This window comes from Pectobacterium parmentieri, from assembly GCF_001742145.1.
GTDB classification, from domain to species: Bacteria; Pseudomonadota; Gammaproteobacteria; order Enterobacterales; family Enterobacteriaceae; genus Pectobacterium; species Pectobacterium parmentieri.
This window is the reverse complement of sequence record NZ_CP015749.1, coordinates 1614798-1671979: the sequence shown is the minus strand read 5'-3', so window position 1 is coordinate 1671979 and position 57182 is coordinate 1614798. Positions and strand designations below refer to the sequence as shown.

The following is a 57182-nucleotide window of genomic DNA, read 5'->3' as shown; positions in this document are numbered from 1 at the left end:
GCATCCCGCCACGTTGATCGCAGGCAATAACCATCATGGCGCCCGTTGCGTTACAAATTAATTGATATCCTCGGTGTTCGGCTGTTGTCATGGTGTTCATAATAATTACCCTCATAAAAAGTAATATAAATAAGCGATTAATCCAGGTGTGTTTTGATCCATTGAATTAATTCCTGATGATTAATTTCCTTATCCTGATCAACCGTGTAACACTTTCCAATACACATTGGCTGTGCCTGATGTGCGAGTGAAATTAACTCCGGGAGATACTCATCACCGGGGTGGCCTTTTATTCTTTCATTCATTCTTTTTTGATACCGTTCCACAACCCGTTCAGGTGAAATAGCATTCCATATTTCAAGCGGATGCTTGACATCACACGACGCCAGATATTCCTGTAATATCGACTTTTCACGAAAGCCGAACCAGGCATCAAGTATGAAAATGCTATTATCTGGAGCCTGCCTGACGATGTTAAACATCGCCTGATATGCGGCGAACCCTAGTTTCCTATTTAACGACCTATCGATGATTTCGCAGAATTGCATCATAAATGGCTCTTTTATTTCATCGAGGCTTAACCGTGGGAGATGCAATTCGTCAGCAATAATACGTGCTACTGTGCTTTTCCCTGATGCCGGTATACCATTTACTAAAATAAGCGTTTTCATAATACTCCGACAATATCATCTGCTGTGGTGGCACAACGAATACGAGAGAGCATGTCGTCCTGTTCTAATAGGCTGACGATGGAGGCAATGCCTTCTGTAATATGTGCATCGCTGTTAACGCCACCGAACATGATTAAAATATCTACAGGCTCACTTCCCTGAATAGAAAGTGGTGTTTGCAACGTCAGTAAACTAAAACAATTTTCAATGACACCGCACTCAGGGCGCGCATGAGGAATAGCGACACCTTCATCAAAAACATAATAAGGACCGTATTTTTTCGTGCTGTCTATTACGGCAAGCGGATAGTTCTTCGTAATACATCCTGCACTGACTAATGGTTTTGCGGCGCAATGAATAGCCTCTTCCCATGTTTCACATAGCACGCCGAGTTGAATGCAGTTGTGCTGTAAAAGGAAATTTTTTATACTCATAAAACCTCATATATTTTTCCGAATAGTATTTCTGAGTTCATCTATCTGAATGAAAATAATATCAACGCGATCCCGATAGTCAGGATGAGAAGAAAATAATTGAATGGCCTGGTTGTATTTAATCATTAGCGTTTTTTGCGTGTCACTGTGGGTCGGGTCTTGTGCTAAACGAGATTCAAGTTCCGCTAATTCCTCCTCAATTTCTCTGATGCGATTGTCATCCGTATTATCACGGTGGCTGGAAGAGGGGCCAGGGGATAAAAAACGTTTGAGTAGAGAAAACATAGTGGTTCCTTAAGCAATTTACATAATGGCATTAATAGCTACAGGCCATACGATGTATTTATGCGTTATTGCGACAGTTTACGATTTGCAATAAAGGCAATGGCTGCCACGAATGCGATAAAGGCGGCGACAAATAACCAGTCTTGCTGGAAGGCGTGTCCTAATATTAGCCCGGTACCAATGACATCAGAGTCACTGAAGGTCACGCCGGTAAATCCGAAGACTTCCAGTAATGGCACCAGAATGGCAGGCAATAAGGTAATGAAAAGGCCATGAACCACACCACCGATAATTGCGCCACGCCGTCCCCCCATGGCGTTACCGAAAATACCCGCCGTTCCGCCTGCAAAGAAGTTGGTCAATAAACCTGGCAAAATCATCGCCAATCCAAACATTGGGAAGATCAGCATCCCCAGAATGGAACCAACGGTGGTGGCGAGGAAGCCAACAATCACGGCGTTGGGTGCATAGGGGAAGAGTACCGGGCAATCCAACGCGGGTTTAGCGTTAGGCACCAGACGCATGGCGATACCTCGAAATGCAGGCACCAGCTCATTAAGCAGCAGCCGTACACCGCTGTAGAGAACGAAAACGCCCGCCACAAACTGCATGGACTGCATGAAGGAATACATCAGATAGTTGACGCCGTTGGCATATTGCGCGATGTAGGCGGGCCCCGCAGCCAAGGCGGGGATGAGGTACATCGGCACCATAACGACGGCCATCGACAGATAGGTGTCCTGCAAGAATTTGAAGTTATCAGGCAGCGTTAAATCTTCTGTAGATTTAGAGTTTTTACCGACTAACCGAGCGACGGCGGCCTGCACCAGATACCCGATGGTACAAAAATGCCCCAGTGCAACATCATCGGAATTTGTGATTTTACGGACAATCGGCTGCGCCAGCGCAGGCATCAGCACGGCCATAATACCGCCAAATATACCGCCGGTGAGGATCAACGTCGCGCCGGTCAAGCCCGACTTATAGCCGATCACCGTACCGATTGTTGCCATCCACAGCAGAGCCTGCCCCGTTAGGAAGATATATTTAAAGGGGGTAATCCGCGCAATCAGGATGTTGACGGCAAAGATCACCATCAGCGTCAGTGCGACTTCTGACCCAAGTTCGCGGTTTGCCAATCCGGCGATGGCGGCGACGTCCGTGATGTAGCCTTTCATGCCGAAACCATGAGTAAAGATACTGTTCAAGTACGTCAGGGCATCGACGATAATGTTAATCCCCGCCATCATGATGAGGAAACCAAGCAGTGTCTTGAACGTCCCCTCTGCAATTTTTCCTACCGATTTTTTCTGTAAAATCAACCCGATCATGGCGATCAGCGCGATTAATATGGATGCCTGGCCTAATAAATCTTTCACAATGAAATTGATAACGGTGTTCATTTTTCACCTCATGCTATTTATGAGCCTGGATGTAGGCTAAAATTTTTTCTTCTATTTCATCTTTGTCGGTAAGTTTATTAAGAATGATGACTCTTTTTTTCTCATCTTCACTGGCGTCGCTATTCAGGATATCCGCAAATATTTTCTGGGTTAGAATGACGTCATAATTAAAGGCTGAGGCTTCTGAAATCGTGGTGTGATTGATTTCCGCATCAATGCCCAATTTTTTTAATACGGATTTTGCACTCATTTCGATAGCGAAACTGGAACCTAATCCACAGCCGCAAACACAAAGCACTTTCAACATAATAATGGCCTCATATAAGATGGTGAGTTTTCGCAAGTTTATAAAAATGACTTTCGACATCAACCAAACGTCGTTCGGAATCCTCCAGATCGATAGGGATAGCTTTGTTGTTATTATTGATAATGATAATTTTATTAGTCAGGCCAGCGTTAATACACCGAACGACCTCTTCTGCTAATAGAGTGCCCTGAATAATTTCTTCCCCGGTAGGCGCGCCACTTCGTAATCCGTATCCTAAAATAGTTTTTCGGATGCGGATCCCAACCTTATGTTCGAGCTTCTTGATAATAGTATCGATAGCGCCCTGAAAGCCGGGGGTATATTCATGGGTGTAGCCCTCAGAGCATAAAATAACCACACTATTTTGTTCTGCAATTTTCTCCCGAATACGGTGTGATAACGCATCAATATCCCACGGTGATTCCGGAATGAGTGCGATATCAGCATTACTCTTTAATGCCGCCTGTAGTGTTAGTTCACCGCAATAGCCACCGAGTAATTCAATCATGAATACCCGTCCCTGTAATCCCCGGCCCGTATTACGTAATTTCTCTACCTCACCCATTACCTGTTCGCAGGCGGTAGAAAAACCAATCGTATAGCTATTCCCTGAGATGTCGTTATCAATCGTCATTCCTACGCCGTAACAATGAATACCATAGTGGCTTAATTTTTTTAAAAATTGAAATGAACCATCTCCTCCAGCCATAATGAGCGCATCGAGTTTTTGTTTTTGGATGTTTTTAACGATTTCCTCGTAGTCTGTTTTTCTACATTTCTCAGTTTTTCTCCCTGATGCAATCAGCGGCATTGACGAAATGGAGTAATCCACCAGATCTCGACGCGTGAGGATTTTACAGCAATTATCGATAAGGCCATTAATTCCACCATCGAAAATGACGATGTCAGCGGCAGTCATTTTATTCACCTGATAGATGAAGTTATTTATTCCGCTGGCGTCGCCGCCGCTAATGACTAATCCAATTTTCATCATCGCCCTCGAAAAATATGAATAACCATCGTGTGAACACAATGTTATTAAACTGATAAGGTGTTTTTTTGATGGATGTCGCAAAATTGTATTTAATTACGTGCGGTCATGTCTTGACAGCGATGTTGTTACTTATATTTATGTGATGGTGGTCATGATTTAAAAATAAGCAATCTAACTAACGTATTAATTAAACTGGGATTTAACATTTTTATCTTTTTTACTTTTCTTTCTCGTTTTTGCGAAAAAATGAAAGCGTATTTTGTGAATGGTTTCACAGTTATTTCGTTACGATTTCAGTGAAGAATCAACGGGACGAAAAGATAACAATAAATAAATGTTATCGTCGAGGCAGGTGACAATTGCTTCCCAACTGCTAGAGTAGTCTTCAGTTTCACCTTTTAACTAGTGTTTTATTCCGGTAAATGAGTAATTCGTCAGCAGATTAAATGGCCTTTAACGGTGCAGAAGGGAGAGTAGGCGCATGCGGGTTGTGATTCTGGGAAGTGGTGTGGTTGGTGTAAGTACCGCCTGGTATCTTGCACAGGCAGGGCATGATGTTACCGTTATCGACAGGCAACCTGAACCCGCGTTGGAAACCAGCGCAGCGAATGCAGGGCAGATCTCACCCGGTTATGCCGCACCGTGGGCTGCACCAGGAATACCGCTGAAAGCGATAAAATGGATGTTTCAGCGCCATGCGCCGTTGGCCATTCGGCCAGACTTCACGGCGACACAACTTTGCTGGATGTGGCAAATGTTGCTCAACTGCGATGCGCGCCACTATAAGACCAATAAAGCCCGGATGGTGCGTCTGGCGGAATACAGCCGTGACTGTTTGCAACAACTGCGGCGAGATACCGGTATTCAGTACGAAGGTCGACAGGGTGGAACGCTGCAACTGTTCCGCACCGAACAGCAATATGATAATGCGATACGAGATATCGCCGTACTCGAAGAGGCTGGCGTACCTTACCAATTGTTGACCCGCCAGGAGCTGGCCTCGGTTGAACCTGCGCTGGCGAGCGTGGCGGAGAAGCTCACCGGTGGGCTGCGGTTGCCGCATGATGAAACGGGCGATTGCCAACTGTTCACCCGCCAACTGGCGGCGATGGTCATCAATGCAGGGGTTACCTTCAAGCTAGGGCGTCATGTTCGCCAACTGCGGGTCGAAGGGCAACATGTCACGGGTGTACAGTGCGACGATGAAATGATCGTAGCAGATGCCTATGTGATGGCCTGCGGCTCCTATTCTACGGGGCTACTGCGGCAGTGGTTCACTATTCCGGTTTATCCGCTGAAAGGCTACTCATTGACGATCCCGTTGGCGGATGATGCTTCGGCACCCGTTTCTACCGTGCTGGATGAAACGTACAAAGTAGCCATTACACGTTTTGACCATCGCATCCGCGTTGGTGGCATGGCAGAAGTGGTGGGTTTTAACACCGATCTGAACCTTAAACGACGTGAGACGCTGGAAATGGTGGTGCGCGATCTGTATCCCCATTGTGGCCCGATCGAGCAAGCGACATTCTGGACAGGGCTGCGCCCGATGACGCCAGACGGCACGCCGCTGGTAGGGCGCTCGCCGCTGAAAAATTTATATCTGAATACAGGACATGGTACGTTGGGCTGGACGATGGCCTGCGGGTCAGGAAAGCTGCTGGCGGATATTCTGTCGGATAAATCACCGGAGATTGAGGCCGATGATTTATCCGTGGAAAGATACGTTCGTTAATGTATCTGTATTCAGTGTTTTGCACTAGGCGCGGGGCAGCGACGTAATGCTGCTCTTGTGGTGACGCGTGAGCAGGCGGGCGCGTATCGCCAGCAGAGCGGCACAGAGCATAACCAGCGCCAGTGATATTTTTGACGGCAGAGGCATTGCCATTGCAATCAGCCCCAGTGCCGCACCGCCCGCCATCTGCACAAATCCTACCATCGCCGACGCAATGCCCGCTTCATTGGAATAAGGTTCCAGCGCATAGCTGGTGGACGGCCCGATCAAAAATGCCAGACCCGCACAGGCTAGCGCGACGGGTAACATGTAGGTTGGCCAGGTATCTTGCATGGTTTCGGGTAAGAAAACGACACCGCCGAGCAGCGAAAGAAAACCCGCCCCCATCAGCAGGCTACCGATAGCCAGACAGCGCGGCCGACCGACTTTGCGGATGATGCGATTGGCAAAAAAGCTGACCAGCATGATCCAAAAGCCGTTTGCGCCGAAGGCAATCGAAAACTCAAGCGGCGTGAGTTGCGCCTGGTTCATTAACACCACGGGAGAGAAGGTGACGTAGGTTAACGCCATCCCCATTGCGCCTGCATTGACTGACGCGAAACCCAGAAAGTGGCGATCGGATAACAGGCGGGCATATTGGCGCAGCGGCAAACCGTGCACCGGTAAGGTTGAATCCGGGCGTGTTTCGGGCAGGAAACGGATGACGAGTGCCAGTACCAGAACGCTGTAACCTGCAAGGAACCAGAAAGGAGCGCGCCAGCCGAAAGCCTCGGCTAAAAGCCCACCTAATAACGGTGCTAGCGCCGGGACGATGTTCAGCGTGCCGTTAAGAAAACCATAGGTTCTGGCGGCATCATCGCCGTTTAGTTTGTCTCGCACGCTGCTGAAAATGGCAACGGCGGTACAGCAGACGGCCATACCCTGAAAAAGGCGTGAGAGAATGAATAGCGTGGCATCGGTGGCCAGTGCCGCCATGATCGCCCCGATGATGTAAATAACCACGCCTGCCAGCGCCATGGGGCGGCGACCGTATTTATCAACCAGTGGCCCTGCCAAAAGCTGACCTAATCCCATGACCAGAATAAAGAGGGCAACGGTGGACTGAATCAGCGATTCTGGGCTGTTCAGCGCCACGGCGATGGCGGGAATAAGCGGTAAATAGATGTCGATGCCCAGAGGGCCGAGTAGAACCAGAGTCAGTAAAATCAGAATAAATCGTTGCATAACAAAACAGAAATCTAGGTTTTATGGGGCCGATAGGGTAATGCGCACACTGGCGGAAAGGAAGTGTTATCTTTGTGACGGTGTCACCGATGTGTGGCGAAAGATGAGTCGATATATGCGGAGGCGGCTGGTCATGAGTAGGGTGGAGTCGAATGTGTCAGAAATTCTCCACCCTTTAGTCAGGCGTATTTAATAATCTCAGGCAGTTTCAATACGGGGATAAAAATCATGATTTTCCCGCTGCATACGCTCATAGACTTTACGTAAGACGTGATTAGCGTCAGCCCGGAAATCCCTATCGTGCCCAACCAACTGTGAAGCTGTATTCCAGCGGCGGGAAAAGGCATCGTAATCCGCAGCGATGGTTTGCATTTCATCCTGATAATGTTGACTCATTTTCGCTAACTGTTCATCACCGCTGCGTTGCAGTGAAGGGTAAAGCACGCGATCTTCCGCAGAAAGATGCAGTTTGATAGTCGAACTCATGGCGACAATGGCACGAGCGATGCCAGTGGCGTTCTCCGTCACGCCTTCCCGCGACAGGCGACGCAGGGTGTCAATGCTTGCGAGTATTTCGGTGTGCTGGTGTTTGAATTTATCAATATTCATGAGCGATTCTCTGTGCAGGTATAATGCTATTTATAATACATGTATTTTAAATGCATGTTTATAGAAAAATGCCTACAGAGATAAAATCAGCCAGCTACCTGTTAACAGATAACTGGCCGATTGAGAGGTCGCTAATGCCCTACGGTTTGTTTACGGAAGAGTTCACGGAAGACAGGGTAAATATCATCCTGATCGCGGATATGCTGCATAGCGAAATTATCAAACGTATCACGCAGCGTTTCATATTCGCGCCAGAGCGTCTGGTGTGAACGTCGGGTGATTTCTATATAGCTATAGTAACGCACCATCGGCAGAAGCTTATTCGCTAGGATCTGGTGGCACAGGGGTGAATCATCTGCCCAGTTATCGCCATCCGACGCCTGTGCGGCGTAGATATTCCACTGTGATGGATCGTAACGTTCACGCACCACCTCCTCCATTAGCTTTAAGGCACTGGAGACAATGGTGCCGCCGGTTTCCTGAGAATAGAAGAACTCCTGCTCATCGACCTCTTTAGCCTGCGTGTGGTGGCGAATATAGACAACATCGACGTTTTTATAATTTCTGCTGAGGAACAGATACAGCAGAATATAAAAGCGCTTCGCCATGTCTTTCGTCGATTGATCCATAGAACCGGACACGTCCATCAAACAGAACATTACGGCCTGGCTAGACGGTTCGGCCCGACGCTCGTAGTTCTTGTAGCGCAGGTCAAACGTATCGATAAAAGGCACACGTGCGATTTTCTGGCGCAGTTCGGCAATGTCCTGCCGTAACCGTTCCTCTTCCAGCAACTGTGCCGGTTCGGTATGCGCCAACTGCTCCAACGACTCTTCCAACTCATGCAACGTGCGGCGTTTACCCGCCGTCATTGCCATACGGCGTGCCAGCGAGTTTTGCAGCGAGCGTACCACGCTAATATTCGCAGGAACGCCGTTAGCGGTATACCCGGCGCGATGCGTTTTGTATTCGGTCATCTGCCGATGCTGGGTCTTCTTCAGATTCGGTAGCGCCAGATCTTCAAACAGCAGGTCCAGATATTCGTCTTTGGAGATCTGAAAGACAAACCCATCCTCACCTTCGCCGTCTTTGCTGGCATCCCCCTGACCGGAGCCACCGCTGCCACCGCCTTGTGGCCGCTCGATTTTGTCATTCTGTACGAAGTGATCGTTGCCCGGATGGACGCGATGGCGGCGTCCTCCGCGGCCCTGATGGAACATCGGTTCGTTGATGTCTGCATTGGGGATCGACACCGACTCCCCGCTTTCGATGTCGGTCACCGAACGCTTATTAATGGCCTCGGAAATCGACTGTTTTATTTGCGACTTATAGCGGCGTAGAAAGCGTTGGCGGTTCACCGTGCTTTTGTTTTTGCCGTTCAGTCGCCTGTCAATAAAATAGGCCATGTTTCCCCCAAACGCTGTTGCCAGCATCGTGCGTCATTATGATGATTTCCTCACCCGCAGATACCATTCGCACAGCAAACGCACCTGTTTCCGGGTATAGCCTTTCTCCATCATGCGATCGACGAAGTCATCATGTTTTTTCTGTTCATCCGTTGAGGTTTTGGTATTAAACGAAATCACAGGCAACAGCTCTTCCGTGTTGGAGAACATCTTCTTCTCGATAACCGTGCGCAGTTTCTCGTAACTGGTCCAGTTTGGGTTCCTGCCGCTATTGCTGGCGCGGGCGCGTAGGACGAAGTTGACAATCTCGTTACGGAAGTCTTTAGGATTACTGATGCCCGCAGGCTTCTCGATTTTTTCCAGCTCGGCGTTCAATGATTCACGGTCAAACAACTGGCCAGTATCGGGGTCACGGTACTCCTGATCTTGGATCCAGAAATCCGCGTAGGTAACATAACGGTCAAAAATATTCTGCCCGTATTCGGAATAGGATTCGAGATAGGCAGTCTGGATCTCTTTACCGATAAATTCGGCGTACTTCGGCGTCAGATAGCCTTTCAGGTGCTCCAGATACTTCTCTGCCAGCTCCTGCGGAAACTGCTCGCGTTCGATCTGCTGTTCCAGTACGTAGAATAGGTGTACCGGGTTGGCGGCGACTTCGCTGTGATCGAAGTTGAAGACGCGTGACAGAATCTTAAAGGCGAAACGGGTCGACAGACCATTCATCCCTTCATCCACGCCCGCGTAGTCCCGATATTCTTGATAGGATTTAGCCTTTGGATCGGTATCTTTCAGGCTTTCCCCATCGTAAACCCGCATCTTGGAGTAGATGCTGGAATTTTCAGGATCTTTCAGACGCGACAAAATAGAGAAGCGGGCCAGCGTTTCCAGCGTACCGGGGGCGCAAGGCGCATGTGTCAGTTCGCTGTGATCCAACAGTTTGTCGTAAATTTTGACCTCTTCGGATACGCGCAGGCAGTACGGCACCTTCACGATATACACGCGGTCGAGGAACGCTTCATTGTTCTTGTTGTTACGGAACTGTACCCACTCGGATTCGTTGGAGTGCGCTAAAATAATCCCGTTGAACGGCAGGGCAGCAATGCCTTCCGTCCCGTTATAGTTGCCTTCCTGTGTGGCGGTCAGCAGCGGATGAAGCACCTTGATGGGGGCTTTGAACATCTCGACGAACTCCATAATGCCTTGGTTCGCGCGGCACAATGCACCGGAGTAACCGTAGGCATCAGGATCATTCTGGGCAAAATGTTCCAGTTTGCGGATATCGACTTTACCGACCAGCGCTGAAATATCCTGGTTGTTTTCATCGCCCGGTTCGGTTTTCGCGATCCCGATTTGTGCCAGAATGGATGGCCACACTTTGACGACTCTGAATTTAGAAATGTCGCCACCGAAATCCTGCAGGCGTTTGGCCGCCCACGGTGACATGATTGTGCCGAGATAGCGCCGCGGGATCGTATACTCTTTTTCGAGTATTGCGGCATCTTCCTGCGGGTTGAACAGGCAGAGCGGATGGTCATTTACCGGGCTACGCTCGCCGTTGGCGCTGAGGATGTAAATGGGCACGCGCTGCATCAGCGCTTTCAGGCGTTCAGCCAGAGAGGATTTCCCGCCACCAACCGGTCCCAATAGATACAGAATCTGTTTCTTCTCTTCCAATCCCTGCGCGGCATGCTTCAGGTAAGAGACAATCTGTTCGATAGCCTCTTCCATACCGTAAAATTCTTCAAAAGCAGGGTAGCGAGCAATCACCCGGTTAGAGAATAGGCGCGACATTCGTGATTCTTGGGCGGTATCCACCATTACAGGCTCACCGATAGCCGTTAACAATCGTTCAGCCGCGTTCGCATAAGCGGTGCGATCCTGCTGACAGATGGTAAGGAATTCCTGCAGAGTGAACTCTTCGTCCTTGGCAGCGTCGTAGCGCTGGCGGTAGTGATCAAATATGTTCATAGCGATGCCCGTCCTTCGTCGATTAGCACAGATTAAGAGAGCGTGTGGAATATATGCCTATTAATGTATTGCCCTCCGAAAGAAGAAGTCTTTTGAGTCCAGCAACCCTTATGCCAACTTGTCGCGTCAGGGCGTCGTAATTTTATTCATACCTGCTGGTCAGGAAGACGTCACCTTCTGTATTAAAGCGTAGTTTGCATCCGTAAAATTTCCTCTAGTCCACTGGCGTATTTTTAAGATATTTCAAGGACTCACTTTCAGGAAAATCCGTGTAACATTGTCGTTAATAGGCTCTCAGCCTTAAGAACACTGCCTATTACCGACGTTAGCGCACGTAAAACCTATCGAATATATAGGTTATTCGTTAATGTTATTTTTATATAACCTGAACGCGAACGTGTGTAATTGGCCTATCATGTTCCATGATATTTATCTGTAATAGGAAATAGAAAACTGTGAAAAAACCTCAACTATGTATGCTGGCCGCGCTGATTTCTGGTGCTGTGGTCCTGCCTTCAGCCTACGCCGCAGATGTCTCTCTGGGCCTTGGCGCTGTGGGTTCAACGTCCGTGTACCGTGGTGTTGATAATGACGTTTATCCACTTCCTGTACTGAATTATGAAAGTGAAAGTTTTTATTTCCGCGGACTGGGTGGTGGATATTACCTGTGGAATGACGGCGTAAATCGTTTCTCTTTAACGGCCTATTACCTTCCTTTAGGCTTTAAACCGGGAGATAGTGACGATCAACGTATGAAGCAGTTGGACAAACGCCGCGGTACGTTGATGGCCGGCGCAGCTTACCGTCATACCGCCGATTGGGGTGAGATTCGTACCGTACTGGCAGGCGATACGCTGGGTTACAGCAACGGCTTCGCGTGGGATACCGCCTATCTTTATCGGTTCTCTATGGGCGACCTGAGCATCACTCCCGGTATCGGTGCGACCTGGTTTAGTGAAAATATGAACCAGTATTATTACGGCGTGAGTGCGCAAGAATCTTCGCGTTCAGGCTTTAACCAGTACAGCCCGAGTAATGGCTGGGCTCCGTATCTTGAGCTGAGCGCAGGTTATCAGATTAACCAAAGCTGGAGCGCTTGGGCGGTTGGTCGTTACACGCGCTTGTCTGAAGAAATGAAAGACAGCCCTATCGTCGATAGTAACCACAGCATCTTAATGAGCGCAGGCGTTAGCTATCGTTTCTGATGCTTTTCGTTAGCATGGTGCAACTGCCGTACAATAATGGGGTGATATCACCCCATTTGCACATTTATAGTGCACCGAATGCCATGTTACGTTGGCGTCAACCAAGGGAGGGATGCATGACAAAAGCGATTCGTTTTCCAGATGATACCCGCGTACCGGCAATCGGTCAGGGAACGTGGTACATGGGCGAAGATGCCCGAATGAAAGCGCAGGAAGTTACCGCACTGCAATCGGGCATCGATCTTGGATTAACGTTGATTGATACGGCTGAAATGTACGCAGAAGGTAGGGCGGAAGATGTCGTCGGGGAGGCGATACGTGGCCGTCGCGATAGCGTTTATCTGGTATCGAAAGTCTACCCGCACAATGCGGGAGGCGAAAAAGCGATACAGGCGTGTGAACGCAGCCTGAAGCGACTGCAAACGGAGCGTATTGATTTGTATCTGCTGCATTGGCGCGGTGGCATCCCGTTAGTTGATACGATTGCGGCGATGGAACGGTTGCAGCAGGCAGGAAAAATCGGGCAGTGGGGCGTATCCAATCTTGACCTTGAGGATATGCGGGAGTTGTGGTCGCTAGATGGCGGGCAGCACTGCATGACTAATCAGGTGCTTTACCATGTGGCATCACGCGGTATTGAGTTTGATTTGTTGCCATGGTGTCAGCAACAGCAACTTCCCGTGATGGCGTATTGTCCGCTGGCACAAGCTGGGCGCTTGCGCGATGGGTTATTTTCTCACCCGGTGGTGAACCGTATTGCGCGCGAACATAGCATCACGCCAGCACAGCTTTTATTGGCATGGACCATTCGTCAGCCAGGTGTGATCGCGATTCCGAAAGCAAGTGCTATCAAGCATGTTCAGGAAAATGCCAAAGCGCTGGACGTGTTGTTGTCTGTGGAGAATATCGCGCAGTTAGATCAGGCTTTTCCTGCCCCAACGCGCAAACAGCATCTGGATGTGGTGTGACGGAAGGATTTAGAAGAAAGTGTATGGCGAACAGCGTCGCCATACACGGTACAACGGGGGTTATTTCTTGATGCGGATAACCGTCGCCAGACGAGCCGGAGCGTTGGCTGACGCGACAAAAGGTTGGTTAATTCGCGCGGTTTCCACGCACACGAACGTTTTATATCCCTCATCCGGCATATCGCTAATCGTCCGAGAAAGTTCTGCGCCGGGGTTCCATGACACCACATCGCTATGGTGCGAATGGTGCACTTCGATGGTGCGTTTCAGTACCGCATCATGTACCACGCTGGTGTTCTGCGGTTGGGTATAGATACGATCTGCACGGCCGGTAAAGACCAGGTCGCCTTGCTGCGTCGCCAGCTTGCCTTGATCCACTTTATCAATGAATGACTCACCCAGGCCAGCAATACGAATGTCGCTGATGTCGCCGATCTGGAAGTAGGTGTGCAGCGCGCTGGTAATGCTGTAATCACCGTGTGCTTCCAGCTCAATACCGCACTCTTTACCCAGCTTGAAGCGAGCGATGAGCGTGAATTCATGTGGCCAGCTCTTACGTGTTTCCTCATTATCGCGCAGCGTGAACGTGAGTTGCACACCGTGCTCATCTTCGCTGTGGGCGGTAAATTCCCACGGCAGCAGACGAGCAAAACCGTGGTTAGGCTCGGCGAAAGGGCCAAACCAAGGGAAACAGATCGGGACGCCACCGCGAATGGCAACGTGCTGAGTAAAAGGCGTATTGTCGCTCAGCCAAAGTACGGGTTCTTCATTCGTCGGCTGCCAACTGAGCAGGTGTGCGCCTTGTAATGCGATAGCGGCACGAACTTCAGGATGTTCGACGACGATGACGGGTAATTGGTCCAACTGACGCTCGCTGAGGGTGGTGCTAATTTGCTTCGTGACGGGGAGTGAGAAAATTGTGTTATGCATGATAGAACCTTTTTTTGATTGTTTTTCGTTGTAAAAGAAATCTGCAATAAACAATAAAAAAGGGCGACATCACGTCGCCCTTTTTTCACAGAATCATCGCTGACGCTTATTTAGAAATGTGAGCAATCAGATCCAGAACCTTGTTTGAGTAACCTGTTTCGTTGTCGTACCAAGAAACCAGTTTCACAAAGTTGTCGCTCAGTGCGATACCAGCTTTAGCATCAAACACGGAAGTCAGTTTTTCACCGTTGAAATCGGTAGAAACTACTTCGTCTTCGGTGTAACCCAGAACGCCTTTCAGCTCGCCTTCAGAAGCGGCTTTGATTGCTGCACAAATTTCTTTGTAAGACGCTGGTTTTTCCAGACGTGCAGTCAGGTCAACAACAGACACGTTCGGGGTAGGAACGCGGAACGCCATACCCGTCAGTTTACCGTTCAGCTCAGGGATCACTTTACCTACTGCTTTAGCTGCACCAGTAGAAGATGGGATGATGTTCTGAGATGCGCCACGGCCGCCGCGCCAGTCTTTGTGAGACGGGCCATCAACGGTTTTCTGCGTTGCAGTGGTAGCGTGAACGGTGGTCATCAGTGCTTCAACGATACCGAAGTTGTCGTTGATAACTTTTGCCAGTGGAGCCAAGCAGTTAGTGGTACAAGAAGCGTTAGAAACGATTTCCTGACCTGCGTAAGTTTTGTGGTTTACACCCATAACGAACATTGGGGTGTCATCTTTAGATGGACCAGTCAGAACGACTTTCTTCGCGCCTGCAGCGATGTGTTTACGCGCAGTTTCGTCAGTCAGGAACAGGCCAGTTGCTTCAGCAACAACATCAACGTTGACTTCGTTCCACTTCAGGTTTGCAGGGTCGCGCTCTGCGGTAACACGAATGGTTTTGCCGTTAACAACCAGGTGGCCATCTTTAACTTCAACGGTGCCGTTGAAACGACCATGAGTTGAGTCGTACTTCAGCATGTACGCCATGTATTCAGCGTCTAACAGGTCGTTGATTGCAACGATCTCAATGTCAGAACGCTCTTGCGCAGCGCGGAAAACAATACGGCCGATACGGCCAAAACCGTTGATACCTACTTTGATAGTCATATATTCCACCAGCTATTGGTTTGTGAATAAAAGGTTGGTTGTAAAATTACAAAAACCTTGCTGAGCGTCAAGCGGAATCGTGTCAATAGTTGCTGTAAGTCAAACCTATGACCAATCTTTGTGCAAAAACCGCTTGAGCCTGTAACTAAGTAACATCTAAGACTGATATGGGGGCGGAATGCATCATATAAAGCCCATGTCATTTCAATATGTGATGTATGTCACAATTAAATATTCATGCTAATAACATTGTTAATATTAAGCCAGAATGGCCTGTTAGGTTGTTAATTTTTTGTTATAATCAATGATTAAATGAATAAATAACACCGCAGCGAGACTTCAATGACTAACGACTCTGCTTCGCCTACTTCGTCCGATAATACTGAACTGACAGAGCTGCAACGCTATGTCACTCAGCAACGCGGTACTGAGCCTGCGTTTTCAGGTAAATTGCTGCATAACAAGCGCACGGGCGCCTATCACTGCCTGTGCTGTCAGGCTCCGCTGTTTTATTCTGACAGTAAATATGATTCCGGCTGTGGCTGGCCGAGTTTCGATCAGCCGGTGTCCTCAGAAGCGATTCGCTATCTGGAAGATGACTCACACAACATGCGCCGTATTGAGATCCGCTGTGGGCAGTGCGATGCGCACCTGGGACATGTTTTCCCCGATGGCCCGAAAACCACGGGAGAGCGCTATTGCGTGAATTCTGCTTCGCTGAGCTTTATCGACGACGTTGATGGCGAACGCGTTGACGGGTAGTCTGTTTACCACCGCTATGGTAGTGGCAGCCAGAGATTACAATAGCTTTAAACGATTCAGCCGTTGTGGGCTCTGCCAATAACAGGCATTCAGCAATAATAAATCTGACCTTCCTCGGAGCAGAAACCGGATATGGAACTCAATGATCTGATCGACGCCATGACGCCAGAAATTTACCAACGGTTAGTTACAGCGGTAGAACTGGGCAAATGGCCAGATGGTGTCGCGTTGACGGCTGAACAGAAAGAAAACTGCCTGCAAATGGTGATGATGTGGCAGGCCCGCCATAACGAACAGGCTGAGCACATGACAATTGGCACTAATGGCGAAATAGTGATGAAGAGCAAGCAAGAACTGAAGCGGCAGTTTACCAGTGCCGACGCTATCGTTACGCTGAAGCCTGAGGTGTAAGTGTCAGCGGTAGTCTCAGAGGCTACCGCTAGTTGCTGGTGGCTTTAGTGATGGGAGGATAGTTCCGCAAGGAACTGTGTCATGTCGATAAGTCTTGCCCCACGCTGTACCATTTCCTGTAATGCCAATGCGCTGTCGTCGGGCGAAAGATTGACACCACGACAGCCATCCACCAATACCTCGGTGTGATAACCCAAGGCGATAGCATCCCATACGCTAAACTTGACGCAATAGTCGGTCGCCAGCCCCAGAATGGTTAAATGAGTAATGTGGTGAGCGCGTAGCCAATCATCCAGTTCAGTTTTAACGCGATGACCGTTATCGAAAAAAGTGCTGTAGCTATCTATGTCAGGCTGCGTACCTTTTTGTACTATCCATTGAATGCCTGATAGTTGAAGCGCTGGATGAAAATCGGCACCCGTTGTCTTCTGCACACAGTGGACGGGCCACCAGATTTGCGGCCATCCGTTTAACTCACCGATTTCACCTACCACAGCCTGTTCACTCACCGCAAAGCAGCCGTGGTTAGCGGGGTGCCAATCCTGGCTGGCAATCACTGTAATCCCTGCGGCTACACAGGCCTCAATGGCGCGATTGGCAACCTCGAGGACCTGATCACTTTCGTTAACCGTCAGCGCACCGCCGGGGAAGAAATCATTTTGTAAATCAACTAATAGCAATGCTTTTTTCATTATTAACTCCGTGATTGCTTAATCTTTATCGCTCAATTCTCCATGCAGGTTTTGCTGCATTAAACGGCGAATGTCATCGGCGCTTAAATCTTGCTGGCTCAGTAAGTAATGCAGTTTGGTCAATGCGGCTTCAACGGTCATGTCAAAACCACTAATAACTCCCGCATGCGCCAGCGCGTTGCCTGTTGCATAGCCGCCCATATTTACACGTCCGGAAATACACTGAGTCAGGTTAACGACCACAATGCCGCGCGCTGAAGCTTCACGTAATTCGCGCAGCAGCCCAGGGCTTTGCGGTGCGTTGCCGACGCCGTAGGAGCGTAAGATTAGTGCTTTCACCGGCTGACGAAGGAAATTACTGATGACATCGGCAGAAATACCGGGATAAATCGTAATCACCCCGATAGGTTGCGGTGTGATGTGATGCACTTTCAGCGGTGGGCAGTCTCTACATTCCACGGTGGGAGCCAGCCGACGAATATGGATACCGGCTTCCAGCAGTGGTGGATAGTTGGGGGAAGCAAAAGCATCAAAACCGTCGGCATGGGCTTTGGTGGTGCGATTGCCGCGCAATAGTTTGTTATTGAAGAAAAGGGCGACTTCATTAATCGGATGGTTAGCTGCCACGTATAGCGCGTTCAATAGGTTTGTCTGGCCGTCCGAGCGCAATTCCGCGAGCGGTATTTGTGACCCTGTCACAATAACCGGCTTAGCCAGATTTTCCAGCATAAACGAGAGCGCAGAAGCGGTGAACGCCATGGTGTCTGTACCATGCAGAATCACAAAACCGTCGTAATCATCGTAGTGGGCTTGAATATCGTCCGCGATGGATTGCCAGTCCGCTGGTGTCATGTCAGACGAATCGATCAGCGGGTCATATTCATGAATCGTAAACGACGGCATTTCTTCGCGGTGGAATTCAGGCATGTTTGCCAGTTGCTGCTGTAAATGACCCGATACTGGGACATAGCCATTGGCGGAACGCTGCATGCCGATGGTGCCGCCCGTATAAGCGACATAAATGGATTTCTTTCGCATGGTGGTGTGAGTCAGGATCAAAACAAGAGTATAAAGGGAAAAGGAGCCCGGTAATATCACCATAAGTAATGACTATTACCGGGCTAGTAATGGTAAACCTTACCGGACTTCTCCGCAGGTGAGGCAAAATGCGTACCGGTTCTGCGGATCGTTCAGGTTATTCATGATGGACGGCTGAGAACGCATGGCTTCCGCCAGTTGCGCCACCGGTGCTGGCAACATGGACTGGACAGCAACAGGCAGCAAGGCGTAGACCGATGCGTTCACCTGATTCAGCATGGTGTCGAGCAGGTTCGGTTGTTCGGCATACCAGTTCAATTGATATTGTCCCAGTTTAGCCAACTCAGCGGCCTTCTTCACGGCATCATCAAAATCGCCGATCTGATCGACCAGACCATTCTCTTTTGCATCGCTACCGACCCAGACGTGACCTTGCGCGATCTGATCGATTTGCTCCGGCGTTTTCTTACGTGCCTGCGCCACGATATCGATGAAATTCTTATAACCGCGTTCGATACTCAACTGCATCATCTGTGAGAACTCAGGCGGCAATGATTTTGTGATCGACAGATCGGCCAGCGGAGAGGTGGCAACGCCGTCCGTGTGGACGCCAAGGCTTTCCAGAGAATCTTCGAACGTGGTAATCACGCCAAAAATACCGATAGAGCCGGTCAGTGTACTGGCGCTGGAGATGATCGCGTTCGCGGGTGTTGAAATCCAATAACCGCCGGATGCCGCCATTCCGCCCATAGATACCACGATCGGTTTACCTGCCAGACGGAGCGCCATCAATTCTGATCGAATCAGCTCCGACGCAGTGACGCTCCCACCGGGGCTATTGACGCGTAGCACCAGCGCTTTGACTTTAGGATCGAGGCGTGCGGCACGAATTTGTGCTGCCGTGGTATCACCACCGACCATCCCCGGTGTTTCCGGTCCATCAATGATCGCGCCATTGGCAAAGACAACCGCGATCTGGTTGTTATTTTGCACCGGCGGTTTGACGACGTAGTCATAGATACTGATGAAATTAAAGTGGTTCTTCTGGTTATTCCAGCCGAACACTTTAACCAACGATTGCTCAGTCACAGAACGTGAAGCGACTTCATCAACCAGTTTGTTATCCAGTGCATAGCGTGCAGTATCGCCCTGAACGGCCTGCAAACCCGCCAGAATGTTGGTTGCGCCTGGGAACAGTTGCTGAGGCGTAATCTGACGGTTAGCGGAAACGGTATTTAAATACTGCTGCCACAGGGCGTTAATCCAGCGACCATCGGCATCGCGCGCCGCAGGGGACATATCATCACGCAGATACGGCTCAACGGCTGATTTATAGGTTCCCACACGGAAGATATTGGTGGTCACTTTCAGCTTGTCGAGCATGGATTTGAAGTAGAGATTGTTGGTCGCGAAACCATGCAGATCCACACTGCCTTGTGGCGTCAATGACACCGTATTGGCAAAACTGGCCAAATAATACTGAGACTGATTGTAGCTATCACCGACGGCATAAATAGGTTTGCCGCTATCGCGAAACTCGCGTAGCGCCTTACCGATATACTGCATAGAAGGTTGATCGGCACCGGTAAAATCGCTGAGATCCAGCACGATCCCTGTGATGTTGTCGTCACTTTTTGCCTGACGAATGCTGTCGACGATATCAAACAGTGAGTTTTCCTGACGGCGATTATTCGATGCACCGAAGAACTCGCGCCCTAATTGACGCAGTTTGTTATTAACGGAGGGTTGGTCAACCACCACGCCCGTCAGATCGACCAGCAACGCCCCTTTCGTGGCCTCTTCCGGTGTCGTTTTTACCTGTGAGTAGATCCCAACGCCAACTAAAATCAGTGCGATAAGGAAAATATTGAGAATAAATTCTCTGATAAAATTAAGTAGACGCCATGTCCACTTAAAAAATCCGCTAAAAATTCGCCACAATGTGCGCATGATATCTCCATGAACGGGTAAACAGCGTGTGCCCTACGTCCTTCAACTCGCCTTCTTGCAAGTGGTGAAGCACAAGGAGTGATAGTATCCTAATGAGCGGACAGTAAAAAGTCAGCATTAAATCACGGTAGAGGCGCGCCCTGTTGGGGCTATCTTGTAACAAAACTTCTACTTGTGCTAACGTGGCGCGCAACGTTGCCCTATAACCGTTTCTTGCAGAGAAATCGGTTGTACGCAGAAATTATATTGCCAGACAGGAGATGTGCGATGGATGCTCTTGAGTTGCTATTGAATCGTCGTTCGGCCTCGCGCCTGACCGCGCCAGCACCGACGGGTGACGCATTGAATAACATTATCCACGCAGGTATGCGTGCGCCGGATCATGGTGCGATGCAGCCGTGGCGCTTTTTTATGATCGAAAATGACGGGTTGGATCGTTTTAGTACGGTACTGACTCGTGCAGCTCAGCAAGAAGGTCTGGATGAGGCCGGTATCGATAAAGCACGTCAGGCACCTTATCGCGCACCACTGATTATCACCGTTGTTGCACATTGTGAAGAGAACCCGAAAGTGCCACTTTGGGAGCAAATTGTTTCCGCAGGCTGTGCGGTTCAGGCGATGCAGATGGCGGCATTGGCACAGGGCTTTAATGGCATCTGGCGCAGCGGTGCGTGGACGCATAACGCTCTGGTACGTGAAGCATTCCATTGTCGCGAACAGGATGAAATTGTAGGCTTCCTTTATCTGGGGACACCTCAGCTCAAAGCGTCGACTACGGTTACGCCGCTTGATTCTGACGCGTTTGTTCACTACTTCTGATCGCCATCTCTTGAATAACATCGATTTCCTACCCGTTTTACAGTGTGCTTTCCCGCGAGTTACGCGGGAAATGCCCAGTCTGCTTGATGGTGAATAATGCGACTTTTTATTGCCGAAAAGCCCAGTCTTGCACGGGCTATTGCAGACGTGTTACCCAAACCGCATCGGCGCGGCGATGGCTTTATTGCCTGTGGTCAAAATGATGTCGTGACGTGGTGCGTAGGGCATCTGCTGGAGCAGGCGCAGCCGGATGTTTATGATGCGCGCTATGCTCGTTGGTCTCTCGCCGACTTGCCTATCATTCCCCAAAAATGGCTGTTACAACCGCGGCCCTCGGTCAGCAAACAGTTGAGTGCCATAAAAAAACTCCTAAATGATGCCAGCGAAGTGATTCATGCAGGAGACCCCGATCGTGAAGGACAACTGTTGGTCGATGAAGTCCTGGAATATCTTTCTCTGTCGGAAGAGAAGCGTCAGCAGGTACGTCGTTGTCTGATCAACGATCTCAACCCACAGGCTGTAGAGCGTGCCGTTTCCCGTTTGCGTGAGAACAGAGAGTTCATCCCCCTGTGCGTCTCAGCATTAGCGCGTTCCCGTGCAGATTGGCTCTATGGCATAAATATGACCCGCGCTTATACGATATTAGGGCGCAATGCGGGTTATGACGGCGTATTGTCGGTTGGCCGCGTGCAAACACCGGTGCTGGGGCTGGTGGTGCGGCGAGATGAAGAGATAGAAAACTTCGTTTCCAAAGACTATTTTGAAGTTAAAGCCCATATCGTGACGCCAGCCGATGAGCGTTTTGTCGCTATCTGGCAACCCAGTGAGTCGTGCGAGCCTTATCAGGATGAAGAAGGGCGATTGCTGCATCGATCTTTGGCGGATCATGTTGTCAAACGTATCGAAGGCCAGCCCGCATTCGTCACCAGCTATAATGACAAACGGGAGTCAGAAATTGCGCCGCTGCCTTATTCACTCTCAACGCTCCAGATTGAAGCGGCGAAGCGTTTTGGACTGAGCGCGCAGCAGGTACTGGACGTATGTCAGAAATTGTATGAAACCCATAAGCTGATCACTTATCCGCGTTCTGACAGTCGCTATCTGCCAGAAGAGCACTTTGCCGGGCGTCATGCTGTCTTGAATGCAATATCTGTGCATCAGCCCGACCTGTTGCCACAACCGGTTATGGATGTCGATCGGCGTAACCGCTGCTGGGACGATGGTAAGGTCGATGCTCACCACGCGATTATTCCCACCGCACGTAGTGCCAGTGCGTCGCTGACGGAGAATGAACGCAAGGTGTATGGGTTAGTCGCGCGGCAGTACATCATGCAGTTCTGCCCGGACGCTGTGTTTCGCAAATGTGTCATTGAATTGGATATTGCGGGTGGCAAATTTATTGCCAAAGCACGGTTTCTCGCCGAGGCGGGTTGGCGTACCTTGTTGGGTGGCAAAGAGCGGGACGCAGAAAACGAAGGTATGCCGTTACCCGTGGTGGCAAAGGGCGATGAATTGCTGTGTGAACGTGGCGAGGTCGTTGAGCGTCAAACTCAACCGCCGCGGCCTTTTACCGATGCGACGTTGTTATCGGCGATGACGGGTATCGCGCGCTTTGTGCAGGATAAGGAACTGAAGAAAATCCTGCGGGCGACCGATGGTTTAGGCACAGAGGCGACGCGTGCGGGGATTATCGAATTACTGTTTAAGCGGACATTTCTGTTTAAGAAAGCTCGATATATTCACGCGAGTGAAGCAGGGCGAGCATTAATTCACTCACTGCCTGACAGTGCGGCGCACCCTGATATGACTGCACATTGGGAAGCCACGTTGACGCAGATTAGCGAGAAGAAATGCCGCTATCAGGATTTTATGCAACCGTTGACGAACTCCTTGCAGGAGTTGATTCAGCAAGCGAAACAAAATGGCGCGGTGAGAGCGTTCAAAGGGCTTTCTGCGCCGCCGTCGGGGGCCTCAAAACGGCGCAAACCTCAGGCTAAAAAAGCGAAGGAGCAGAAGCAATGAAATCGTTAGTGTCTTTATGTTTCGCCAGTGTGATGCTGGTGCTGCCCACGCTGGCGCAGGCAAATCGCGGCGGAACGGATATTGTCGTTCCCGTTCCACCGGAAGTGTGGGGCGCTGGGACGACGACGGTACGCGAGCAGAACAATAACTGCCTGCGCTGCTGTGTGTATGAAAACCGTAATTATTCCGAAGGTGCGGTGGTAAAGGTTGAAGGGGTGATTCTGCAATGTGTGCGGGACAAGCAAACGCTGGGAACAAACAACCTGATATGGCAACTGGTGAAGCAATAAACGTGAAGTAAGAAATACGTGCTTCAATGCTCAACACGGCAATCGATCGTAATCACCGCCGTGACTTTTCTGCACAGCGGTGACTTATTTTTACTGCACACTCGTTTTAACGTGTAAATTCCGCCCAGATCGGCGCATGGTCGGAAGGTTTTTCCATTCCTCGAATATCGTAATCAATACCGGTGGCGACACAGCGTTCGGCCAGGAAGGTGCTAGCGAGAATCAGGTCGATACGCAGGCCACGGTTGTCATCGAATCCGGCAGAGCGGTAATCAAACCATGAAAAGCGATCGTTGCTTTCAGGGTTAGCGGCACGGAAGGTGTCGATGAGTCCCCACCCTTGCAAACGCGCCATCCATTCACGCTCTTCCGGTAAGAAAGAGCATTTACCTGTACGCAGCCAGCGCTTGCGGTTCTCTTCGCCGATACCGATATCCAGATCGGTAGGGCTGATATTAACATCTCCCATCACAATCAGCGGCTGTGTCGCGCTGTGATGTTGCTCCAGATAGGTTTGCAGGTCCTGATAGAAGCGCGTCTTAGCGGGGAATTTCACCGGATGGTCGCGGCTTTCTCCTTGAGGGAAATATCCGTTTACTACCGTAAGCGTGCCGTGCTCGGTAGCAAAGTCCGCCATGATGATCCGGCGCTGTGCATCGTCTTCATCTGTTGGGAAACCGCGACGAACAGCAATAGGCTGCTCCTTACACAATAGGGCAACACCGTAGTGACCCTTCTGTCCGTGATAATAAACGTGGTAACCATACTGGCTGACATCTTCTAATGGAAACATGTCATCGTGGACTTTGGTTTCCTGCAACCCGATCACATCGGGCTGGTGTTGTTCGATAATGGCGGCCAACTGATGAGGGCGCGCCCGCAGGCCATTGATATTAAAAGATACAACTTTCATGTTCGCTGCCATTCGCTAAAAAATGTGACCAGATGGTAGCAGAAAACGGAGCGTGGCGTCACGACGAGGCTACGCTTTCCGACTGGAGGCGATGGATGACGTTAGGAATGGTGAGTACAGATGAAAACCGCTGAAAATAAGATTCACTTATATTCAGTTGAACACGAGGCTTATCGACCGTTATACTCCGCACCTCGCAGGAGAGAGGGCGTGTACGCTGTCATACTTCAAGCTGGATGTTGGCATAAAGTATAGCGCTCCGCCGAAGGCGCAAACTCCCATAATCGCTCAGGCTACCCTAACTGCGAATTCCATTGAAGCCAACTGGAGAGAGGTTGCGATGCAACCCACCGAAGGGGCAAGCAGCTCTGCTGCGTAAACTCTCAGGTAAAGCGGACAGAGGGAGTGGCACATTTCACAGGATAACTTGTGTGCTAACTTACATCTATCTGATCGCGATTACGGCAGAGGGGATGTCCGGGGCGCTGGCCGCCGGGCGTCGCAATATGGATATTTTTGGCGTAGGCATGATTGCCTTCATTACCGCGCTCGGCGGTGGCACCGTTCGCGATATTCTCCTCGGTAATTATCCCATTGGTTGGACGCAGCATCCCGGCTATATTTACCTTACCATTGGCGCGGGTCTTTTCACGATTATCATTGCGCGCTTCATGCACCATCTGCACCGTCTCTTTCTGGTACTGGATGCGATGGGGCTGATTGCCTTTACCATCATTGGTTGCAATGTGGCGCTGAAATTGAATTATTCGATGACGGTGGTGGTCATGGCGGGTATTGTGACCGGCATTTTCGGTGGCATATTGCGCGATATCTTCTGCAACCGTACGCCAATGGTACTGAAGAAGGAACTGTATGCCAGCGTCTCGCTGTTAGTCGCGTTGTTATATCTGGGACTAAAATCGTTTAGCGTCAACCACGATATTAACCTGCTGGCATCGTTCACGATTGGCCTCGCTGTGCGTCTGGCGGCAATTCGCTGGTCATGGCAACTCCCTGTGTTTTCCTATGTCCCAGGGCGCTGGAAAGGGAAGGTGTGAAGCTCATTGTTGGGGGTAGTGCTAATTATTTGCACTGATGTCGGGGATAAGCTTATGAATTGCATGGATAAGGCTAACAGAGTAGACTGATTTTCTGGCTAAAATTCCACCATGAGCCAGCATTTAATTATTGGACTGTTATTTCCAGGAGGAAATTTCCATGGCTAGTTTGATCTATATGAGTGTAACTGGTAGTAAACAAGGATTGATTTCATCAGGATGTTCGACGGTTGCGTCAATAGGCAATAAATATCAGGCAGCACACGAAGACGAAATTTTTATCTATGAGCTTACCAGCCATATTATGCGGGCTGAAAATGTGGTCTTTCAACCTGTTGAAATCCGTAAACCGGTAGATAAAGCAACGCCGTTATTTGCTCAGGCATTAGACGATAATGAAAAACTAGATTGCGAGTTTAAGTTTTACAGAACTGCGCCAACGGGGAACAATGAACTCTATTTTTCACTACGGCTAAGAAATGCAATTATCACCGATCTTCGTTTCTTTTTCCCAAACTCTATGACACATAATGGGATGCAACCACAAGAAAGTGTCTCCTTAAAATATGCAACCATAGAATGGGAACATGTTGCAGCACGAACCAGTTCGTGTCTCTTCTGGCAAGAATCCTCTTATTAAGTGGTCAAGAATACAGCGCCTGAAATAAATACCTAACAGATTTAAAAGCGCGTAGTAATAAATCAATAATAATGGCTGCGCGCTTACTAATTTTCTCAATAGTGCTGAATGCTATTCAGACGATTTTTAATTTTCTCGATGTGCTATAGATCCTACCACTCCACTTATAAGTCCAAATATGAACGAACTGTAATGAACAATATCGTTACCCTCGATAGAGATGGCCAAAAAAGGGATCTTTCCATCATAGTAGGTGTAAAAATGGAAAAACATCAATAGAAAAGAGATAATAATGCCAAAAATTTTATGATAAACATCTTCTGATGTGGTAATTTTTTATAGCAAGATAAGCAGGGATGAATATGAGTATCGATGATATAATATAAAAAAAGGTCATTTCTATCAATCCTTTGCTTAACTTCTATTATGCGCTACTGCGCTGGTTATTGCACATAGCAAAGCGAATATAAATGAACTATAAAAAATAAAATCATTGTCTTCTATGGAAATACCTACAAATGGTATCTTCCCTGCATGGAATATATAAAGGTGAAAACACATGAAAGAGGTGGCCAATAAAATGGCTTTGAGTCGGGTATACACAAATTCAGAAGATGTCAGCTTTTTTACAAATAAATATAGAGGGATAAGGGTGATTGTTGAAAAAAAAGCATATAAAAAAGCCATGATAGTATAGCCTGCCCATAATTCCGTGTGACTGTTGCTGTATTATATCATGTTGTTTTTTTCACCACCTCTAATTTTCGTGATGAGCAGCCCAGCCTACGAATCCGCTGATAAATCCAAATATGATTGAACTGTAATACATTGCATCATTGCCTACGGTAGATATATTTAAAAAAGGGATTTTTTCAGCATGATGGGTGTAAAAATGAAAAGACATAAATGCACAAGAAGCAATAATACCTCCAAATCTATAATAATCATCCTCAGATGAGGTAAGTTTTTTTATAATAAAATAGGTCGGGATGAGCATGAGTATTGATAACGTGATGTAAACGGATGCCATTATCGCGAGTCTCTTATTTTTTTCATTTCTGTTATGCGTTATCACCATTCCTTATGGTACATAACAAGCTGAATATAGTTAAAGATAACATTATGTCATTTTAAGTTATTGTTTATTATGCTATTTATCTTGGTATGCTATACATCCTACCACTCCACTTATCAGTCCAAATATGAACGAACTGTAATGAGCAATATCGTTATCCTCGATAGAGATGGCCAAAAAAGGGATCTTTCCATCATGGTAGGTGTAAAAATGGAAAAACATCAACAGAAAAGAGATAAGAATGCCAAAAAATTTATGATAAACACCTTCTGATGTGGTGATTTTTTTTATAGCAAGATAAGCAGGGATGAATATGAGTATCGATGAAAGAATATAAAAAAATGTCATTTCTATCAATCCTTTGCTTAACTTCTGTTATGCGCTACTGCGCTGGTTATTGCACATAGCAAAGCAAATATAAATGAACTATAAAAAATAAAGTCATTGTCTTCTATGGAAATACCTATAAATGGTATTTTCCCTGCGTGGAATATATAAAGGTGAAAGCACATAAAGAACGTAGGTAATAGAATTGAGCTAAATCTAGTATAGATAAAATGAGAGGATGTTAACTTTTTTACAGACAAATAAAGTGGAAAGATCGCGATAGTTGAAAATAAAAAATAGAGCCAGCTCATAATCATTCCTTGATTTTTCAATACGCAGAATTTGGTTCTAGTATGACTGATACTGTCCTACAAGTGTATTTGCATCAAATGTCAATTCCAAAAAAAACTCGCTCTTGCTCATTAGTTTCATTCCCATTTGCTTCATTCCCCAGAGCAAATCTGCGTTGATAAATCGATATAGCCTTTGCGCGTCTTCTGTCAAGCGATATCCAAATAACCCATTGATAGATAAACCAATATCAACGAAAGTATAGATAACGTCACTATTCTTATTCGATAAGCCGAGTTGAGAACCAATTTGTCTATAAACAAACCGAACTGGGCCAGTATAGGATTCTCGGTATAGAAGGTAGTAACCATTTTCGATGACATTATTGAACCCATGAGCCATGAGTAATGTGCCTGGGATTATCCCCGCCCCTGTTCCGGCAATGCCTGCACCGGCTACCAATTGAAGCCCACCACTGACGAATCCTAAACCGGCAATCACCAGATTAATGTGTTGGGTTGTATCGTTTGTCCCTGAATTACGGTTTTCTTCAGTAACGGCAGGTTTAGCAATAATGACTTGCTTCATCTGCTTCATGGCAAGCATTTGATCTTGCCTTTTAAGCGTAGCGATTTCTTGTTTTAAAGAGTAGATGGCTTCATGGGGGGTTAGTTCACCCGTATTCATTTTACTGGTGATGTCGAGTGAATAAGCGGTAACTTCGCTGATGAAATGGTCTTTTGCGAGGCTCCACTTTATGTATTTATTTGCCACGCTGTTTTTCACTTGATCGAGTTCGTTCCGTAACAAAGAAACGTCATACTCCAGAGCTCGTTTTTCAGCTATATTCCGGTCAATTTCTGTTTCAAAACTACTAACATTACGGTTGTAGTATTCATTCATTGTATCGGATCTCTAGAATTCCATTTCTATATGATTGCCATATTAACTCATATAATTTTTTCATTGTGAAATGATTTTTTACCTTTTGGGCGTTTTTGGATAAGGAGCAGTGGTGTTGATTTGATGAAGTTATAGTCAATGTGTTTTGAAGGGGATGCGTGTATTGCTCAAAACCGTGCCGGTTTTGTCGAACCTTGGTCGAAGGTTCTCACCTTCCCCTAATGGGAATTTTATACTTTGGTGTTGGGATGTGCTTCAGAGATATTGCTTTGAAATGGTGGTGGGGGAAGGATAATTCGGTGCTTCGCTCCTCACCCTGCGGGTCAACGCTATGCGTTGCTCAAAACCGTGCCGGTTTTGTCGAACCTTGGTCGAAGGTTCTCACCTTCCCCTAATGGGAATTTGATGCTTTGGTGTTGGGATGTGCTTCAGAGGTATTGCTTTGAAATGGTGGTGGGGGAAGGATTCGAACCTTCGAAGTCTGTGACGGCAGATTTACAGTCTGCTCCCTTTGGCCGCTCGGGAACCCCACCACTGGCCTTGCTACAAGAAGCTTTCGCTTCAAGCGGGGCGCATCATATCAAATGACACGCCCCTGTAAAGCGCTATATATCAAAAATAAATTCGCTTGCCGTTTTTTTATTCCGTTCGGCGCATCCTTATACAAAAAGATGTCCGATCAACCGATTACAGAATAATGGTGCGGTTACCGTAGACAAAAACACGCTGTGCCAGTACGCGATACAGTGCGCGGCTGAGGACATTTTTCTCAACGTCGCGGCCTGCACGCATCATGTCGTCACCTGAGTAAGTATGGTCAACGTGAATGACGTCCTGCATGATGATCGGGCCTTCATCCAGATTGTCGTTGACGTAGTGAGCTGTCGCACCAATGATTTTTACGCCGCGTTCGTAAGCTTGATGGTACGGGCGAGCACCGATAAAGGCAGGTAAGAATGAATGATGGATGTTAATCACCTGATTAGGATAATGCTGCACAAACGCCGGTGTCAGGACACGCATGTATTTCGCCAGCACGACGTAATCAGGTTTATATTGATCGATCTGCGCGATCATCTGTTGATCGTGCTCTTCGCGCGTTAACCCCTCGTGGCTGACCAAATGGAAGGGGATATCAAACCGCTCGACCAGCGTCTGTAAGGTATCATGATTACCAATAACGGCAGCGATTTCGACATCCAGACCGCCATACGCGCTTTTCATCAGCAGATCGCCCAGGCAGTGTGCTTCTTTCGTCACCAGAACGACGATGCGACGGCGGCCCGCAGCGGTTAATTCGCGCGACGAACCTTCGGGAAGTGCGCTGTCCAGATCGGCTAACAGCGTGGTGTCGTTGAAAATCCCTTCCAACTCGGTCCGCATGAAAAAACGACCAGTGCGATGATCGACAAACTCATTGTTTTGTACGATGTTCAGTTCGTGCTTATAACAAATATTCGTAATTTTCGCGATGAGCCCTTTTGCGTCGGGGCAAATGGTTCGTAATACTTTTCTTTGTATATTTTGGGATTGCATGAGCGTGTGGATCCTGTCCGAAAACTAAAATAACGATCTTATGGTAACGCAGCGGTAGGCCGCGTGGACGACTGCCGGTGTTCTATTGTCCGCAACACTTTTTGTATTTTTTGCCGGAACCACACGGGCAAGGTTCATTTCTGCCTGTCTGCATATGAACGCCGTCTATATAGTACCAGCGATTATGCTGGCGAAGGAAGCGTGAGCGTTCTCGCATTAATTCTGTTCGCTGGCTGTCGGTTTCCGATAGATAACGTGCGGCGAATTCCACATAGCCTTCGTCAGGCGTTTTTCCGGGAGACGTTGCCAGTATAGTGAGGCCGAGCCACTGTGAATTTTGACAGCTTGCGGAAATAGACTCCCGCCATTTATCGGGTTGGCAATCGGGATGCCAGGTGGCGATAAGGTAGTCGACATCGTGTTTGACGTAAGCGGTGTAACGCGATCGCATTAACAGAACAGGCTCGGCCGCTGTTGCGGCATGCGTGAGATAGGGTTGGCAGCATGCGTTATACTGCAACCCACTGCAACAGGGGCAAGATTCTGACACAACGTCTCCTGAAGAAAATTTAAGATAAAAACTGATAAATAATAAACAGATCCTTATGCGGGATGCCGATATGTTACCTAAGAAACTCTACGTCTAGCAATGTGCGCTAAAATGAAGGGGATGGAGCAATTATGCAACGGAAAAAGATTGGCATAGCCTTGGGATCTGGGGCGGCGAAAGGATGGGCGCATATTGGGGTGTTTAATGCGTTAGCAGAACTAGGGATAGACGTTGATGTTGTCGCGGGTTGTTCTATTGGCGCGCTGGTTGGCGCGGCATATGCGACAAATAATTTGTCCTCAATGGAGCAGTGGGTGAGAGGGTTTGGTTACTGGGATGTGATTCGGTTGATGGATCTTTCCTGGCAGCGTGGCAGTTTGTTGCGTGGCGATCGTGTCTTCAATAGTGTGAAGCATTTGTTACATACAACACAGATTGAAGACTGTGCTATCAAATATGGCGTGGTGACGACAAATCTCAGCACGGGGCGTGAACTCTGGCTGACAGAAGGCGATTTACACCAGGCAATGCGGGCGTCTTGCAGTATGCCTGGCTTGTTATCCCCCGTTCGATTTAACGATTACTGGCTGGTGGACGGCGCGGTGGTTAATCCTGTTCCCGTTTCTCTGGCGCGGGCAATGGGGGCTGATATCGTGATTGCTGTTGATCTCCAGCACGATGCTAGCCTTAATCATCAGGATCTGCTATCGATTAAACCAACGGCGTCAGAGGTTGACATTGATATGGAGCATGTTTCGCAAGATTGGCGTAGTAGGATTCGGGAGCGTTTATTAAGAGGCCGACGTCAGTCAGCAGAAAGCTCACCCACGGCAATGGAGATAATGAGTACATCGATACAGATTCTGGAAAATCGGTTAAAGATGACGAGAATGGCGGGCGATCCACCTGACGTCTTGCTACAGCCATATTGTCCCCAGATCGCTACGTTAGATTTTCACCGGGCGCAGGAGGCGATTGAGGCGGGTTATAAAGCAGTAGCAAAGATGCGTGATGAACTCTTGCCGTTAGCGACAGAATTGTAGTGAAGAGCGCATGTTGTTAAGAACGCATGCACTTAAGAGCGAATAGTGTGCCGACTACCTGATGTACTGGTGCTAAAGCAGGTGTGATTATTTGGTGTTTGAAGTAAGGGGTACTGATGGAACAACCACTAGCGGGTAAGCATATTTTAGTCATTGATGACGAGGCCGTTTTTCGATCTGTGCTCGCTGGTTATCTGACTTCTCTTGGGGCTTCGGTTCGGGAGGCGATTAATGGATTAGATGCGCTAAGTATTCTTGAGCATTACCACCCTGATTTAATGATTTGCGATTTGAAAATGCCGATGATGGGAGGGATCGAGTTCCTCGAATGCCTGCGTTTGAAGGATAGCGACACGCCAATACTGGTCATTTCTGCAACCAGTCAGATGGCGGATATCGCTAAAGTCTTGCGTCTCGGTGTCCAGGACGTGCTGCTTAAACCTATTCGTGATTACACACGATTGCGTGACGCTGTGATGTCCTGCCTTTATCCTGACATGTTCACCTCACAGCTTAATGAGTTGGATCAACTGATGCAGGATATGGATTCTCTCAATCAATCACCTGAAGCAATAACCAAACTGCTCGCTCAACTACAGCCGCCCGTTCAGCAAACACTTGCTCGCTGCCGCGTTAACTACCGTCAATTGACGACTGCGGAACAACCGGGACTGGTGTTGGATATCGCTGCGCTTTCCGAGACTGAATTAGCGTTCTATTGCCTTGATGTCACTCAGGGCGTCAATAATAATGGGACGCTGGCAGCGTTACTGCTTCGGACGTTGTTCAATGGATTGCTTCAGGAACATTTGGTCGATCAGCAACACCGTTTACCGTATTTGCCGACGTTATTAAAGCAGGTAAACCAATTGCTGCGACAGGCGAGCCTTGATGGTCGTTTTCCTTTGCTTGTGGGGTATTACCATCGGCCATTGAAACAACTGATACTGATCTCCGCTGGGCTAAACGCTACGCTAAATGTTAACGAGCAACAGGTCGTATTGAATAGCGGCGTCCCTTTAGGAACGCTTGAGGGAGCCTATCTCAATCAGCTTAATTATCAGTGTGAAACATGGCAATGTCAGATATGGGGCGGTGGCGGTCGTTTGCGGCTCATGCTGACGACGGAATAGTCTGATAGCACGAAGCGGGCGTTGATTTTGGTTAATACCTACTTTTGGTATTATTTTTTATTTCCTACTATGTAGGGAGTTATCTTATTTTTATTGAACGGTAACGTTGGGACAAGCGCACCCTTGTTAAAGTCGTTATACTCCATCGGTTATCTTGTTTAGATAAATAAAGTTCATTATTTGAACGGTATATAAGAGGCTGTTTATGTCTATTGTGAATAAAAAAGTAAAAAAAGCGGTCATACCGGTTGCTGGATTAGGGACGCGTATGCTGCCTGCCACCAAAGCCATTCCTAAAGAAATGCTGCCGTTGGTAGATAAACCGCTGATTCAATATGTTGTTAATGAGTGTATCGCCGCAGGAATTAATGAAATTATTTTGGTTACACACTCATCGAAGAATTCTATTGAAAACCATTTCGATACCAGTTTTGAACTGGAAGCCATTTTGGAAAAGCGTGTTAAACGTCAGCTATTGGAGGAAATTCAATCCATCTGTCCTAAACACGTTACCATTATGCAAGTACGTCAGGGATTAGCGAAAGGGTTGGGCCATGCTGTATTGTGCGCGCACCCGTTAGTTGGGGATGAACCTGTCGCGGTTATTCTGCCGGATGTGATTATTGATGAATATGAATCCGATCTGAAGAAAGATAACCTGAGCGAAATGCTGCAGCGTTTCTCTACTACAGGTCACAGCCAAATTATGGTTGAGCCAGTTGAAAATGTAAGTAGCTACGGTGTGGTTGATTGCAAAGGTGTGGAATTAAAAGCAGGGGATAGCGTCCCTATGGTTGGCGTAGTTGAGAAACCTAAAGCTTCCGAAGCACCGTCTAATTTAGCCGTCGTTGGCCGTTATGTGCTCTCTGCTGATATTTGGCCGCTGCTGGAGAAAACGCCGCCAGGCGCAGGTAATGAAATTCAGTTGACCGATGCCATTGCGATGCTGATGGAAAAAGAAACGGTAGAAGCGTATCACCTGAAAGGTGTGAGCCATGACTGTGGTAATAAACTAGGCTATATGCAGGCATTCGTAGAATATGGTTTACGCCATGACGGGTTAGGCCAGGAGTTCGCGCAATGGTTGCAGGAAACGATTGACGCAGAAGAAAAATAACAGAGGGTAATTATTGCTCTCTGTTTACAAAAAAGCAGAGAGCAACCAAAACGGCAACCCATCTGCTTTCTTTTCGTAGTGGTATTATCAAATAAAAACCCCCGATAGCTATCGGGGGTTTTTAGTATTCGGTGTTTATAGACAATTACAGCAGGAAATCGTCTAAAGACTTGTTTTGCTCTTCGATTGCTTTTTTGATCACTGCTGGTGTACGACCTTGACCAGTCCAGGTTTTAACTTCGTTGTTTTCGTCAGTGTATTGATATTTTGCAGGACGGGCAGCGCGTTTGCTTTTACCTGCAACTTTCACTGAACCTAAAGACTGGAATAATTCGTTAGGGTCAATACCATCGGCAATCAGCATCTCGCGATATTGTTGCAATTTACGCGCACGTTCTTCAACTTCAGCCTGAACCTGGCTATCTTCTTCGCGGCGTTCATTAACCACGACTTCCAGTTTTTCCAGCATTTCTTCTAAAGTATCCAGGGTACATTCTCTAGCCTGGGCACGCAGAGTACGGATGTTGTTAAGAATTTTTAGTGCTTCGCTCATTGTGATAATCTCAAATTAATATTATTGGTGGCGTGTAGTGTGATAATAGAGTGCTATTTTCTTTTCTGCAATAGTCAGATTTGTAAGTTTGTTAAAAAACGTCATTTTTAAAACAAAATTCACATCGTATGTTACATAAATATAAATACTTTCTGGTTATCAAAAAAATACATTTGGTATGCCTTTTCCCTAGCGCATATGACGGAGAATGGCTTATTGACGCAGCGCCGTTGTTATAAGAGATGTTTATATCTTTTATCATACAGGTTGTCGGTGGTCAGCGAATGGACAAGCTGTAGTCGAGGAATAGCCCATTGCACAGCGTGAAGACGAGTTGTTACAATAAGCGCTTACGACATGAAGATCATATAGCCTGCCTTTTGGAGTAGCTGAGTGGCTCAACTTTATTTTTATTATTCTGCAATGAACGCAGGGAAATCGACGGCGCTATTGCAGTCATCATATAACTACCAGGAACGCGGGATGCGCACGCTGGTGTTCACTGCAGAAATAGATAATCGGCACGGTGTGGGGATAGTAAGTTCACGGATTGGTCTTTCTTCTCCGGCATTATTGTTTAATCCGCAGACATCTTTATTTGGATTGCTGGAGAAAGAGCACCGTACTCAACCTGTAGATTGTGTATTAATTGACGAATGTCAATTTTTAACCCGTGAGCAGGTGAGTGAGCTTTCCGATGTCGTAGACCAATTAGATATCCCGGTATTGTGTTACGGGTTGCGTACTGACTTTCGTGGCGATTTGTTTTCTGGTAGTCACTATTTATTGGCGTGGGCTGATAAGTTGATCGAGTTAAAAACGGTCTGTCATTGCGGACGTAAAGCTAACTGTGTATTGCGGTTAGATGCGCAGGGTAATGCTGTCCACGAAGGGGAACAGGTCGTTATTGGCGGTAATGAAAGTTATGTTTCCGTATGCCGTAAGCATTATAAGATTGCTCTGGGATTAATCCGTAAGGAAAGCGAGTTAGGTGGTTAATAACCGTATTAATAAACTGGCGTCCTAAGATGCACTTGCGTTAGATCTCCACAATAAAAAATACCCAACCCTTAGAGGGTTGGGTATAAAAAAGAGATAGCTTAAGGCAGTCATTGCCGGAGTGTTAATGTGCGGCTTTCTTACTGGTTTTGGCGGCTTTTGCTACGGGTGGTTCAATCGCTTCTGTTTTTACGTCTTCAGAAAACTTACGACCATAGTAAGTATCCAGCAGAATTTGTTTCAATTCGGAAATCAGTGGATAGCGCGGGTTAGCGCCAGTACACTGATCGTCGAACGCATCTTCAGACAACTTATCGACCTTCGCCAGAAAATCGGCTTCCTGTACGCCAGCGTCACGGATGGACGTCGGGATCCCCAACTCAGTCTTTATTTCTTCCAACCAGTTCAGCAATTTCTCGATTTTCTGCGCGGTACGATCGCTTGGGGCAGTCAAACGCAGGTGGTCAGCGACTTCCGCGTAACGACGGCGAGCCTGGGGGCGGTCATACTGGCTGAACGTCGTCTGCTTGGTCGGATTGTCGTTTGCGTTATAGCGGATCACGTTTGAGATTAGTAGGGCGTTCGCCAGACCGTGCGGAATATGGAACTCCGAGCCCAACTTGTGCGCCATTGAGTGACAGACGCCGAGGAAGGCGTTGGCAAACGCGATACCGGCAATCGTTGCGGCGTTATGCACGCGCTCACGGGCTACTGGGTTTTTTGCGCCATCACGGTAGCTGTCTGGCAAATTCTCTTTTAGTAATTTCAACGCTTGTAACGCCTGGCCGTCCGAATATTCGTTTGCCAGCACGGAAACATAGGCTTCCAGCGAGTGCGTTACGGCATCGAGCCCACCAAATGCACACAGCGATTTCGGCATATTCATCACCAGGTTGGCATCAACAATCGCCATATCTGGCGTCAGTGCATAGTCTGCCAACGGATATTTCTGCCCGGTTGCATCGTCCGTCACCACGGCAAACGGCGTAACCTCGGAACCCGTACCAGATGTGGTGGTTATCGCCACCATTTTGGCTTTGACGCCCATTTTCGGGAACTTGTAGATACGTTTACGGATATCCATAAAGCGCAGTGCCAACTCTTCGAAATGCGTCGTCGGGTGCTCATACATTACCCACATGATCTTCGCCGCATCCATTGGCGAACCTCCGCCCAGCGCAATAATCACATCTGGTTTGAAGGAGTGCATTTGCTCTGCACCTTTACGCACGATGCTCAGTGTCGGATCAGCTTCAACTTCAAAGAAAACCTTGGTTTCCAGTCCGTGATGTTTCAGTACGGAAGTGATTTGATCGACGTAACCGTTGTTGAACAGGAAACGGTCGGTCACGATAAATGCACGTTTTGCACCATCGGAGGCGACTTCTTCAAGTGCGATTGGCAGTGAGCCGCGACGGAAATAAATAGACTTGGGAAGTTTATGCCACAACATATTCTCTGCTCGCTTGGCTACCGTTTTCTTGTTGATCAAGTGCTTCGGACCGACGTTTTCGGAGATGGAGTTTCCTCCCCAGGAGCCGCAGCCCAGCGTCAGAGACGGCGCGAGTTTGAAGTTGTAGAGATCGCCGATACCGCCCTGAGAAGCGGGAGTATTAATCAGGATGCGCGCCGTTTTCATCATATTACCGAAATGATTTACGCGTTCTGGCTGATTGTCCTGATCGGTATACAGGCAGGATGTGTGACCGATGCCACCCATTGCTACCAGTTTTTCCGCTTTAATGACGGCGTCGTTGAAGTCTTTCGCACGGTACATCGCCAGTGTCGGAGAAAGTTTTTCATGGGCAAACGGTTCGGATTCATCGACGGCTGTTACCTCACCAATCAGCACTTTGGTGTTTGCTGGGACGGTGATACCCGCCATTTCTGCAATTTTCGGTGCTGGTTGACCCACAATGTCGGCATTCAGTGAACCGTTTTTTAGCAGAATTCCCTGTACGGCATGAAGTTCTTTGCCTTTCAGCATGTAGCCGCCGTGGGTAGCAAAACGCTCACGCACGGCATCATAGGCACTGTCTACCACGATGACAGACTGCTCGGACGCACAAATGACACCGTTATCGAAGGTTTTCGACATCAAAATAGAGGCGACGGCACGCTTGATGTCTGCAGTTTCGTCAACGACAACGGGGGTGTTACCGGCACCTACACCGATTGCCGGTTTACCTGAACTGTACGCGGCCTTCACCATACCTGGGCCACCTGTAGCCAGAATCAGGTTGATATCCGGGTGGTGCATCAGTTGGTTAGACAACTCGACAGAAGGCTGGTCAATCCAGCCAATGATATCTTTCGGTGCGCCTGCGGCAATTGCCGCTTGCAGCACGATATCTGCGGCTTTATTGGTCGCATTTTTTGCACGCGGATGAGGAGAGAAGATAATTCCATTACGGGTCTTCAGGCTGATCAGCGCTTTAAAAATCGCGGTAGAAGTAGGGTTGGTGGTGGGAACAATACCGCAAATCAGGCCAATAGGCTCTGCAATGGTAATGGTACCGAAAGTGTCATCAGTAGAGAGAATGCCGCAGGTTTTTTCATCCTGATAGGCGTTATAAATGTATTCGGATGCGAAGTGGTTTTTGATGACTTTATCTTCCACTATCCCCATGCCGGATTCGGCAACTGCCATTTTTGCCAGTGGGATACGGGCATCCGATGCAGCGAGTGCAGCAGCGCGGAAGATCTTATCTACTTGTTCCTGAGTGTAAGTGGCAAATTCCTGCTGTGCCTTTCTTACTCTTTCGACCAATGCGTTAAGTTCAGCAACGTTGGTTACGGCCATAATGCTCTCCTGATAAATGTTAAACTCTTTCAGTCAATTGTTCGCCGGATAGAACAGTATAGATAAACGAGACGGGGGCGTTTCCGTTACCTTGCTATTCTTCTCTGCCTATTTCACATCAATTGACTCAAAGAGCTTGTCAGCTACGGTTATGGCGCGATCGCTGTTTTTTAAAATACTGTAATCGCTGATATCGTAAATTTTTAAAATATTGTTTTGAAAATACGTAAAAATTAAGATTATTTGCGCATTCATTACCGTATGGAATGAGCATACCCATTTGTGGGTGCTTTTTTTGTGATCAATATCGAATTTTCTTTAAGCTGACACCATTCAGCACGTTGGTATTGATAGTGATTATCATTAATCAAGTATGACCAGAGATTTTCCTACCTAGAACGGGGCGGTAAGAGACGGTTGTGGCGTCAATACTGAGAGCTAGCTGTTCGTATAAAACGTAGTCGTATAAATAGTGCTTATATCTTAATCGAATGCGTTATTTTGCACGCAGTCAATAGCAGAGAAATGAAAGGCTAATATCGAGCTTCGTTAGTAATAAAATTGTTAAAATAATAACATTTTGGTCAGATGATGACGAGGACAGGTAAGCTATTGTCATCATTTTTGTGCTGTTAAAACGATGAAATTCACTACGATGTTTTTTTGCTCAAAATCTATAAATTGCTGAATATTTAAAAAATATTTAAAAATAAAAACAAAAAACATTGATTATCATAGGGTTGAATATTGTTTTGGCGTGTTGTGATAAAATTTTATCGAGCCGTAGTGAAGAAAATTAAGCAACATCAATGTAAAAATATTGGCGAATGTGTCTGCTTTTGATAGCTTCGAGTGTCGACCTATTATTCTTTATATACTCATAAAATAATCTTATGATTTATTTGGATAATGGGCGTTCTTTCTGCTCTATGTGATGACGATCTTTATGCATAGAGTCCGGTATGGCGTTGTATCAAGACAGGGGCGTTTATAAAGTGAAAACTCGCAAAACAAAACGATGCTTTGTTACCAGTATGATTGCCGCAGCAGTGATGGCGTCATGCGCGAATGTCCAGGCTGCTAATGTACCCGCAGGTGTTGAGCTGGCGAAAGAACAGGTTCTGGTGAGAAATAATGGCGCTGAAGTGTCATCACTGGATCCGCATAAAATAGAAGGTACACCGGAATCCAATGTTGCGCGCGATCTCTATGAAGGGTTGGTGATTTCCGATCCTGATGGACACCCGATTCCTGGCGTAGCTGAGCGTTGGGAAAGCAGCGACTTTAAAGTCTGGACGTTCCATTTACGCAAAAATGCCAAGTGGTCAAATGGCGAACCCGTTACCGCCCAGGATTTTGTTTATAGTTGGCAGCGTCTGGCCGATCCGAAAACCGTTTCTCCTTATGCCAGCTATTTGCAATATGGTCATCTGTTGAATATTGATGACATTATCGCCAGTAAAAAATCGCCTGATACGCTAGGTGTAAAAGCACTCGACGACCATACGTTGGAAGTCACATTGAGTGAACCGATCCCTTACTTTTATAAATTGCTGAATCACTCGTCCATGTCCCCGGTAAACAAAGCCGCGGTGGAGAAATTTGGTGATAAATGGACCCAGCCGGAAAACTGGGTGGGAAATGGCGCTTATCGTCTTAAATCTTGGGTCGTGAATGAGAAATTGGTGCTGGAGCGTAATACCCAATATTGGGATAACGCCAAGACCGTGATTAATCAGGTCACCTATCTGCCGATTGCGTCTGAAGTGACGGATGTTAACCGTTATCGCGCGGGTGAAATTGATGTCACCCATAATAAATTACCGATCGAACTATTCCAGAAGTTAAAAAAAGAAATCCCACAAGAAGTTAACATCGATCCCTACCTCTGCACCTATTATTACGAAATCAATAACCAGAAACCGCCCTTTAACGATGTGCGGGTGCGTACTGCGCTGCGCATGGGACTTGATCAGGACATATTAACCAATAAAGTGAAAAATCAGGGCGATATTCCTGCCTATGGCTATATCCCTCCTTTTACCGACGGTCTGAAAGCGCATACGCCAGAATGGTTTACCTGGCCACAGGCGAAACGTAATGAAGAAGCGAAAAAACTGCTGGCGGAAGCGGGTTATACGGCAGAGAAACCGCTGACGTTTAATTTGCTCTATAACTCGTCAGATTTACATAAAAAGCTGGCCATTGCGGCGTCATCGGTCTGGAAACAGAATCTGGGTGTCAACGCAAAGCTGGAGAATCAGGAGTGGAAAACCTATCTCAGCACGCGTCATCAAGGGGGATATGATGTCGCCCGAGCCGGATGGTGTGCAGACTATAATGAACCGACGTCATTCTTGAATAGTATGTTGTCAGACAGCAGCAACAATACGGGTCATTATAAGAGTGCAGCATTTGACAAACTGATGGCACAAGCTGTTCAGGCGAAAACGGATGAGGAACGTGCGCAGGTTTACCAGCAGGCGGAATCACAGTTGGATAATGATGCCGTCATCGTGCCGGTCTATTACTACGTGAATACCCGGTTGGTCAAACCTTATGTCGGTGGTATTACCGGTAAAGACCCGTTGGATAACATACGGGTGAAAGATCTCTATATTATTAAGCATTAACCCACCGCTGTTTACGGTTTGATGCAAATGAAGTGAGCGAGCAGCAATGAATTTGGTGTTTACTCTATGCTTACCCATTCCCACTGTATAGGAGTGGGCGTGAGTTGAATCGATTAATCGTTTTTCTCACAGGGCATTAATTCAGGAACCGTGTAGGTATCACTCACACGACAATATTACAGGAGAAAATAATGACACACATCACAACTAAAAAAAGAGTAGCGGCCGCTATTATCGCGGCATTGAGTAGTACGATGGCTGTTTCTGCCTTTGCCGCGACCGTTCCCGCTGGCATTCAGTTAGCAGAAAAACAGGAATTGGTTCGTAACAATGGCGCGGAAGTGTCCTCCCTCGATCCGCATAAAATCGAAGGCGTACCCGAATCCAATGTGTCGCGCGATCTGCTGGAAGGGCTGGTCATTTCCGATGTTAACGGTAAAACCAGCCCTGGTGTAGCGGAAAGCTGGGATAACAAAGAGTTTAAAGTGTGGACATTCCACCTGCGTAAAGATGCCAAATGGTCCAATGGTGAGCCAGTTACCGCGCAAGATTTCGTCTACAGTTGGCAGCGTCTGGCCGATCCCAAGACGGCATCGCCTTACTCTAGCTACCTGCAATATGGCCACTTGCTCAATATTGATGACATCATCGCCGGCAAAAAATCTCCAGAAACATTAGGCGTGAAAGCGATCGACGATCATACGTTGGAGGTCACGCTTTCCGAAGCCGTCCCTTACTTCTATAAGTTGCCGGTTTATGTCGCGATGTCGCCTGTTAATAAAGCCGTTGTTGAAAAGTTCGGCGAAAAATGGACGCAGCCGCAAAACTGGGTCGGTAATGGCGCCTACAAGCTGAAAAATTGGGTCGTGAACGAAAAACTGGTACTGGAGCGCAACCCGCAATACTGGGATAACGCGCATACTGTGATTAATCAGGTGACGTACCTGCCTATTTCTTCGGAAGTGACTGATGTGAACCGCTACCGCAGCGGTGAAATTGATATGACATACAATCAGTTGCCGATTGAACTCTTTCAAAAGTTAAAGAAAGAGATCCCCGATGAGGTGAAGGTTAACCCGTACCTGTGCACTTATTATTACGAAATTAACAACCAAAAGCCGCCGTTTAACGATGTTCGTGTAAGAACTGCGTTACGCTTGGGCATAAGTCAGGATATTCTGACCAATAAAGTGAAAAATCAGGGCGATATTCCAGCCTATGGTTTTGTTCCTCCGTATATTGATGATTTCAAAGCTCAGACCCCAGAGTGGTTCACCTGGCCACAAGAAAAACGTAACGCAGAAGCGAAGAAACTGCTGGCGGAAGCCGGTTATACCGCAGAAAAACCGCTGACGTTTAATTTGCTCTACAACTCATCCGATCTTCATAAAAAGATGGCGATTGCCGCATCCTCTATCTGGAAGCAAAATATCGGTGTGGATGTGAAGCTGGAAAATCAGGAATGGAAAACGTTCCTTAGCTCTCGCCAGCAGGGGACGCAAGATCTGGCGCGTGGCGGGTGGTGTGCAGATTATAACGAACCGTCTACCTTCCTAAACAGTATGTTGTCTAACAGCAGCAATAATAAGTCACACTATAAGAGCAAAGAGTTTGATGCGCTTGTCGCGAAATCTTTACAGGTGAAAACCGATGAGGAGCGTGCTGTCGTATATCAACAGGCTGAGGCATTGCTAGATAAAGACGCAGTTATCGTACCTGTTTACCACTATGCGAATACCCGTTTGGTGAAGACGTATGTGGGGGGCTTAACAGGCAAAGATCCCCAGGATAATGTCTACGTGAAAGATCTTTATATCATCAAGCACTAATAATAATGGCTGGCGGCACGCAACGATGTCGCCAGCCTTTTATAGGTACGAGCAATGTTAAAATTTATTCTTCGCCGCTGCTTAGAGGCGATCCCGACACTATTTATTCTGATCACCATCTCATTCTTCATGATGCGATTGGCGCCCGGCAGCCCCTTTACCGGGGAGCGTAATTTACCGCCGGAAGTGATGGCCAATATTGAGGCCAAATATCATCTGAACGATCCCATACTGACGCAGTACGGTAACTATTTACTGCAATTGGTGCAGGGTGATTTCGGTCCTTCTTTTAAATACAAAGACTATTCCGTAAACGATCTGGTCGCGACGTCTTTCCCGGTTTCTGCAAAATTAGGGTTTGCGGCATTCATTCTCGCCATTGTTTTTGGTGTGAGTGCCGGTGTGATCGCTGCGCTGAATCAGAATACGAAATGGGACTATACCGTGATGGGTTTTGCCATGACGGGGGTGGTTATTCCCAGCTTTGTCGTTGCACCACTGCTGGTGCTGATTTTTGCCATTACGCTACGTTGGTTACCCGGCGGTGGCTGGAACGGCGGGGCACCGAAATACATTATTTTACCGATGGTGGCGCTGTCTTTATCTTATATCGCCAGCATCGCGCGTATCACCCGAGGTTCGATGATCGAGGTTTTGCACTCTAACTTTATCCGCACGGCCCGCGCTAAAGGGCTACCGATGCGTCGTATCGTCCTGCGCCATGCGTTAAAGCCTGCATTGCTGCCTGTGCTTTCCTATATGGGGCCGGCGTTTGTCGGGATTATTACGGGTTCAATGGTGATCGAAACCATCTTTGGCTTGCCGGGTATTGGGCAACTATTTGTGAATGGTGCGCTGAACCGCGATTACTCACTGGTACTGAGCCTGACAATTTTAGTCGGCGGCTTAACCATTTTATTTAATGCGATCATTGACGTGCTCTACGCTGTTATCGATCCGAAAATTCGCTATTAATTGGGGGCGCTATGTTTTGGAATCGAAAAAACGTTGAAGCGATAGAGAACTTCACCGAGCAGTCTGAGATTGAAGGGCGCAGCCTGTGGCAAGATGCGCGTCTGCGTTTTATCCATAATCGCGCAGCGCTGGCTAGCCTATTCATTCTGGCTGTGATTACTCTTTTCGTAGTTTTTGCGCCGATGCTATCCGCATTTGACTACGCCGATACGGATTGGGGAATGATGTCAGCCGCCCCGGATATGACGTCCGGGCACTATTTCGGCACGGATTCTTCTGGGCGCGATCTGCTGGTTCGCGTGGCCATCGGTGGCCGCGTTTCGCTGATGGTTGGCGTGGCGGCAGCGCTGGTTGCTGTGATCGTCGGGACGCTGTATGGCGCGATGTCAGGCTATCTGGGGGGGAAAGTGGATTCGGTGATGATGCGTCTGCTGGAGATCCTCAACTCATTCCCGTTCATGTTCTTCGTTATTCTGCTGGTCACGTTCTTCGGGCAGAACATGTTGTTGATCTTCGTGGCTATCGGCATGGTGTCCTGGCTGGATATGGCGCGTATCGTGCGCGGTCAGACGCTGAGTCTGAAACGTAAAGAGTTCATTGAAGCCGCAATGGTTTCCGGTGTCTCCACGCGCGGTATCGTTTTACGTCACATTGTTCCTAATGTTCTCGGCGTGGTGGTGGTTTATGCCTCTTTGCTGGTGCCAAGCATGATTCTGTTCGAATCCTTCCTGAGTTTTCTCGGTCTGGGAACGCAAGAGCCGTTAAGCAGTTGGGGCGCTTTGCTGAATGACGGTGCGAACTCAATGGAAGTGTCGCCGTGGTTACTGTTCTATCCGGCGGCGTTTCTGGTTGTCACGCTGTTTTGTTTTAACTTTATCGGCGATGGCCTGCGTGATGCCCTCGACCCGAAAGATCGCTGAGGAGCATCAACATGAGCAAAATTGAGTTAACGGGCGCGCACGACGCGCTGCTACATGTTCAGGATCTACGGGTAACGTTCAAGACGCAAGATGGGGACGTGACGGCGGTTAACGACTTGAATTTCACACTCAATGCTGGTGAAACACTGGGGATTGTCGGTGAATCAGGTTCGGGTAAATCGCAGACGGCGTTCGCGTTGATGGGATTGCTGGCCCGCAATGGTCGTATTGGCGGTTCGGCGCGTTTTCGTGGCAAAGAGATCCTCAATTTACCGGAAAACCAACTGAATAAGCTGCGTGCTGAAGAAATCAGTATGATTTTCCAGGACCCGATGACTTCACTGAACCCTTACATGCGCGTCGGTGAGCAACTGATGGAAGTACTGATGTTGCACAAACGCCTGAGCAAAAGTGAAGCGTTTGAAGAGTCGGTCAAAATGCTGGATGCAGTCAAAATGCCGGAAGCGCGTAAGCGTATGAAGATGTATCCGCATGAATTTTCTGGTGGGATGCGCCAGCGCGTGATGATTGCGATGGCGCTGTTGTGCCGACCGAAACTGTTGATTGCCGATGAACCGACAACGGCATTGGATGTGACGGTTCAGGCGCAGATTATGACGCTGTTGAACGATCTGAAGCGCGAGTTTAATACCGCCATCATCATGATCACGCATGATCTGGGTGTGGTTGCCGGTATTTGTGACAAAGTGCTGGTGATGTACGCGGGGCGCACCATGGAATATGGCGTCGCACGCGATGTCTTTTATCATCCGAGCCACCCATATTCTGTTGGTCTGCTCAACGCTGTGCCGCGTCTGGATGCGGAAGATGAGGTGCTGGCGACCATTCCAGGTAATCCGCCTAACTTATTACGCTTGCCGAAAGGGTGCCCGTTCCAACCACGCTGCCCGTATTCAATGGATGTCTGCCACAGCACACCGGCATTGGAATCTTTTGGTGATGGCCGCTTGCGCGCCTGCTTTAGAGCGATTGAGGAGGTGGTATGAACAACGCGGACGAAAAAAAGGTGTTATTAGAAGTGGACGATCTGAAAGTTCACTTTGATGTCAGAGATGATAAGCAGTGGTTCTGGCAGCCGCCTAAAAAACTGAAAGCGGTCGATGGCGTAACGCTGCGCTTATATGAAGGTGAAACGCTGGGCGTGGTAGGGGAATCTGGCTGCGGTAAGTCTACGCTGGCGCGTGCCATTATCGGGCTGGTAAAAGCGACTGACGGACGCGTCACCTGGCTGGGGAAAGACCTGCTGGGCATGAGTGCCGATCAGTGGCGTGAAGCACGTAGCGATATTCAGATGATATTTCAGGACCCGTTGGCGTCGCTGAATCCGCGTATGAACATTGGCGAAATTATTGCCGAACCGTTGAAAGTGTATCATCCAGAGCTTGATCGGCAGGCGGTAAAAGATCGTGTGAAAGCGATGATGCTGAAGGTCGGGCTGCTGCCTAGCCTGATTAACCGTTATCCACATGAATTCTCTGGTGGGCAGTGCCAGCGTATTGGTATCGCCCGCGCGCTGATTCTGGAGCCGAAGCTGATTATCTGTGATGAACCGGTTTCAGCGCTGGACGTATCGATTCAGGCACAGGTGGTTAACCTGCTGCGTCAGTTACAGCGCGAAATGCGCCTGTCGCTGATTTTCATCGCTCATGACTTATCGGTAGTAAAACACATTTCCGACCGCGTATTAGTGATGTATCTGGGCCATGCGGTAGAGCTGGGCACCTACGATCAGGTCTATCAAAACCCGCAGCACCCGTATACCCGTGCGCTGATGTCCGCGGTACCGATTCCCGATCCCGATCAGGAACGTAACAAGAAGATACAGCTACTGGAAGGGGACTTGCCTTCACCGATCAATCCGCCATCCGGTTGCGTATTCTGCACCCGTTGTCCGGTTGTTGGCCCTGAGTGCTCGAAAACCCGTCCATTACTGGAAGGGAGTTTTACGCACGCAGTCTCATGCCTGAAGGTCGATCCGCAGGCGCTGTTACCGGAAACGGAAGCGCAGTAACCCGTTTTATCGGTTACTGATGTGAAAAAGGCGTCTCCTGCGGGGGACGCCTTGTGTTTAAGCGAGATAACTTATTCTTTCCACAAAATGTGGCAAAGTTTGTGGTCTTTTTCCCGGCAAATCAGCACGCGGGCAAAAATATCAGTAATTTCTTCACCGTCTTGTTCGGCCAGCCCAATGACGACTTCGGCAAAGAAATCAGGATTCAGGTCGAAATCAACGTGTTCAGCCCAGTCTTCTGCGGGGTCAAATAATTCAGCACCACCACGCTCTTCGAATTGCAGATTGAACAGCAGAATATCTGCCGGGTCGAGATTGTCAGCGGCTAGTTCCAAGAAGATGTCGTAGGCCTGTTCTAATGCTTCGTCTTCGGTCAGGCGATTATTCAAATCCATAAAGCGCTTCCTGTTAATTCCCAATAGCCTTATTAGAACACGGGAAAACGCGTATTTATAGCAGGGGGCTGAAAAAGTAGAACAACCGCTCGACGATGCGCTGCCAGTAAGGACGGTTTTGCCACAGCGTCGCATCTAACAGGCGCGAACGGGCGATATAGTCTTCCTGTACACAGGCTAAATCGCTGCCGAATCCGGCATCATCGATCACCAGCGTAATTTCAAAATTCAGCCACAGACTGCGCATATCGAGATTCACCGTACCGACCAGGCTGAGTTGCCCATCGACCAGCACGCTTTTGGTGTGCAGCAGCCCGTCCTTGAATTGATAAATTTTTACGCCTGCGGCCAGCAGTTCCGTGAAGAACGCACGGCTGGCCCAGCCGACCAGCACGGAGTCGTTCTTGTGCGGCACAATAATGCTGACATCGACCCCGCGCTGGGCAGCGGTACAGATGGCGTGCAGCAGGTCGTCACTGGGCACGAAGTAGGGGGTTGTCATGATCAGTTGTTTGCGTGCCGAATAGACGGATGTCAGCAGCGCCTGATGAATCATTTCTTCAGGGTAGCCAGGGCCTGAAGCAATAACCTGAATGGTATGGCCGCTCTCCTGCTCGAACGGCATCACGTTAACATCTGGCGGCGGCGGGAGCAGGCGCTTGCCTGTTTCCATTTCCCAGTCGCAGCAGTAAATAATTCCCAGCGTAGTTGCTACCGGCCCTTCAATTCGCGCCATCAGGTCTATCCATTGCCCAACGCCGGCATCTTGTTTGAAGAAGCGGGGATCGACCATATTCATGCTGCCGGTATAGGCAATACGGTTATCGATCAGGATAATTTTACGGTGCTGTCGCAAATCCATACGGCGCAGGAAGGCACGGAACAAGTTCACTTTCAGCGCTTCGACCACTTCTATTCCGGCGGTGCGCATGAGTTCGGGATGCTGCTGGCGGAAAAATTGGACGCTACCGGCAGAGTCCAACAAAATGCGGCAATGTACACCGCGCCGCGCCGCGGCGATAAGGGAAGAGGTTACTTGCTCAACCAATCCACCGGGTTGCCAGATATAAAACACCATCTCGATGTTGTTACGTGCGAGTTCAATATCACGCAATAACGCTTTAATGGTGTCATCAAATGTGGTCATCAACTGCAATTGGTTGCCTTTGACGCCACCCACACCTTGCCGACGTTCACAAAGCTGGAATAGCGCGCTGGCGACTTCACTGTTTTCCGTCGCGAAAATACGGCGGTATTCCTTTAATTCGCGCAGCCATTTAGCGGTTGATGGCCACATTTTACTGGCACGTTCAGCCCGGCGTTTACCGAGATGGAGTTCGCCAAACGAAAGGTAAGCGACAATACCGACAAGTGGCAGAATATAAATCACCAGCAGCCAGGCCATCGCTGAGGGCACTGCCCGACGTTTCATCAGAATACGCAAGGTCACACCCGCGATCAGCAACCAGTAGCTAAAAACCAGTAACCAACTTATTACGGTATAAAATGTGGACATAAAAGCAGCATAGTTCCCTTCTGCAAAGAATTAACAAAGTGTACGCATAGATTTACAAAAGGGGAAATGCCTTTCCTCTGAATAAAATAGCGTAATTGGATAAGAAGAGAATGAGGGAGGAGAGGATTCACTGATTGTCGCCACGCATGAGGGGGTTATAATGCCCAACGCGAGTGGATTAACAAGAGTCGCATCATGAAACGCAGTCGGAATGAAGTGGGCCGTTGGCGAATGTTACGTCAGGTCCAACGTAGAAGAAGTCGCTGGCTAGAGGCGCAATCGCGCACCTATCGCCATATTCGCTCTGCTCGTTATTTGCAGCAGAAGCACCAACGGCGGGCGTTACTCTACGCGGTAGCCTACGAGTGGTAAGTCAGTGAGAAAAATAGCGACCCGGAGTATGGTCGCTATTTTTTATCACGCTACTGGCTTATTTCATCATCGGCTCATCCCACCATTGGAATACGCTGAGTCATTTCTCTCTGGTCAATCATCGGATTAGCGTCATGCCCTGTTGAGGGAAGGATAAATAACGATACCGAGGCATTGAGATGTTCCGTTTGCTCCAGCAGTAAGGTGAAGGTGTGCGCGGAGGCTTCAACCTGACCCGCATTTTCTCTGACGGTGTCGTTCAGCGTGCTGAGTCGGGCAGTCACTTCATGAATGCTTTCATTTTGCTGATGCGATATTTCCGAGATCTCGCTCAGAAACGTGCCTGTTCCTTTCGCCGTTTGGATGATGTTCTGTAGGCTGTCATTCAGCTTGTTTACCAGCCGTGTTCCTGCGGTTACGCTGTTGTCTGAATCACGGATCAGCACATTAATATTCTGTGCAGAGTGACTGCTTTGCGAAGCCAGTGTGCCAACTTCTCGTGCGACAACAGCGAACCCACGCCCCATGGCCCCAGCCCGTGCGGCTTCAATCGCTGCGTTCAAAGACAAAATGTGCGTCTGGAATGCGACGTTTTCAATCATCCCAATTGCTTCCGTCATTTCTCGCGTTCTGCCTGCGATATCTGACATCGCTGCCCTGACGTCATTCATCATCGTTTCACCCTGTGTGGCAATTTTGCTGGTGTCTTCCGCATGCAAATTGGCCTGTTGAGTATGCAGAGTATTTTGTTCCAGATGTTGGCTGAGCTGAATAATGTGTTCAGTTGTGGCTTTAAGTTCGCGGGATTGGCGATTCGCCTGTTCGGAAAGCTGTTGGTTATCCGCAGCGACGCGATCGACCTGTGTCACCATGTGGTCAACGCCCTGACGAACCTGATTAACCAACGTGACCAGACCTTCCTGCATTTGAATGACGTTGGTATTGAGCTGTTCAACTTCGCGTGTACCGCGGATTTCTGTGTTGACCGTGTGAGATAGATCGCCAGCGGCGATCCGTTTTAAATGGGTAATAATTTGTGTCAGTGGGCGAATAATGACCCGATTAACACCAACCCACACTGCGATTGTGATCGCCAGTAAGAGTCCCAGAACCGTGATAAAAATGGTTTTCGCGCGATCGAGAGAGGATAAGAATTGTTGACCATGCCGCTTTTGTAGGGCATCGGTATCTTGCAGATAGTGCGAATACTTTTGGGTAAAATCGCTTTGGTAGGCCTGAACCGGGACAGCAAAAAAGATATCGATCTGGTTAGTGGTCTTGATTCCCTCGGCTAGCTCGACCAGCCCGGAATAAAGCTGGTTGTAACTTTTTTTCAAATCGACAAAGGCTGGTGTGTCTGCTTCATCTGTCGTGGCTGTCCCCAGTAGCTGGTAGTGCGCTTGTGCCTGTTTCAGAGACACTTCCGCTTCATCCATCAGGCTATGCCAACTGCCTTCAGATCCTGTTTCTTTGTCTACCAACAGATAAATACCCGCTCGGTTAAGTTTGTCGCTGGCATTCATCACTTCCATCCGTGCTTTATCCATTACCGCTTGTTGCTGGCGAAGGCCCTCGTTCGCGGAGATATCCTGTCGGACCTGTGTCATCGTTTGAGAAATAACGCCGATAGAAACCAATTGCAGTAAAGAAAATAGCCCAATGATCAATAACAATCCGGAGAGAATACTTAGGCGATGACGGCGGCGGAGAGCAGCAATTCCGTTTCGCAAAACCGCAGGCATTAACATGATTGTTGACCCTCTATAGATGAATAGCGGTCAAACTATCACTGTTAAATGACTAAAATATTTCAGCTTTTGGTGAAGAGGTAAGAGGTCATGATTTTTCGTACTATCATGACCTATATCAGTCGAATCTTTAAAACACTTTTTTATAGGGTTTTACGCTGACGTGTTGATAAACACCAGCCGCGATGTAAGGGTCAGCATTGGCCCACACCGTAGCTTCATCCAGCGATGCGAATTCGGCGATAATGACAGAACCGCTAAAACCAGCCTGACCAGGATCTTCACTGTCGATAGCCGGTAACGGGCCCGCAGTAATGAGTCGTCCCTGATCGCGTAATACCTGTAAACGGGCAAGATGGTCTGGCCTGACTGACAGGCGTTTCGCTAAGGAATCAACATTATCTTCAGCATAAATGACATAAAGCATAGCGACCTCACGGGTAGGAAGGTAAATTCTCGCGTTCAGGATACCGGGTAGGGTTCCCCAACGGCCAAACACTATCGGTAAGAGAAACGTGTTTCTACCATCATACGTGATGTTGTTCGAGGACAATAGGTTGATTTGCCAGAGTAATCCCCCCACAATTTCTGTTTTTTTTACAATTCCACGGGTTGTTATTGAATATGATTGCTATTTGCATTTAAACTTGGGCGGCATAAGAGGATAAAGACAGACTATGCCGCAAAAAAAATTTTTTCTAACCCGTCGTTACTCATGGCCATTCATACTTTCAGTTGGTTTCCACGGTTCACTGATTGCAGGTTTGCTGTACGCTTCGTTTAATAATTCAATCGAATTACCGCAGGAGTCTAAACCCATCAGCGTTGTGATGGTGGATCCCGCAGCCTACGAAGCGGCACCTGCTGCTAAATCTGCCCCTGAACCCGTTAAGCAGCCAGAACCTGAACCTGAGCCGGAACCGATTCCAGAACCGGAACCTGTACCGCAACCGGTAGCGATACCGTTACCCGAACCAAAGCCCAAGCCGAAACCTAAACCGGAGCCTAAGCCCGTGAAGAAGGTTGAGCAGCCGAAGCCGGTTAAGCGTGAACCGACCGTTGAAAAGCAGCCGCCTTCGCCGTTTACCAGCGAAGAGCCGACCCGCAATGTCAATAATGCGCCAGTGAAACAGGCGCCTGCACCGGCAGCAAGCTCGCAGTCGAGTGGGCCACGTCCGCTGAGCCGCGCGCAGCCACAGTATCCGGCTCGTGCGTTCTCCCTACGTGTTGAAGGGCGAGTAAAAATGCAGTTTGATGTGGATGAGTCTGGGCGTGTTGACAACGTTCGGGTACTTTCTGCTGAACCGCGCAATATGTTTGAGCGTGACATCAAACAGGCGATGCGTAAATGGCGCTATGAAGCAAGCAAACCGGGTAAAGACTTGGTTGTGACCATCGTGTTTAAAATTGACGGTGGGGCGGCGGTCGAATAATACTGGTTAATGCACAAAAGAAACGGGGCGTCATCTTTGATAGGTGACGCCCCGTTGTTGTCAGTTCTGTATACCTGGCAATGATTCCAGGCAGATGGCGTGGTGCTGACGCCATCTGCGTTTCACCTGATGTTACTCGCTTGGCGTGAAGTTGCTTTTACCGACGGGGAGTTCACGTGGATGACCTTCTTCATCAACGGCGACGTAGGTGAATAACGCTTCGGTGGCTCGATAGCGTTGGCCAATGGGTTCCGAGGAGACTTTCTTTACCCAGACTTCAACGTTTATGTTGATGGAACTACGGCCAGTACGTAAGCAACGCGCATAGCAGCAAACCACATCGCCGACGGCGACTGGTTTTAAGAACGACATCCCATCAACCCTGACGGTAACGACACGCCCTTCTGCGATTTCTTTCGCCAAAATTGCGCCGCCGATGTCCATTTGCGACATCAGCCAGCCGCCAAAAATATCCCCGTTTGCATTGGTGTCGGCTGGCATTGCCAGCGTGCGAAGAACCAGCTCACCCTGTGGTAACACGTTTTGTATGCTCATTGTGTATGCCTCGGTTTAGCGATTACTGTTGCTCGCTTTTTTCTTCTTCTGATTTCTCTGAATCGTTGGGTAAGTGGCGATAAATATAGACGCCACTTACCAGCGTAAACAGCAGCGTCACACCGGTTAGCCCAAAGACTTTGAAATTTACCCAAACGCTTTGCGGTAGCCAGAAAGCAATATAGATGTTAACCAACCCGCACACCAGAAAGAACATGGCCCAGGCGAAATTCAGTTTCCCCCAAACAGGCTGCGGTAAGGTCAACTCTTTACCCAGCATCTTCTGGATCAGGGTTTGTTTCATGACAAACTGACTAACCAGCAGGGCAATGGCAAACAACGTGTAGATGATGGTTACTTTCCATTTGATAAACAGATCGTTATGGAACACCAGCGTTAGAGAACCAAAAACGACGACCATCGCAAAAGTGACCAGCGTCATTTTCTCTATTTTGCGGTACATCACCCAAGTGATCGCGAGTGACAACGCTGTTGCCGCAATTAATGCACCTGAAGCCACATAGATGTCATAAAGTTTGTAGAAAGCAAAAAAAACGACCAACGGTATAAAATCAAGAAGTTGCTTCATTATATCAATCCATCACTCAACAGTGTCGTAGTCATAACCCGCAAGAGTTATCCGATAGCTCACGCCATTATCCTTTATTGTGGATCACCATTCCCGAGATATTGTAATAATTTGCAGAGAATTACGATTGGGGTGGTAGCGGATCTGCGAAGCCTATGTCAGTTCGTTGTGACATAGGCAGGGCGCAACGATTAAGCGCGCAGCAGCATATAAAGGCGGAATAGATAAATGAGCAGGATAGCGGAAATCAGGTTGCCGAGCCCATTTAGCACTACGGCCATTACCGTTGGTGATGAAATCGGTAACAAGGATACGAGTAACAAGATAACGATCTTCGTTAGCATCCACGTCACAATCGCAGAGGCGGTAATGCGTAAATTATCGTAAGCCAACCTGGCGCTGAGTTTTATCGCATGAAACACGCCACTTTTATCTGCCACCATAATCACGGGAGACAAACATAATGCAATCGCCAGTAAAATACCGGGAACAATAAAAAGTACTATGCCGAGTGGGATGAGAAAAGTGCAGAGTAAGAGAAAAATAAACAATTTAAGTAAAAACGGTGTAGATGCCCCAATAGCACGTAGCGCACTGGTTCGTTGCCCGTTAGAAACCAACTGGATCAACATTAATACCCCGCCGACCAGTAACGAGTTGCCCACTAATGTAGAAAAAATATCGGCTGCCGAAATTTTCAGTAACACGTTTTTCTGTTCAGGCGTCAGTTGCTGGACCAGGTCCATCAAGCCGAGCTTGGCTGAAGCTGGAAAGTCATCATTAATGGAATGTAGCAAAATCTGTAATTCATCCACTGAGGGCAAAAAGACGTTATTCATGATGACAGTAATGAATGCCGTTAACAGTGACATCATTAAGATGCTGATGAACTGGTTGCGGGTAAAATTCATTGCGTCACGGTATAGCGCGTTGGCCGTGATAGGCATGCAGGCTCCTTGAAAAATAAATCGACAGAAAGAACTTAACTTACGATTGTAACCTGTTAATTCGTACTGTGGCACCCCATCAACGATGCAATGCTGCTTTTCCCTTCACGGCGGATCAATGTGGCATGGTTACCAATAGTGATTTTCCTTGTCACCGATGACGCGTTTTATTGGTCGTGTTGTCTTTTTTGATTTAGATCAATTCCATGAATTTTAATTGGTTAGTGATAAATGATTTGGTTCAGTTTGGACGTAAAACCTTTAAAGGATGTGATCTGGCTTTAAACAATAATACCTACTTAGAGGTATATTTTGCTCGGAATTTAAACCATGCAAATGGAGTGGGTAATGAAAAAAACATCTTTCTTCTGGTTGGCAGCGACGTTTATGCCGGTATTTGTGCAGGCGCATCAAGCGGGTGATTTCATTGTTCGGGCAGGAACGACTACCGTGCGTCCTGCTGAAAGCTCGGACAACGTGCTGGGGTTGGGGGAGTTTCAGGTTAGCAACAATACTCAGTTGGGTCTGACTTTCAGCTATATGGTAACGGACAATATTGGTGTTGAATTGCTCGCCGCCACACCGTTCAAACACAAAGTTGGTACACCGGGTACAGGCACTATTGCGGAAGTTAAACACCTGCCACCATCACTGGTAGCACAATACTATTTTGGTGATGCTCAAGATAAATTACGTCCCTATTTGGGCGTTGGCCTGAACTACACGATGTTCTTCGATGAGAAATTTAATGATACGGGGAAAGGTGCTGGTCTGAGCGATCTGAGCCTGAAGAATTCCTGGGGTGTTGCTGCTCAGGCTGGATTGGATTACAACCTGGATAAAAACTGGTTGCTCAATATGTCCGTGTGGTGGATGGATATTGATACCGATGTGAAATTTAAAGCCGGTAACGATCAGCAAAGTATTCATACTAAACTTGATCCATGGGCCTTTATGTTTGGCGTGGGCTATCGTTTCTGATCTGGTGTGGTGATTAAATGTGAAGAATAAAAAACGGCGACGTTAATAACGTCGCCGTTTTTATAGACAGGAAATAACAAACCAATAAAAATGACGCTATTTACTATTAAATCTATTTCTACATGGCATTAGCCATTAGAAACTGTACTGTACACCAACACGGTAGCGAGTTTGGCGCTCGTCAGTGGTAGTACTACCTTTGACGTTACCTACCTGTGCATAAGGTGTCCAATTTTTGTCTAATTTGTAAGCCAGTTTAATATCGTGGCTAATTTCATAATTCTCGCTATCAGACAAATACCAAGTAGCGCCTGCTTTGTTGTTTTTGTTGTATTCGAGTTCGTATTCAACCACGAAGTTCGCTGGCAGTTTATAACCCAGCGTGCTGGTGATGGTATAACCAGTGATATCGGTAGGGTTTGTCACGCTTGATTTACCAATATCACCACTTACGCGAAGGTAAGATGCACGATAGCGCAGGCCATAATACAGCGAATCGGTAATATTCGCTGTACCTTTGATGTAAGGACGATAGTTGTTGCTAGTAGAATTGGAAACCAGATTCAGGCCGCCTTCCAATCCAAAGGTTTTATTGAATTTATACAGGTAGCTGGCGGTGACTTCGGTGCCGTTGCTGACGGTTTCATTATACGGTTTATTGGGGGTTTTGTCGTTGCTTGCTTGACCCCATTTACCTTCCATTGATAGGCCAAAACCGTTGTCAAAACGGTGGGACATCAGCAGGCGATCTTTGTGATCGGCTGACTTGGTATCCTTCATTTCATGACGGTAGTCAATCGTAACAGCCATGGAGCTTAAGCTGATTAAGGAGGTTACCATCATCGTCAAAATTTTAACTTTCATTTTATTATCCCATGTTGAAGAGAATTATTATTTAAAAAACGCGCTGCCACTTTGTTCAGCGATTTCATTCTATTTATTTTGTCTTACAGTAATGTGAACAAGATCTTCAAAAAGAGAAAATTTTAAATGATCTCAATTCTGTGATTTTCTTCGTGTTTTATTCGTGGGATTTATGCGGATTAAAAAATAGTGGGGAATTAATTTATTTATTTGATACGTAATTAAATAGTTATTTCAATTTGAAAACATTATTTACAATTAATATTGGTTTGAAATTAAATAATCATTGAATATATCTATAGTGGATTAAATAAGAAATGATTTGAAACACTATTTGGCGCGCGACATTGCTTGCGCTAAGTACAAATCGCGCGCCTGAAAGGTGTTATGAACGCGTAGCTGCTTTCATTTCACTCACAAAGGTCTGTAACTCAGACAGCATTAGGCTGGGCTGGTTCAGATTTTTTTCGATAATCCGCACGATGGCAGAACCAGAAATGGCACCTGCTGCGCCTGATGCGAGAGTTTCCCGCACTTGAGTCGGATCGGAAATGCCAAACCCTTGCAGCGGCGGAGCAGCATGATACTCATTCAGTTTGGCAACCAGATGATTCAGCGGTAGTTGGGCGCGCTTTTCTGCTCCGGTCACGCCTGCGCGTGAAACCAGATAGGTATAGCCACGGCCATAAGAGGCGATCTCGCGCAGTAGTTCGTCATCAGCATTGGGTGGGCAGATAAAGATAGGGGCAATACCATGTCGCAGTGCTGCAGTACGGAAAGGAGCCGACTCTACCACTGGGACATCCGCCACTAAAACCGAATCGACGCCAACCTCGGCACAGCGCTGATAAAATTCATCGATACCATTGCTGAAGACCAGATTGGCATACATCAGCAGACCAATCGGGATTTCCGGGTATTTCTGACGGATGGTCGCCAGCATTTCGAAACATTGCTCTGGCGTGACGCCTGCGGCAAAAGCGCGCAGATTAGCTGCCTGAATGGTTGGGCCATCCGCCAGCGGGTCAGAAAAGGGCACGCCTAATTCCAGCGCATCGGCACCGGCGGCAATCAGCGTATCGATAATTTTCAATGACTGCTCAGGGGATGGGTCGCCCAGCGTGACAAACGGGACGAATGCGCCTTCTTTTTTCTCTGCCAGGCGTGTAAATAGCTGTTGGTAGCGCTCCATTAAATTTCTCCCCGATTTTTCAAAATATCATG

Annotated in this window: 56 protein-coding genes, 1 tRNA gene, 1 other RNA gene and 1 riboswitch (2 of these 59 cut by a window edge); of the genes, 24 read left to right on the top strand and 34 right to left on the bottom strand. The window is 47.9% G+C overall.

Annotation, left to right across the window (positions count from 1 at the left end; genetic code table 11):
* The 7 genes from A8F97_RS07405 to A8F97_RS07375 all read right to left on the bottom strand — a co-directional run.
* Positions 1 to 100, bottom strand: partial view of a tagatose-bisphosphate aldolase gene (locus tag A8F97_RS07405; RefSeq protein ID WP_033071476.1) — the 5' end (the start) only. Its footprint begins 800 nt before the window's first position; 100 of the gene's 900 nt are visible here — the first part of the coding sequence; the start codon lies at positions 98 to 100; its stop codon lies off the left edge, out of view.
* 37 nt (positions 101 to 137) lie between these two features.
* Complete coding sequence (locus tag A8F97_RS07400; RefSeq protein WP_033071477.1) at positions 138 to 671, bottom strand: P-loop nucleotide/nucleoside kinase family protein; 534 nt, start codon at positions 669 to 671, stop codon at positions 138 to 140.
* A complete protein-coding gene (locus A8F97_RS07395) occupies positions 668 to 1105 on the bottom strand; it encodes a PTS sugar transporter subunit IIA (RefSeq protein ID WP_014699874.1) in 438 nt (145 codons plus the stop codon). Before A8F97_RS07395 ends, A8F97_RS07400 begins: the two co-directional genes overlap by 4 nt.
* 6 nt (positions 1106 to 1111) lie before the next feature.
* A complete protein-coding gene (locus A8F97_RS07390) occupies positions 1112 to 1390 on the bottom strand; it encodes a hypothetical protein (protein WP_033071478.1) in 279 nt (92 codons plus the stop codon).
* 65 nt (positions 1391 to 1455) lie between these two features.
* Positions 1456 to 2793, bottom strand: coding sequence for a PTS sugar transporter subunit IIC (locus A8F97_RS07385; RefSeq protein WP_033071479.1), 1338 nt, complete (start codon positions 2791 to 2793; stop codon positions 1456 to 1458).
* Between the two features lie 13 nt (positions 2794 to 2806).
* Positions 2807 to 3100, bottom strand: a complete 294-nt coding sequence (locus A8F97_RS07380) for a PTS sugar transporter subunit IIB (protein ID WP_011093910.1) — start codon at positions 3098 to 3100, stop codon at positions 2807 to 2809.
* A gap of 10 nt (positions 3101 to 3110) precedes the next feature.
* Positions 3111 to 4091 carry a 6-phosphofructokinase gene (locus A8F97_RS07375; RefSeq protein WP_025919054.1) on the bottom strand — a complete coding sequence of 327 codons (981 nt, stop codon included), beginning with the start codon at positions 4089 to 4091 and terminating at the stop codon, positions 3111 to 3113.
* 484 nt (positions 4092 to 4575) lie between these two features.
* Between A8F97_RS07375 and A8F97_RS07370 the strand changes: the two genes are divergently transcribed.
* On the top strand, positions 4576 to 5829 hold the full coding sequence (locus A8F97_RS07370) for a D-amino acid dehydrogenase (protein ID WP_033071480.1): 1254 nt from the start codon (positions 4576 to 4578) through the stop codon (positions 5827 to 5829).
* Between the two features lie 24 nt (positions 5830 to 5853).
* Here the strand turns inward: A8F97_RS07370 and A8F97_RS07365 are convergent, their stop codons facing one another.
* The 4 genes from A8F97_RS07365 to yeaG form a co-directional block, all read right to left on the bottom strand.
* Positions 5854 to 7053, bottom strand: coding sequence for a multidrug effflux MFS transporter (locus A8F97_RS07365; protein ID WP_025919056.1), 1200 nt, complete (start codon positions 7051 to 7053; stop codon positions 5854 to 5856).
* Between the two features lie 198 nt (positions 7054 to 7251).
* A complete protein-coding gene (locus A8F97_RS07360) occupies positions 7252 to 7662 on the bottom strand; it encodes a hemerythrin domain-containing protein (protein ID WP_033071481.1) in 411 nt (136 codons plus the stop codon).
* A 131-nt stretch (positions 7663 to 7793) separates the two neighbouring features.
* Positions 7794 to 9068: a YeaH/YhbH family protein gene (locus tag A8F97_RS07355; RefSeq protein WP_014699881.1), complete on the bottom strand. Its 1275-nt coding sequence runs from the start codon at positions 9066 to 9068 to the stop codon at positions 7794 to 7796.
* A gap of 36 nt (positions 9069 to 9104) precedes the next feature.
* A complete protein-coding gene (gene yeaG, locus A8F97_RS07350; RefSeq protein WP_014699882.1) occupies positions 9105 to 11039 on the bottom strand; it encodes a protein kinase YeaG in 1935 nt (644 codons plus the stop codon).
* Positions 11040 to 11494: 455 nt separating this feature from the next.
* Here yeaG and A8F97_RS07345 point away from each other — a divergent pair, with 455 nt between their 5' ends.
* Both A8F97_RS07345 and A8F97_RS07340 read left to right on the top strand, forming a co-directional pair.
* Entirely contained in the window at positions 11495 to 12244 is a 750-nt protein-coding gene (locus tag A8F97_RS07345; protein ID WP_033071482.1) for a MipA/OmpV family protein, read from the top strand.
* Positions 12245 to 12360: 116 nt separating this feature from the next.
* The gene (locus tag A8F97_RS07340) at positions 12361 to 13212 is read left to right on the top strand and encodes an aldo/keto reductase (protein ID WP_033071483.1); all 852 of its coding nucleotides are present in this window, start codon (positions 12361 to 12363) and stop codon (positions 13210 to 13212) included.
* A gap of 60 nt (positions 13213 to 13272) precedes the next feature.
* On the opposite strand, the gene A8F97_RS07335 is transcribed toward A8F97_RS07340, so the two are convergent.
* Positions 13273 to 14142 carry a D-hexose-6-phosphate mutarotase gene (locus tag A8F97_RS07335; RefSeq protein WP_014699885.1) on the bottom strand — a complete coding sequence of 290 codons (870 nt, stop codon included), beginning with the start codon at positions 14140 to 14142 and terminating at the stop codon, positions 13273 to 13275.
* Between the two features lie 106 nt (positions 14143 to 14248).
* On the bottom strand, positions 14249 to 15244 hold the full coding sequence (gene gapA / locus A8F97_RS07330; RefSeq protein ID WP_014699886.1) for a glyceraldehyde-3-phosphate dehydrogenase: 996 nt from the start codon (positions 15242 to 15244) through the stop codon (positions 14249 to 14251).
* A 342-nt stretch (positions 15245 to 15586) separates the two neighbouring features.
* Here gapA and msrB point away from each other — a divergent pair, with 342 nt between their 5' ends.
* Entirely contained in the window at positions 15587 to 16006 is a 420-nt protein-coding gene (msrB, locus tag A8F97_RS07325; protein WP_014699887.1) for a peptide-methionine (R)-S-oxide reductase MsrB, read from the top strand.
* 132 nt (positions 16007 to 16138) lie between these two features.
* Positions 16139 to 16417: a YeaC family protein gene (locus tag A8F97_RS07320; RefSeq protein WP_014699888.1), complete on the top strand. Its 279-nt coding sequence runs from the start codon at positions 16139 to 16141 to the stop codon at positions 16415 to 16417.
* Between the two features lie 44 nt (positions 16418 to 16461).
* Here the strand turns inward: A8F97_RS07320 and pncA are convergent, their stop codons facing one another.
* From pncA to sppA, 3 genes are all read right to left on the bottom strand, one after another.
* Positions 16462 to 17109, bottom strand: a complete 648-nt coding sequence (pncA, locus tag A8F97_RS07315) for a bifunctional nicotinamidase/pyrazinamidase (RefSeq protein ID WP_014699889.1) — start codon at positions 17107 to 17109, stop codon at positions 16462 to 16464.
* 18 nt (positions 17110 to 17127) lie between these two features.
* On the bottom strand, positions 17128 to 18147 hold the full coding sequence (ansA, locus tag A8F97_RS07310) for an asparaginase (protein WP_025919059.1): 1020 nt from the start codon (positions 18145 to 18147) through the stop codon (positions 17128 to 17130).
* A gap of 99 nt (positions 18148 to 18246) precedes the next feature.
* Complete coding sequence (sppA, locus tag A8F97_RS07305) at positions 18247 to 20097, bottom strand: signal peptide peptidase SppA (protein ID WP_014699891.1); 1851 nt, start codon at positions 20095 to 20097, stop codon at positions 18247 to 18249.
* Positions 20098 to 20364: 267 nt separating this feature from the next.
* Between sppA and A8F97_RS07300 the strand changes: the two genes are divergently transcribed.
* The 3 genes from A8F97_RS07300 to A8F97_RS07290 all read left to right on the top strand — a co-directional run bounded on the left by A8F97_RS07300 (position 20365) and on the right by A8F97_RS07290 (position 23228).
* Complete coding sequence (locus A8F97_RS07300; RefSeq protein WP_033071484.1) at positions 20365 to 20916, top strand: NAD(P)H nitroreductase; 552 nt, start codon at positions 20365 to 20367, stop codon at positions 20914 to 20916.
* A 96-nt stretch (positions 20917 to 21012) separates the two neighbouring features.
* Positions 21013 to 22938, top strand: coding sequence for a DNA topoisomerase III (locus A8F97_RS07295; protein WP_014699893.1), 1926 nt, complete (start codon positions 21013 to 21015; stop codon positions 22936 to 22938).
* Positions 22935 to 23228: a YnjH family protein gene (locus A8F97_RS07290; RefSeq protein WP_015730447.1), complete on the top strand. Its 294-nt coding sequence runs from the start codon at positions 22935 to 22937 to the stop codon at positions 23226 to 23228. The genes A8F97_RS07295 and A8F97_RS07290 overlap by 4 nt, the downstream gene beginning before the upstream one ends.
* Before the next feature lie 106 nt (positions 23229 to 23334).
* Here A8F97_RS07290 and xthA read toward each other — a convergent pair whose 3' ends face one another.
* A complete protein-coding gene (xthA, locus tag A8F97_RS07285) occupies positions 23335 to 24141 on the bottom strand; it encodes an exodeoxyribonuclease III (RefSeq protein WP_014699895.1) in 807 nt (268 codons plus the stop codon).
* A gap of 314 nt (positions 24142 to 24455) precedes the next feature.
* Positions 24456 to 24551: riboswitch (glycine riboswitch) on the top strand.
* A gap of 21 nt (positions 24552 to 24572) precedes the next feature.
* Between xthA and A8F97_RS07280 the strand changes: the two genes are divergently transcribed.
* The 3 genes from A8F97_RS07280 (at position 24573) to A8F97_RS24330 (ending at position 26536) form a co-directional block, all read left to right on the top strand.
* Positions 24573 to 25199, top strand: a complete 627-nt coding sequence (locus A8F97_RS07280) for a trimeric intracellular cation channel family protein (protein ID WP_014699896.1) — start codon at positions 24573 to 24575, stop codon at positions 25197 to 25199.
* A 160-nt stretch (positions 25200 to 25359) separates the two neighbouring features.
* A complete protein-coding gene (locus A8F97_RS07275) occupies positions 25360 to 25839 on the top strand; it encodes an Hcp family type VI secretion system effector (RefSeq protein WP_014699897.1) in 480 nt (159 codons plus the stop codon).
* Between the two features lie 559 nt (positions 25840 to 26398).
* Positions 26399 to 26536, top strand: a complete 138-nt coding sequence (locus tag A8F97_RS24330) for a hypothetical protein (RefSeq protein WP_015730449.1) — start codon at positions 26399 to 26401, stop codon at positions 26534 to 26536.
* 1053 nt (positions 26537 to 27589) lie between these two features.
* Here the strand turns inward: A8F97_RS24330 and A8F97_RS07260 are convergent.
* The 5 genes from A8F97_RS07260 to A8F97_RS23075 form a co-directional block, all read right to left on the bottom strand.
* Positions 27590 to 28435, bottom strand: a complete 846-nt coding sequence (locus A8F97_RS07260; protein ID WP_014699903.1) for a DUF4225 domain-containing protein — start codon at positions 28433 to 28435, stop codon at positions 27590 to 27592.
* Between the two features lie 275 nt (positions 28436 to 28710).
* Positions 28711 to 28840, bottom strand: a non-coding RNA gene (locus tag A8F97_RS07255) — RtT sRNA.
* A 43-nt stretch (positions 28841 to 28883) separates the two neighbouring features.
* Positions 28884 to 28968: transfer RNA gene (locus A8F97_RS07250), tRNA-Tyr, on the bottom strand.
* Positions 28969 to 29122: 154 nt separating this feature from the next.
* Entirely contained in the window at positions 29123 to 29971 is an 849-nt protein-coding gene (purU, locus tag A8F97_RS07245; RefSeq protein ID WP_005968735.1) for a formyltetrahydrofolate deformylase, read from the bottom strand.
* An 82-nt stretch (positions 29972 to 30053) separates the two neighbouring features.
* Positions 30054 to 30521 carry a YchJ family protein gene (locus tag A8F97_RS23075; RefSeq protein ID WP_005968732.1) on the bottom strand — a complete coding sequence of 156 codons (468 nt, stop codon included), beginning with the start codon at positions 30519 to 30521 and terminating at the stop codon, positions 30054 to 30056.
* Between the two features lie 131 nt (positions 30522 to 30652).
* Here A8F97_RS23075 and rssA point away from each other — a divergent pair, with 131 nt between their 5' ends.
* From rssA to galU, 3 genes are all read left to right on the top strand, one after another.
* Positions 30653 to 31564 carry a patatin-like phospholipase RssA gene (gene rssA / locus A8F97_RS07240; protein ID WP_014699904.1) on the top strand — a complete coding sequence of 304 codons (912 nt, stop codon included), beginning with the start codon at positions 30653 to 30655 and terminating at the stop codon, positions 31562 to 31564.
* Between the two features lie 116 nt (positions 31565 to 31680).
* On the top strand, positions 31681 to 32697 hold the full coding sequence (rssB, locus tag A8F97_RS07235) for a two-component system response regulator RssB (RefSeq protein WP_014699905.1): 1017 nt from the start codon (positions 31681 to 31683) through the stop codon (positions 32695 to 32697).
* A gap of 205 nt (positions 32698 to 32902) precedes the next feature.
* Positions 32903 to 33814 carry a UTP--glucose-1-phosphate uridylyltransferase GalU gene (galU, locus tag A8F97_RS07230; RefSeq protein ID WP_005968726.1) on the top strand — a complete coding sequence of 304 codons (912 nt, stop codon included), beginning with the start codon at positions 32903 to 32905 and terminating at the stop codon, positions 33812 to 33814.
* Between the two features lie 145 nt (positions 33815 to 33959).
* Here the strand turns inward: galU and hns are convergent, their stop codons facing one another.
* Positions 33960 to 34367 carry a histone-like nucleoid-structuring protein H-NS gene (hns, locus tag A8F97_RS07225; protein ID WP_005968723.1) on the bottom strand — a complete coding sequence of 136 codons (408 nt, stop codon included), beginning with the start codon at positions 34365 to 34367 and terminating at the stop codon, positions 33960 to 33962.
* Positions 34368 to 34760: 393 nt separating this feature from the next.
* Here hns and A8F97_RS07220 point away from each other — a divergent pair, with 393 nt between their 5' ends.
* Positions 34761 to 35366 carry a thymidine kinase gene (locus A8F97_RS07220; RefSeq protein ID WP_015730453.1) on the top strand — a complete coding sequence of 202 codons (606 nt, stop codon included), beginning with the start codon at positions 34761 to 34763 and terminating at the stop codon, positions 35364 to 35366.
* A gap of 124 nt (positions 35367 to 35490) precedes the next feature.
* Here the strand turns inward: A8F97_RS07220 and adhE are convergent, their stop codons facing one another.
* Positions 35491 to 38169, bottom strand: coding sequence for a bifunctional acetaldehyde-CoA/alcohol dehydrogenase (gene adhE, locus A8F97_RS07215; protein ID WP_033071486.1), 2679 nt, complete (start codon positions 38167 to 38169; stop codon positions 35491 to 35493).
* A gap of 1034 nt (positions 38170 to 39203) precedes the next feature.
* Between adhE and oppA (A8F97_RS07210) the strand changes: the two genes are divergently transcribed.
* The 6 genes from oppA (A8F97_RS07210) to oppF all read left to right on the top strand — a co-directional run bounded on the left by oppA (A8F97_RS07210) (position 39204) and on the right by oppF (position 46558).
* Positions 39204 to 40802 (top strand): oligopeptide ABC transporter substrate-binding protein OppA, encoded by a 1599-nt coding sequence (oppA, locus tag A8F97_RS07210; RefSeq protein WP_410110714.1) that lies wholly within the window; start codon positions 39204 to 39206, stop codon positions 40800 to 40802.
* Between the two features lie 191 nt (positions 40803 to 40993).
* Positions 40994 to 42631, top strand: coding sequence for an oligopeptide ABC transporter substrate-binding protein OppA (gene oppA / locus A8F97_RS07205; RefSeq protein WP_033071487.1), 1638 nt, complete (start codon positions 40994 to 40996; stop codon positions 42629 to 42631).
* Positions 42632 to 42685: 54 nt separating this feature from the next.
* Positions 42686 to 43606 (top strand): oligopeptide ABC transporter permease OppB, encoded by a 921-nt coding sequence (gene oppB / locus A8F97_RS07200; protein ID WP_005968711.1) that lies wholly within the window; start codon positions 42686 to 42688, stop codon positions 43604 to 43606.
* Positions 43607 to 43617: 11 nt separating this feature from the next.
* Entirely contained in the window at positions 43618 to 44526 is a 909-nt protein-coding gene (gene oppC / locus A8F97_RS07195; protein WP_014699910.1) for an oligopeptide ABC transporter permease OppC, read from the top strand.
* Positions 44527 to 44537: 11 nt separating this feature from the next.
* On the top strand, positions 44538 to 45533 hold the full coding sequence (gene oppD, locus A8F97_RS07190; RefSeq protein WP_014699911.1) for an ABC transporter ATP-binding protein: 996 nt from the start codon (positions 44538 to 44540) through the stop codon (positions 45531 to 45533).
* Positions 45530 to 46558 carry a murein tripeptide/oligopeptide ABC transporter ATP binding protein OppF gene (oppF, locus tag A8F97_RS07185; protein WP_033071488.1) on the top strand — a complete coding sequence of 343 codons (1029 nt, stop codon included), beginning with the start codon at positions 45530 to 45532 and terminating at the stop codon, positions 46556 to 46558. The genes oppD and oppF overlap by 4 nt, the downstream gene beginning before the upstream one ends.
* A gap of 71 nt (positions 46559 to 46629) precedes the next feature.
* Here the strand turns inward: oppF and A8F97_RS07180 are convergent, their stop codons facing one another.
* The gene (locus tag A8F97_RS07180) at positions 46630 to 46953 is read right to left on the bottom strand and encodes an HI1450 family dsDNA-mimic protein (protein WP_005968702.1); all 324 of its coding nucleotides are present in this window, start codon (positions 46951 to 46953) and stop codon (positions 46630 to 46632) included.
* Between the two features lie 55 nt (positions 46954 to 47008).
* On the bottom strand, positions 47009 to 48469 hold the full coding sequence (cls, locus tag A8F97_RS07175; protein WP_014699913.1) for a cardiolipin synthase: 1461 nt from the start codon (positions 48467 to 48469) through the stop codon (positions 47009 to 47011).
* A gap of 195 nt (positions 48470 to 48664) precedes the next feature.
* Between cls and A8F97_RS23825 the strand changes: the two genes are divergently transcribed.
* Positions 48665 to 48841: a YciY family protein gene (locus A8F97_RS23825; RefSeq protein WP_005968698.1), complete on the top strand. Its 177-nt coding sequence runs from the start codon at positions 48665 to 48667 to the stop codon at positions 48839 to 48841.
* 74 nt (positions 48842 to 48915) lie between these two features.
* Here the strand turns inward: A8F97_RS23825 and A8F97_RS07170 are convergent, their stop codons facing one another.
* Positions 48916 to 50589, bottom strand: coding sequence for a Tar ligand binding domain-containing protein (locus tag A8F97_RS07170; RefSeq protein ID WP_033071489.1), 1674 nt, complete (start codon positions 50587 to 50589; stop codon positions 48916 to 48918).
* A 130-nt stretch (positions 50590 to 50719) separates the two neighbouring features.
* A complete protein-coding gene (locus tag A8F97_RS07165) occupies positions 50720 to 51016 on the bottom strand; it encodes a YciI family protein (RefSeq protein ID WP_033071490.1) in 297 nt (98 codons plus the stop codon).
* Between the two features lie 250 nt (positions 51017 to 51266).
* On the opposite strand from A8F97_RS07165, the gene tonB reads away from it, so the two are divergent.
* Positions 51267 to 52022, top strand: coding sequence for a TonB system transport protein TonB (gene tonB, locus A8F97_RS07160; RefSeq protein ID WP_015730459.1), 756 nt, complete (start codon positions 51267 to 51269; stop codon positions 52020 to 52022).
* 132 nt (positions 52023 to 52154) lie between these two features.
* Here the strand turns inward: tonB and yciA are convergent, their stop codons facing one another.
* From yciA to A8F97_RS07145, 3 genes are all read right to left on the bottom strand, one after another.
* Positions 52155 to 52577, bottom strand: coding sequence for an acyl-CoA thioester hydrolase YciA (yciA, locus tag A8F97_RS07155; RefSeq protein WP_005968689.1), 423 nt, complete (start codon positions 52575 to 52577; stop codon positions 52155 to 52157).
* A 22-nt stretch (positions 52578 to 52599) separates the two neighbouring features.
* A complete protein-coding gene (locus A8F97_RS07150; RefSeq protein WP_015730460.1) occupies positions 52600 to 53166 on the bottom strand; it encodes a septation protein A in 567 nt (188 codons plus the stop codon).
* A gap of 191 nt (positions 53167 to 53357) precedes the next feature.
* Positions 53358 to 54113, bottom strand: coding sequence for a YciC family protein (locus A8F97_RS07145; RefSeq protein WP_014699918.1), 756 nt, complete (start codon positions 54111 to 54113; stop codon positions 53358 to 53360).
* Positions 54114 to 54461: 348 nt separating this feature from the next.
* Between A8F97_RS07145 and ompW the strand changes: the two genes are divergently transcribed.
* Positions 54462 to 55094, top strand: coding sequence for an outer membrane protein OmpW (gene ompW, locus A8F97_RS07140; RefSeq protein WP_014699919.1), 633 nt, complete (start codon positions 54462 to 54464; stop codon positions 55092 to 55094).
* A 135-nt stretch (positions 55095 to 55229) separates the two neighbouring features.
* Here ompW and A8F97_RS07135 read toward each other — a convergent pair whose 3' ends face one another.
* The 3 genes from A8F97_RS07135 to trpB all read right to left on the bottom strand — a co-directional run.
* Positions 55230 to 55958, bottom strand: a complete 729-nt coding sequence (locus A8F97_RS07135) for an oligogalacturonate-specific porin KdgM family protein (RefSeq protein WP_033071491.1) — start codon at positions 55956 to 55958, stop codon at positions 55230 to 55232.
* A gap of 385 nt (positions 55959 to 56343) precedes the next feature.
* Positions 56344 to 57150: a tryptophan synthase subunit alpha gene (gene trpA, locus A8F97_RS07130; protein ID WP_033071492.1), complete on the bottom strand. Its 807-nt coding sequence runs from the start codon at positions 57148 to 57150 to the stop codon at positions 56344 to 56346.
* A protein-coding gene (gene trpB / locus A8F97_RS07125; protein WP_183042277.1) for a tryptophan synthase subunit beta crosses the window boundary here: on the bottom strand, positions 57150 to 57182 show its 3' portion. Its footprint extends 1161 nt past the window's final position; 33 of the gene's 1194 nt are visible here — the last part of the coding sequence; the start codon falls outside the window, past its right edge; its stop codon occupies positions 57150 to 57152. The genes trpA and trpB overlap by 1 nt, the downstream gene beginning before the upstream one ends.

What these genes read in the sequence shown, in the direction of transcription:
- tonB (WP_015730459.1), top strand. Translation starts at nt 51,267, where the DNA reads ATGCCGCAAAAAAAATTTTTTCTAACCCGTCGTTACTCATGGCCATTC.
- A8F97_RS07335 (WP_014699885.1), bottom strand. Translation starts at nt 14,142, where the DNA reads ATGCATAACACAATTTTCTCACTCCCCGTCACGAAGCAAATTAGCACC.
- sppA (WP_014699891.1), bottom strand. Translation starts at nt 20,097, where the DNA reads ATGCGCACATTGTGGCGAATTTTTAGCGGATTTTTTAAGTGGACATGG.
- A8F97_RS07260 (WP_014699903.1), bottom strand. Translation starts at nt 28,435, where the DNA reads ATGAATGAATACTACAACCGTAATGTTAGTAGTTTTGAAACAGAAATT.
- oppF (WP_033071488.1), top strand. Translation starts at nt 45,530, where the DNA reads ATGAACAACGCGGACGAAAAAAAGGTGTTATTAGAAGTGGACGATCTG.
- A8F97_RS07170 (WP_033071489.1), bottom strand. Translation starts at nt 50,589, where the DNA reads ATGTTAATGCCTGCGGTTTTGCGAAACGGAATTGCTGCTCTCCGCCGC.
- pncA (WP_014699889.1), bottom strand. Translation starts at nt 17,109, where the DNA reads ATGAAAAAAGCATTGCTATTAGTTGATTTACAAAATGATTTCTTCCCC.
- purU (WP_005968735.1), bottom strand. Translation starts at nt 29,971, where the DNA reads ATGCAATCCCAAAATATACAAAGAAAAGTATTACGAACCATTTGCCCC.
- A8F97_RS07135 (WP_033071491.1), bottom strand. Translation starts at nt 55,958, where the DNA reads ATGAAAGTTAAAATTTTGACGATGATGGTAACCTCCTTAATCAGCTTA.
- yciA (WP_005968689.1), bottom strand. Translation starts at nt 52,577, where the DNA reads ATGAGCATACAAAACGTGTTACCACAGGGTGAGCTGGTTCTTCGCACG.
- A8F97_RS07400 (WP_033071477.1), bottom strand. Translation starts at nt 671, where the DNA reads ATGAAAACGCTTATTTTAGTAAATGGTATACCGGCATCAGGGAAAAGC.
- A8F97_RS07180 (WP_005968702.1), bottom strand. Translation starts at nt 46,953, where the DNA reads ATGGATTTGAATAATCGCCTGACCGAAGACGAAGCATTAGAACAGGCC.
- A8F97_RS07380 (WP_011093910.1), bottom strand. Translation starts at nt 3,100, where the DNA reads ATGTTGAAAGTGCTTTGTGTTTGCGGCTGTGGATTAGGTTCCAGTTTC.
- A8F97_RS07340 (WP_033071483.1), top strand. Translation starts at nt 12,361, where the DNA reads ATGACAAAAGCGATTCGTTTTCCAGATGATACCCGCGTACCGGCAATC.
- cls (WP_014699913.1), bottom strand. Translation starts at nt 48,469, where the DNA reads ATGTCCACATTTTATACCGTAATAAGTTGGTTACTGGTTTTTAGCTAC.
- ansA (WP_025919059.1), bottom strand. Translation starts at nt 18,147, where the DNA reads ATGCGAAAGAAATCCATTTATGTCGCTTATACGGGCGGCACCATCGGC.
- yeaG (WP_014699882.1), bottom strand. Translation starts at nt 11,039, where the DNA reads ATGAACATATTTGATCACTACCGCCAGCGCTACGACGCTGCCAAGGAC.
- A8F97_RS23825 (WP_005968698.1), top strand. Translation starts at nt 48,665, where the DNA reads ATGAAACGCAGTCGGAATGAAGTGGGCCGTTGGCGAATGTTACGTCAG.
- A8F97_RS07370 (WP_033071480.1), top strand. Translation starts at nt 4,576, where the DNA reads ATGCGGGTTGTGATTCTGGGAAGTGGTGTGGTTGGTGTAAGTACCGCC.
- xthA (WP_014699895.1), bottom strand. Translation starts at nt 24,141, where the DNA reads ATGAAAGTTGTATCTTTTAATATCAATGGCCTGCGGGCGCGCCCTCAT.
- oppA (WP_410110714.1), top strand. Translation starts at nt 39,204, where the DNA reads ATGATTGCCGCAGCAGTGATGGCGTCATGCGCGAATGTCCAGGCTGCT.
- A8F97_RS07320 (WP_014699888.1), top strand. Translation starts at nt 16,139, where the DNA reads ATGGAACTCAATGATCTGATCGACGCCATGACGCCAGAAATTTACCAA.
- oppC (WP_014699910.1), top strand. Translation starts at nt 43,618, where the DNA reads ATGTTTTGGAATCGAAAAAACGTTGAAGCGATAGAGAACTTCACCGAG.
- ompW (WP_014699919.1), top strand. Translation starts at nt 54,462, where the DNA reads ATGAAAAAAACATCTTTCTTCTGGTTGGCAGCGACGTTTATGCCGGTA.
- gapA (WP_014699886.1), bottom strand. Translation starts at nt 15,244, where the DNA reads ATGACTATCAAAGTAGGTATCAACGGTTTTGGCCGTATCGGCCGTATT.
- A8F97_RS07290 (WP_015730447.1), top strand. Translation starts at nt 22,935, where the DNA reads ATGAAATCGTTAGTGTCTTTATGTTTCGCCAGTGTGATGCTGGTGCTG.
- A8F97_RS07300 (WP_033071484.1), top strand. Translation starts at nt 20,365, where the DNA reads ATGGATGCTCTTGAGTTGCTATTGAATCGTCGTTCGGCCTCGCGCCTG.
- A8F97_RS24330 (WP_015730449.1), top strand. Translation starts at nt 26,399, where the DNA reads ATGAAAGAGGTGGCCAATAAAATGGCTTTGAGTCGGGTATACACAAAT.
- A8F97_RS07375 (WP_025919054.1), bottom strand. Translation starts at nt 4,091, where the DNA reads ATGAAAATTGGATTAGTCATTAGCGGCGGCGACGCCAGCGGAATAAAT.
- A8F97_RS07275 (WP_014699897.1), top strand. Translation starts at nt 25,360, where the DNA reads ATGGCTAGTTTGATCTATATGAGTGTAACTGGTAGTAAACAAGGATTG.
- hns (WP_005968723.1), bottom strand. Translation starts at nt 34,367, where the DNA reads ATGAGCGAAGCACTAAAAATTCTTAACAACATCCGTACTCTGCGTGCC.
- adhE (WP_033071486.1), bottom strand. Translation starts at nt 38,169, where the DNA reads ATGGCCGTAACCAACGTTGCTGAACTTAACGCATTGGTCGAAAGAGTA.
- msrB (WP_014699887.1), top strand. Translation starts at nt 15,587, where the DNA reads ATGACTAACGACTCTGCTTCGCCTACTTCGTCCGATAATACTGAACTG.
- A8F97_RS07165 (WP_033071490.1), bottom strand. Translation starts at nt 51,016, where the DNA reads ATGCTTTATGTCATTTATGCTGAAGATAATGTTGATTCCTTAGCGAAA.
- oppA (WP_033071487.1), top strand. Translation starts at nt 40,994, where the DNA reads ATGACACACATCACAACTAAAAAAAGAGTAGCGGCCGCTATTATCGCG.
- oppB (WP_005968711.1), top strand. Translation starts at nt 42,686, where the DNA reads ATGTTAAAATTTATTCTTCGCCGCTGCTTAGAGGCGATCCCGACACTA.
- rssB (WP_014699905.1), top strand. Translation starts at nt 31,681, where the DNA reads ATGGAACAACCACTAGCGGGTAAGCATATTTTAGTCATTGATGACGAG.
- trpA (WP_033071492.1), bottom strand. Translation starts at nt 57,150, where the DNA reads ATGGAGCGCTACCAACAGCTATTTACACGCCTGGCAGAGAAAAAAGAA.
- A8F97_RS07145 (WP_014699918.1), bottom strand. Translation starts at nt 54,113, where the DNA reads ATGCCTATCACGGCCAACGCGCTATACCGTGACGCAATGAATTTTACC.
- A8F97_RS07360 (WP_033071481.1), bottom strand. Translation starts at nt 7,662, where the DNA reads ATGAATATTGATAAATTCAAACACCAGCACACCGAAATACTCGCAAGC.
- A8F97_RS07390 (WP_033071478.1), bottom strand. Translation starts at nt 1,390, where the DNA reads ATGTTTTCTCTACTCAAACGTTTTTTATCCCCTGGCCCCTCTTCCAGC.
- A8F97_RS07395 (WP_014699874.1), bottom strand. Translation starts at nt 1,105, where the DNA reads ATGAGTATAAAAAATTTCCTTTTACAGCACAACTGCATTCAACTCGGC.
- rssA (WP_014699904.1), top strand. Translation starts at nt 30,653, where the DNA reads ATGCAACGGAAAAAGATTGGCATAGCCTTGGGATCTGGGGCGGCGAAA.
- A8F97_RS07355 (WP_014699881.1), bottom strand. Translation starts at nt 9,068, where the DNA reads ATGGCCTATTTTATTGACAGGCGACTGAACGGCAAAAACAAAAGCACG.
- A8F97_RS07365 (WP_025919056.1), bottom strand. Translation starts at nt 7,053, where the DNA reads ATGCAACGATTTATTCTGATTTTACTGACTCTGGTTCTACTCGGCCCT.
- A8F97_RS07295 (WP_014699893.1), top strand. Translation starts at nt 21,013, where the DNA reads ATGCGACTTTTTATTGCCGAAAAGCCCAGTCTTGCACGGGCTATTGCA.
- A8F97_RS07150 (WP_015730460.1), bottom strand. Translation starts at nt 53,166, where the DNA reads ATGAAGCAACTTCTTGATTTTATACCGTTGGTCGTTTTTTTTGCTTTC.
- oppD (WP_014699911.1), top strand. Translation starts at nt 44,538, where the DNA reads ATGAGCAAAATTGAGTTAACGGGCGCGCACGACGCGCTGCTACATGTT.
- galU (WP_005968726.1), top strand. Translation starts at nt 32,903, where the DNA reads ATGTCTATTGTGAATAAAAAAGTAAAAAAAGCGGTCATACCGGTTGCT.
- A8F97_RS07385 (WP_033071479.1), bottom strand. Translation starts at nt 2,793, where the DNA reads ATGAACACCGTTATCAATTTCATTGTGAAAGATTTATTAGGCCAGGCA.